49 protein-coding genes, 1 pseudogene and 1 riboswitch are annotated in these 50,628 nt (G+C 62.3%); of the genes and pseudogenes, 16 read left to right on the plus strand and 34 right to left on the minus strand.

Annotation, left to right across the window (positions count from 1 at the left end):
• The 7 genes from RIN13_RS12860 to RIN13_RS12890 form a co-directional block, all read right to left on the minus strand.
• On the minus strand, positions 1-631 hold a 631-nt coding region (locus tag RIN13_RS12860), incomplete at its 3' end, for a maleylpyruvate isomerase family mycothiol-dependent enzyme (RefSeq protein WP_309107733.1).
• A 10-nt stretch (positions 632-641) separates the two neighbouring features.
• Positions 642-1,514 carry a fumarylacetoacetate hydrolase family protein gene (locus tag RIN13_RS12865; protein WP_309107734.1) on the minus strand — a complete coding sequence of 291 codons (873 nt, stop codon included), beginning with the start codon at positions 1,512-1,514 and terminating at the stop codon, positions 642-644.
• Positions 1,511-2,608: a cupin domain-containing protein gene (locus RIN13_RS12870; RefSeq protein ID WP_309107735.1), complete on the minus strand. Its 1,098-nt coding sequence runs from the start codon at positions 2,606-2,608 to the stop codon at positions 1,511-1,513. Before RIN13_RS12870 ends, RIN13_RS12865 begins: the two co-directional genes overlap by 4 nt.
• A 19-nt stretch (positions 2,609-2,627) precedes the next feature.
• Entirely contained in the window at positions 2,628-4,304 is a 1,677-nt protein-coding gene (locus RIN13_RS12875; protein ID WP_309107736.1) for an AMP-binding protein, read from the minus strand.
• Positions 4,301-6,385 (minus strand): acetate--CoA ligase family protein, encoded by a 2,085-nt coding sequence (locus RIN13_RS12880; RefSeq protein ID WP_309107737.1) that lies wholly within the window; start codon positions 6,383-6,385, stop codon positions 4,301-4,303. The genes RIN13_RS12875 and RIN13_RS12880 overlap by 4 nt, the downstream gene beginning before the upstream one ends.
• Entirely contained in the window at positions 6,378-7,973 is a 1,596-nt protein-coding gene (locus RIN13_RS12885) for an FAD-dependent monooxygenase (protein WP_309107738.1), read from the minus strand. Before RIN13_RS12885 ends, RIN13_RS12880 begins: the two co-directional genes overlap by 8 nt.
• Before the next feature lie 76 nt (positions 7,974-8,049).
• Complete coding sequence (locus RIN13_RS12890) at positions 8,050-8,883, minus strand: PaaX family transcriptional regulator C-terminal domain-containing protein (protein WP_309107739.1); 834 nt, start codon at positions 8,881-8,883, stop codon at positions 8,050-8,052.
• Positions 8,884-9,040: 157 nt separating this feature from the next.
• Between RIN13_RS12890 and RIN13_RS12895 the strand changes: the two genes are divergently transcribed.
• The 3 genes from RIN13_RS12895 (at position 9,041) to RIN13_RS12905 (ending at position 12,249) form a co-directional block, all read left to right on the plus strand.
• Entirely contained in the window at positions 9,041-10,420 is a 1,380-nt protein-coding gene (locus RIN13_RS12895) for an aromatic acid/H+ symport family MFS transporter (protein WP_309107740.1), read from the plus strand.
• A 44-nt stretch (positions 10,421-10,464) separates the two neighbouring features.
• Positions 10,465-11,265, plus strand: a complete 801-nt coding sequence (locus RIN13_RS12900) for an alpha/beta hydrolase (protein WP_309107741.1) — start codon at positions 10,465-10,467, stop codon at positions 11,263-11,265.
• A gap of 108 nt (positions 11,266-11,373) precedes the next feature.
• Complete coding sequence (locus RIN13_RS12905; RefSeq protein WP_309107742.1) at positions 11,374-12,249, plus strand: alpha/beta fold hydrolase; 876 nt, start codon at positions 11,374-11,376, stop codon at positions 12,247-12,249.
• Here the strand turns inward: RIN13_RS12905 and RIN13_RS12910 are convergent.
• From RIN13_RS12910 to RIN13_RS12925, 4 genes are read right to left on the minus strand one after another with little or no spacing between them, the layout of a single operon-like run.
• The gene (locus RIN13_RS12910; RefSeq protein ID WP_309107743.1) at positions 12,215-12,700 is read right to left on the minus strand and encodes a substrate-binding domain-containing protein; all 486 of its coding nucleotides are present in this window, start codon (positions 12,698-12,700) and stop codon (positions 12,215-12,217) included. The genes RIN13_RS12905 and RIN13_RS12910 overlap by 35 nt on opposite strands.
• On the minus strand, positions 12,675-13,601 hold the full coding sequence (locus RIN13_RS12915; protein WP_309107744.1) for a dioxygenase: 927 nt from the start codon (positions 13,599-13,601) through the stop codon (positions 12,675-12,677). Before RIN13_RS12915 ends, RIN13_RS12910 begins: the two co-directional genes overlap by 26 nt.
• Positions 13,594-14,691 (minus strand): maleylacetate reductase, encoded by a 1,098-nt coding sequence (locus RIN13_RS12920; RefSeq protein WP_309107745.1) that lies wholly within the window; start codon positions 14,689-14,691, stop codon positions 13,594-13,596. The genes RIN13_RS12915 and RIN13_RS12920 overlap by 8 nt, the downstream gene beginning before the upstream one ends.
• Entirely contained in the window at positions 14,691-15,713 is a 1,023-nt protein-coding gene (locus RIN13_RS12925) for an amidohydrolase family protein (RefSeq protein WP_309107746.1), read from the minus strand. The genes RIN13_RS12920 and RIN13_RS12925 overlap by 1 nt, the downstream gene beginning before the upstream one ends.
• A gap of 117 nt (positions 15,714-15,830) precedes the next feature.
• Between RIN13_RS12925 and RIN13_RS12930 the strand changes: the two genes are divergently transcribed.
• The 4 genes from RIN13_RS12930 to RIN13_RS12945 all read left to right on the plus strand — a co-directional run bounded on the left by RIN13_RS12930 (position 15,831) and on the right by RIN13_RS12945 (position 20,320).
• A complete protein-coding gene (locus RIN13_RS12930; protein WP_309107747.1) occupies positions 15,831-17,378 on the plus strand; it encodes a bifunctional 3-(3-hydroxy-phenyl)propionate/3-hydroxycinnamic acid hydroxylase in 1,548 nt (515 codons plus the stop codon).
• Between the two features lie 3 nt (positions 17,379-17,381).
• Positions 17,382-18,728 (plus strand): MFS transporter, encoded by a 1,347-nt coding sequence (locus tag RIN13_RS12935; protein WP_309107748.1) that lies wholly within the window; start codon positions 17,382-17,384, stop codon positions 18,726-18,728.
• A 153-nt stretch (positions 18,729-18,881) separates the two neighbouring features.
• Positions 18,882-19,679, plus strand: a complete 798-nt coding sequence (locus tag RIN13_RS12940) for an IclR family transcriptional regulator (protein WP_309107749.1) — start codon at positions 18,882-18,884, stop codon at positions 19,677-19,679.
• A gap of 242 nt (positions 19,680-19,921) precedes the next feature.
• On the plus strand, positions 19,922-20,320 hold the full coding sequence (locus RIN13_RS12945) for a cupin domain-containing protein (RefSeq protein ID WP_309107750.1): 399 nt from the start codon (positions 19,922-19,924) through the stop codon (positions 20,318-20,320).
• A 257-nt stretch (positions 20,321-20,577) separates the two neighbouring features.
• On the opposite strand, the gene RIN13_RS12950 is transcribed toward RIN13_RS12945, so the two are convergent.
• The 7 genes from RIN13_RS12950 to RIN13_RS12985 all read right to left on the minus strand — a co-directional run bounded on the left by RIN13_RS12950 (position 20,578) and on the right by RIN13_RS12985 (position 28,341).
• The gene (locus tag RIN13_RS12950; RefSeq protein ID WP_309107751.1) at positions 20,578-21,117 is read right to left on the minus strand and encodes a DinB family protein; all 540 of its coding nucleotides are present in this window, start codon (positions 21,115-21,117) and stop codon (positions 20,578-20,580) included.
• A 142-nt stretch (positions 21,118-21,259) separates the two neighbouring features.
• Entirely contained in the window at positions 21,260-21,856 is a 597-nt protein-coding gene (locus RIN13_RS12955) for a hypothetical protein (protein WP_309107752.1), read from the minus strand.
• A 181-nt stretch (positions 21,857-22,037) separates the two neighbouring features.
• Positions 22,038-24,413: a beta-galactosidase gene (locus tag RIN13_RS12960; protein ID WP_309107753.1), complete on the minus strand. Its 2,376-nt coding sequence runs from the start codon at positions 24,411-24,413 to the stop codon at positions 22,038-22,040.
• Between the two features lie 204 nt (positions 24,414-24,617).
• On the minus strand, positions 24,618-24,974 hold the full coding sequence (locus RIN13_RS12965) for a helix-turn-helix domain-containing protein (RefSeq protein WP_309107754.1): 357 nt from the start codon (positions 24,972-24,974) through the stop codon (positions 24,618-24,620).
• Positions 24,975-25,179: 205 nt separating this feature from the next.
• Positions 25,180-26,256 carry a TAXI family TRAP transporter solute-binding subunit gene (locus RIN13_RS12975; protein ID WP_309107755.1) on the minus strand — a complete coding sequence of 359 codons (1,077 nt, stop codon included), beginning with the start codon at positions 26,254-26,256 and terminating at the stop codon, positions 25,180-25,182.
• Complete coding sequence (locus RIN13_RS12980) at positions 26,249-27,676, minus strand: HAMP domain-containing sensor histidine kinase (protein ID WP_309107756.1); 1,428 nt, start codon at positions 27,674-27,676, stop codon at positions 26,249-26,251. The genes RIN13_RS12975 and RIN13_RS12980 overlap by 8 nt, the downstream gene beginning before the upstream one ends.
• Positions 27,673-28,341 (minus strand): response regulator transcription factor, encoded by a 669-nt coding sequence (locus RIN13_RS12985; RefSeq protein WP_309107757.1) that lies wholly within the window; start codon positions 28,339-28,341, stop codon positions 27,673-27,675. The genes RIN13_RS12980 and RIN13_RS12985 overlap by 4 nt, the downstream gene beginning before the upstream one ends.
• Before the next feature lie 198 nt (positions 28,342-28,539).
• Here RIN13_RS12985 and RIN13_RS12990 point away from each other — a divergent pair, with 198 nt between their 5' ends.
• Positions 28,540-29,901, plus strand: coding sequence for an Nramp family divalent metal transporter (locus RIN13_RS12990; RefSeq protein WP_309107758.1), 1,362 nt, complete (start codon positions 28,540-28,542; stop codon positions 29,899-29,901).
• A 106-nt stretch (positions 29,902-30,007) separates the two neighbouring features.
• On the opposite strand, the gene RIN13_RS12995 is transcribed toward RIN13_RS12990, so the two are convergent.
• The gene (locus RIN13_RS12995; RefSeq protein ID WP_309107759.1) at positions 30,008-30,283 is read right to left on the minus strand and encodes a hypothetical protein; all 276 of its coding nucleotides are present in this window, start codon (positions 30,281-30,283) and stop codon (positions 30,008-30,010) included.
• 262 nt (positions 30,284-30,545) lie between these two features.
• Positions 30,546-30,905, minus strand: coding sequence for a hypothetical protein (locus RIN13_RS13000; protein WP_309107760.1), 360 nt, complete (start codon positions 30,903-30,905; stop codon positions 30,546-30,548).
• Positions 30,906-31,317: 412 nt separating this feature from the next.
• Here RIN13_RS13000 and RIN13_RS13005 point away from each other — a divergent pair, with 412 nt between their 5' ends.
• Together RIN13_RS13005 and RIN13_RS13010 are read left to right on the plus strand one after the other, a co-directional pair.
• Positions 31,318-32,367, plus strand: a complete 1,050-nt coding sequence (locus tag RIN13_RS13005) for a glycosyltransferase family 2 protein (protein WP_309107761.1) — start codon at positions 31,318-31,320, stop codon at positions 32,365-32,367.
• Between the two features lie 8 nt (positions 32,368-32,375).
• Positions 32,376-32,543, plus strand: coding sequence for a hypothetical protein (locus RIN13_RS13010; protein ID WP_309107762.1), 168 nt, complete (start codon positions 32,376-32,378; stop codon positions 32,541-32,543).
• 13 nt (positions 32,544-32,556) lie between these two features.
• Here the strand turns inward: RIN13_RS13010 and RIN13_RS13015 are convergent, their stop codons facing one another.
• Positions 32,557-33,615 carry a hypothetical protein gene (locus RIN13_RS13015; RefSeq protein ID WP_309107763.1) on the minus strand — a complete coding sequence of 353 codons (1,059 nt, stop codon included), beginning with the start codon at positions 33,613-33,615 and terminating at the stop codon, positions 32,557-32,559.
• A 527-nt stretch (positions 33,616-34,142) separates the two neighbouring features.
• Here RIN13_RS13015 and RIN13_RS13020 point away from each other — a divergent pair.
• Positions 34,143-35,024, plus strand: a complete 882-nt coding sequence (locus tag RIN13_RS13020) for a response regulator transcription factor (protein WP_309107764.1) — start codon at positions 34,143-34,145, stop codon at positions 35,022-35,024.
• Here the strand turns inward: RIN13_RS13020 and RIN13_RS13025 are convergent.
• The gene (locus RIN13_RS13025; protein ID WP_309107765.1) at positions 35,021-35,890 is read right to left on the minus strand and encodes an alpha/beta hydrolase; all 870 of its coding nucleotides are present in this window, start codon (positions 35,888-35,890) and stop codon (positions 35,021-35,023) included. The genes RIN13_RS13020 and RIN13_RS13025 overlap by 4 nt on opposite strands.
• Positions 35,891-35,940: 50 nt before the next feature.
• On the opposite strand from RIN13_RS13025, the gene RIN13_RS13030 reads away from it, so the two are divergent.
• Complete coding sequence (locus tag RIN13_RS13030) at positions 35,941-36,609, plus strand: TetR/AcrR family transcriptional regulator (protein ID WP_309107766.1); 669 nt, start codon at positions 35,941-35,943, stop codon at positions 36,607-36,609.
• Here RIN13_RS13030 and RIN13_RS13035 read toward each other — a convergent pair.
• The gene (locus RIN13_RS13035; RefSeq protein WP_309107767.1) at positions 36,595-36,831 is read right to left on the minus strand and encodes a hypothetical protein; all 237 of its coding nucleotides are present in this window, start codon (positions 36,829-36,831) and stop codon (positions 36,595-36,597) included. The genes RIN13_RS13030 and RIN13_RS13035 overlap by 15 nt on opposite strands.
• Before the next feature lie 39 nt (positions 36,832-36,870).
• Between RIN13_RS13035 and RIN13_RS13040 the strand changes: the two genes are divergently transcribed.
• Together RIN13_RS13040 and RIN13_RS13045 are read left to right on the plus strand one after the other, a co-directional pair.
• Positions 36,871-37,803, plus strand: a complete 933-nt coding sequence (locus RIN13_RS13040; RefSeq protein WP_309107768.1) for a threonine/serine dehydratase — start codon at positions 36,871-36,873, stop codon at positions 37,801-37,803.
• Positions 37,804-37,907: 104 nt separating this feature from the next.
• Positions 37,908-38,113: riboswitch (cyclic di-AMP (ydaO/yuaA leader) on the plus strand.
• Positions 38,114-38,116: 3 nt separating this feature from the next.
• Entirely contained in the window at positions 38,117-38,953 is an 837-nt protein-coding gene (locus RIN13_RS13045) for a LysM peptidoglycan-binding domain-containing protein (protein WP_309107769.1), read from the plus strand.
• A gap of 94 nt (positions 38,954-39,047) precedes the next feature.
• Here RIN13_RS13045 and RIN13_RS13050 read toward each other — a convergent pair whose 3' ends face one another.
• On the minus strand, positions 39,048-39,296 hold the full coding sequence (locus tag RIN13_RS13050) for an SCO4226 family nickel-binding protein (protein WP_309107770.1): 249 nt from the start codon (positions 39,294-39,296) through the stop codon (positions 39,048-39,050).
• A gap of 110 nt (positions 39,297-39,406) precedes the next feature.
• Between RIN13_RS13050 and RIN13_RS13055 the strand changes: the two genes are divergently transcribed.
• Positions 39,407-40,351, plus strand: coding sequence for a phosphotransferase (locus RIN13_RS13055; RefSeq protein WP_309107771.1), 945 nt, complete (start codon positions 39,407-39,409; stop codon positions 40,349-40,351).
• A gap of 206 nt (positions 40,352-40,557) precedes the next feature.
• Here the strand turns inward: RIN13_RS13055 and RIN13_RS13060 are convergent, their stop codons facing one another.
• From RIN13_RS13060 to RIN13_RS13085, 6 genes are all read right to left on the minus strand, one after another.
• Entirely contained in the window at positions 40,558-41,148 is a 591-nt protein-coding gene (locus RIN13_RS13060) for a serine hydrolase (protein WP_309107772.1), read from the minus strand.
• 259 nt (positions 41,149-41,407) lie between these two features.
• Positions 41,408-42,532, minus strand: a complete 1,125-nt coding sequence (locus RIN13_RS13065; protein WP_309107773.1) for an FAD-binding oxidoreductase — start codon at positions 42,530-42,532, stop codon at positions 41,408-41,410.
• 85 nt (positions 42,533-42,617) lie between these two features.
• The gene (locus RIN13_RS13070) at positions 42,618-43,676 is read right to left on the minus strand and encodes a Gfo/Idh/MocA family oxidoreductase (RefSeq protein ID WP_309107774.1); all 1,059 of its coding nucleotides are present in this window, start codon (positions 43,674-43,676) and stop codon (positions 42,618-42,620) included.
• Positions 43,676-44,446, minus strand: a complete 771-nt coding sequence (locus RIN13_RS13075) for an amino acid ABC transporter ATP-binding protein (protein ID WP_309107775.1) — start codon at positions 44,444-44,446, stop codon at positions 43,676-43,678. Before RIN13_RS13075 ends, RIN13_RS13070 begins: the two co-directional genes overlap by 1 nt.
• Positions 44,443-45,231, minus strand: a complete 789-nt coding sequence (locus RIN13_RS13080) for an amino acid ABC transporter permease (protein WP_309107776.1) — start codon at positions 45,229-45,231, stop codon at positions 44,443-44,445. Before RIN13_RS13080 ends, RIN13_RS13075 begins: the two co-directional genes overlap by 4 nt.
• Positions 45,232-45,299: 68 nt before the next feature.
• A complete protein-coding gene (locus RIN13_RS13085; RefSeq protein ID WP_309107777.1) occupies positions 45,300-46,169 on the minus strand; it encodes an ABC transporter substrate-binding protein in 870 nt (289 codons plus the stop codon).
• Positions 46,170-46,349: 180 nt separating this feature from the next.
• On the opposite strand from RIN13_RS13085, the gene RIN13_RS13090 reads away from it, so the two are divergent.
• The gene (locus RIN13_RS13090) at positions 46,350-47,456 is read left to right on the plus strand and encodes a LacI family DNA-binding transcriptional regulator (protein WP_309107778.1); all 1,107 of its coding nucleotides are present in this window, start codon (positions 46,350-46,352) and stop codon (positions 47,454-47,456) included.
• 17 nt (positions 47,457-47,473) lie between these two features.
• Here the strand turns inward: RIN13_RS13090 and RIN13_RS13095 are convergent, their stop codons facing one another.
• From RIN13_RS13095 to RIN13_RS13110, 4 genes and pseudogenes are all read right to left on the minus strand, one after another.
• Entirely contained in the window at positions 47,474-47,791 is a 318-nt protein-coding gene (locus RIN13_RS13095) for a metalloregulator ArsR/SmtB family transcription factor (RefSeq protein WP_309107779.1), read from the minus strand.
• On the minus strand, positions 47,788-48,264 hold the full coding sequence (locus RIN13_RS13100) for an SRPBCC family protein (RefSeq protein WP_309107780.1): 477 nt from the start codon (positions 48,262-48,264) through the stop codon (positions 47,788-47,790). Before RIN13_RS13100 ends, RIN13_RS13095 begins: the two co-directional genes overlap by 4 nt.
• An 80-nt stretch (positions 48,265-48,344) precedes the next feature.
• Positions 48,345-49,748 (minus strand): NAD(P)/FAD-dependent oxidoreductase, encoded by a 1,404-nt coding sequence (locus RIN13_RS13105; protein ID WP_309107781.1) that lies wholly within the window; start codon positions 49,746-49,748, stop codon positions 48,345-48,347.
• A 182-nt stretch (positions 49,749-49,930) separates the two neighbouring features.
• Positions 49,931-50,497: pseudogene (locus tag RIN13_RS13110) on the minus strand (ATP-binding cassette domain-containing protein); the annotation flags it as partial.
• Positions 50,498-50,628 lie beyond the last annotated feature (131 nt).

Genomic DNA, 50,628 nt, shown 5'->3' on the forward strand with positions numbered 1-50,628 from the left:
CGACTCCCCGCGTGCCCCGCCCAGTTGCCCAGGCTGCTACTTCGGCCAGGGTTCCGTCGGGGACTGGGGTTTCCTCACCCCGTTTTTGCCAGCTTCCGGTGATGTCCTGGATCAGCCGTTCCAGGACGTCGTCGGGGATCTGGTCAAAGGTGGCGCCGTTGTCCAGGTCCACCGCGTGGACCCAGACCTCGCGGGTGCGCATCCACACTGTTTCGGATGCCGGTACCGTCCGCCCCTGGGCAGTCCGAACCTCGTGGCTCCACGCTTCGGAAGCCGTGTCCCGCCACTCAACATTGAGATGGATGGCTGAGTGGTCAAAGAGATTTCGAAGGGCGGTGGGGCTGAGGGTGGCACCGAAATCTATCTCCTTGTTGCGTTCCTCCGGGGAGGAATACATGGGCGTCTCAATACCGGTGTTGGCCCATTCGACAAGCCGGGAAAGTGCCCGGGCGTTGTAACTGACGTGCGAGACGACGTGGCGCCGCGTCCAGCCAGGCAGCAGGGACGGCGCGTCAAGATCGGCGTCGCGGAGCTCATTGAGCTTTCGCGCAAAAAATGCAGTTCCCCGCCGCGCCGTCAGCAGCTGTGCCTGCAGCAAGGGGTCCTGGGTCAGGTCATGACGTGCTACCAAGGTTTTCCCCTTAGTCCGTGGCGGAACCGGAGGCTGCCACTGCCCTGTTGCGCAGCATTCCGATCCCTTCGATGCTGGTTTCAAGGACCTGGCCGTGGCGGAGGTACCGCTGCGGCTGGCGGGCGTGGCCCACACCGCCCGGGGTACCGGTGATGATGACGTCCCCTGGGTTCAGGGTGATCATCGTGGAGATGTAGGAAACGAGGAACTCCGGGCCGTGCACAAGATCCCCGGTGGAAGCCTCCTGCATCAGTTCGTTGTCCAGGCGGGTGCTGATGGTTCCACCAGGGGTCCACTCGTCGGTGGTTACCAGGACGGGGCCCAGCGGAGTGCTGTTTTCCCAGTTTTTGCCCTGCAGCCATTCTTTGGTCCTGAACTGCCAGGTGCGCATGGAAACGTCATTGCAAATGGAGTAGCCGGCGATGTGGTCTGCGGCGTCCGATTCAGCGATATGCCGGCCGCTTTTTCCGATTATGACCGCGAGTTCGGCTTCCCAGTCGATCGCGTCGTCCTGCTCCGGAAGCTCGATATCGTCGTTGGGGCCAATCAGCGTTTCAGCGAATTTGGAGAACAGCGTGGGGTACTCGGGCAGGTCGCGGCCCATCTCCTGGATGTGGGTGCGGTAGTTCAGGCCAACGCAGATGATCTTGCCGGGCTTGGTAATCACGGAGGCGAGGCTGGCGCCGTCGAGCGCTGCACCGCCGTCGAGCGCTTCAGTGCCGGTGGCCGCTTCCGCGATTGTTCGCCACTCAGGATTGGCGAGCAGTTCGCCGACGTCGGCGTACCCGGGGATGACCGTGAACTTGCCGTCGTCCTGGCGGGCCGCCACCGTGCTGTTGTTAGGGCTGGTGCTGGTGCTGGTGCGGAGCGTGGCAAGTCTCACTGGTCGGTTCCTTCGATGTAAGTGCGGTTGAGGTTCAGGCGCTCAATGATGGGCTGGTCGCCGAATTTGAAGAGGTCGAACTGGGTTTCCGCTTGCAACGACCAGGCAACCCATGAAGGCACGACGGCGAGGTCCCCCTTTTCGAGGTGGGTGGTCTCCCCGTTCAGCACAATCGAGCCGCGGCCTTCGAAGACCTGATAGATGCTGGAACCGACTTCGCGGGTTACGGGGGTCCTCGCGCCGGCACGGAGCCTGTGAAATTCAGCGCGGATGGTGGGCATAACGTCCCCGCCGGTGGTGGGGTTGGTGTAGCGGACGGCGGCATGCCCCGGGGACACGGTGGCCGGTTGGCCTTCGTCTTCGAGCAAAAGCTGTTCCGTGAGGGCCCGGTCGGTGAATTCCCAGCGGTAGGCACTGATGGGGGAGTTCACGGTGTTCTGCAGCCCGGAGAGCGGCCGGAGGCCCGGATTGGCCCAAAGGCGCTCTGAGCGTGAAACGTTGGGCGTGGACTCATCAGTGACGCGCTCGCTGCCAAACTCGAAGAACGCACTGTCGGTGTAGTGGACGAACGGGATGTCCAGCCCGTCAATCCACGCCATGGGTTTGTCAGTCTCGTTGTGGTGGCCGTGGAAGTTCCAGCCGGGTGTCAGCAGGAAATCTCCGCGGGACATGCGGACGGGGTCGCCGTTGACCACCGTCCACACTCCTTCGCCTTCCACCACAAAGCGGAACGCATTCTGCGAATGCCGGTGCTCGGGAGCAGTTTCGTGGCCGCCCAGATACTGAATGGCGGCCCACAGGGTGGGCGTGGCGTAGGGGCGTCCGCCCAGGCCGGGGTTGGCCAGAGCGATGGCACGCCGCTCGCCACCTCGTCCCACTGGCACGAGATCTCCGGAGCGCTCTGCCAGCGGAAGGAGGGAATTCCATCTCCAGACGTGTGGCACGGCCTGCGGTTTGGGGGTCATCGGCATGAGATCGCCGATCTCCGTCCACAGCGGGATGAGGTTCTCCCGGTTGAAATCCTTGTACAGCTGGTCCAGTTGCTCCTGCTCCTCAGCAGTGGGTGCAGGAGCAATCATCTGGTTCTCGCTCATAGCGGCCTCTCCTTATCAATCAGGGGTGCGTAGTGGAAGTGGATGCCTGCAGCAGATGGGCAACGTCCTCGCGCAGCTGCTTCTTATTGATCTTGCCGACCTTCGTGGTGGGGATTTCGTCCACCACCACGAGCTTCTCGGGAATCTTGAAGGCGGCAACGCCCGTACGGCGCAGGCTGTCCTGGACATCGGCCAGCGTAAGTTCAACGCCCGGTTTGAGCGTGACGAAGAGGCAGAGTTTTTCGCCCAGCAGGGGATCAGGCATGCTGACAGCGGCGGCGAGCGTGACGGCGTCGAGCCTGTAGACAAGGCTTTCAATTTCCTCGGCGGAGATCTTCTCCCCGCCGCGGTTGATCATGTCCTTGTCCCTGCCCTGGACAATAAGGTTGCCGTCCGGGCGGCGTTCCACGATGTCGCCGCTGCCGTACCAGCCGTCCTGTGTGAAGGCCCGAACGTTGTGTTCGGCTGCCTTGTAGTAACCGCGCGGAGTGTAGGGACCACGGGTGAGGATTGCTCCGGGGACTCCGTCCGGCAGGTCATTTCCAGTCTCATCAACAATCCGGATTTCGTCCGCCTCCGAGACAGGCCTGCCCTGCGTCATGCAGATCACGTCGTCCGGATCGTCCAGCCGGGTCATGTTGATCAGGCCTTCGGCCATGCCGAACACCTGCTGCAAGGTGGCGCCAAGGACCGGCTTGACCTTCCGTGCGATCTCGTCGGCCAGCCGTGAGCCGCCCACCTGCAGGACTTCCAGCGTTTCCAGCTGATCGCCGTCGTGCTCCTGCTGGTATTCGATCCACCGCTGAGCCACCGCAGGCACGGCGGCGGACAGTGTGACGCCTTCTTCCTTGATCGTGGCGAATGCCTTGCCCGGTTCGGGGCTCGGAAGCATCACCACCCGGCCGCCGGCGAACAGGACGCCAAGGATACCCGGGCAAGCCAGCGGGAAATTGTGGCTGACCGGCAGGGTGCCCAGATACACCGTTTCGGGCGTCACGTTGGAGACAACGGAGCTGGCTTTGATGTTGTAGGCGTAGTCATTGTGAGTCCGCGTAATCAGCTTCGGCAGGCCGGTGGTCCCGCCGGAGAGCAGGAAACAGGCGGGGTCATCGCCCGCCGGGGCAACGGAGTCCAGCTGCTTTCGGGCCCCCGCTGGGTCCGTGGCAGGAGCGAGCAAAGCGTCAAGATCGACGTTCCCCGCGTTGACCTGTCCCGAGACCAGTACACGCGTCAGGCTCGGTGTTACCTGGGCGATGTGGTTGGCGAGGTCCTGGTGACTGAAGTCCTTGATGGAATCGCGCACGGCTATGGCACAGGACTCGGACAGTTCGGCGAGGTAGCTGAGCTCAAACTGCCTGTGTGCCGGGAGAGCCATCACAGGGACTATTCCCGTTCTGAAGCACGCCAGCGTCAGTACGGTGAACTGCCAGCAGTTGGGAAGCTGGACAAGGATCCGGTCGTCCTTGCGCAGGCCAAGAGCCAGCAGCCGTTCTGCCCCACCATCCATCCGGTCAACGAGTTCCCGGTAGGTCATGCGGACATCTCCATCGACCAAGGCAACTTGATCCGGGAAGCGGTCAGCGGTGTCCAGAACGTAGGCGCCGAGCGGTCTGTCCTCCCAGTAACCCTTTGCCCGGTACTTGGCTGCGTCTTCCGGGGGCCAGGGTACCGCTCCTTCGCGGGTATGGCTGGTCATTTTGCTTTCTCCTCAGTAATGACGACGGCGTCAAGGGCAACGAGACCTTCAGCGGTCAGGCGCAGGGGATTAATTTCGATTTCGGCGATGCCGTCGTTGGTTAGCAATGCATTGCCGAGCCTGGCCACAATTCCGGCCAGTTCTGACCGATCGAGTACCGGTCCGTTTCGGAAGCCATTCAGCAGTTCCCGGGCCTGCAGCTCATCAGCCATTGCAGCGGCGGTTCGTTCATTGAGCGGCACTGTCCGGATGGCGACGTCGGCCAGCACCTCTGCAGCAGTTCCCCCCAGACCCAGAACCATGACGGGACCGAACACAGGGTCGCGGCGGGCACCTAGTACAAGGTCTACGCCCGGGGAGGCCATGGTTTCAACAAGGAATTCCTTGGCGCCTACTGACTGGAGCGAGTCGAATGCAGCGTCGAGGGAAGTCGGCGAAGTAATGCCCAGGTGGACACCGCCTATGTCTGTTTTGTGCAGGACCTCGGCGTCCACCAGCTTGACTGCCACCGGTGCGCCCAGATCGGCCAGTGCATGATGGGCGGCTGTCCTGTCAGCGCAGCGCTTTCTCGGCGGGGTGCTGATTCCCAGGGCGTCAAGAAGCTCCTTCGAGCGGATTTCATCCCAGGGGCCGGCGATGTCCAGTGCGTGCACATGCAGTCCCTCGACGCCGGCGTTGCTGCTTCCAGCCTCAGCGGCGGACTTGTCCCGCTCGAACTGGTCCCGCTCGAACTGGGCACGGGCGTCATCGACCAGCGCTACAAGACCGCGGGCCAACGACGTCGGACCCGAAATCAGCGGCAGCCCCAGATCATGGGCTGATTTGCGAGACCGCTCCACGTCGCTGTCCGGTCCGTCCACGCCGACGAGGATGGGCAGCGAACCGGCCGCCCCTGATTCCGCGATCGACGCCGGCAGATCGGCGATAGGTTCGGTCAATCCGTAGACGGCCAGCAGATCCACTGAAGGATCCGAGGCCACGGCGGCAACGATCCTGTCATAGCCCGGGCCTGGCCTGCCCGTATCCACCGGGTTCGCCTGGAACGTCAGCGGAGGAAGCAACCCTGCAATGGTTTCCTGGCTTGAGGCCGACAGCCGGGGCACGGAAACGCCGGCACTGTGCAGGGCGTCAGCGATCAGGAGGCCGGGTCCTGCCTGTCCGGTGATCAGGCCAACGCCCGGATTGGCCGAGGGTTTGAGCCTCTGCCCGCTCAACGCTGTGACAGCTTCAACCAGTTGCACTTCGTCATCTACCAGGACCGCGCCGGCCTGCTTTAGCGCGGACCTGGTGGTCCGCCAGGAGGTTGCCAGGGCACCGGTATGGGACTGCGCAAACTCCGAAACATCATTGCGGCCCACCACCAAGGCGACCAATGGTTTGGACGCAGTCAGTTTCCGGACGGCGTTGAGCAGAGCAGGGCCATCCGCAACATTTTCCAGGTGCAGGGCCACTACCTTGGTTTGTTCGTGGGTTATCAGGTAATCAAGGACCTCGGGGGCACCGATGTCGATGCCCGCCCCGATCCCGATGCCAAGGCTCACGCCCACCCCCGCCTTTTCCAGCTGGAAGGCCAGGACATGGTTCACTCCGCCGCTGGCGGCAACCACCGCCACGGAACCCTGGCTGAGTTCGGCCACACCGGGGACAAAGCTGGCCCGGAGGGAACGGTGCGGTACGAAAAAACCGGACGTGTTAGGGCCCAGCAGCCGGATGCCTGTGTCCTCGACGGCCTCGACCACCTGACGTTCAACAACGGCGCCGGATTCCCCTGCTTCGGAGAATCCGCCGGCGCAGACCAGCGCTGCCTTCACTCCGCTGGCGGCACAGTCCCGGAGGGCCTGACCGGTCACAGAAGCGGGAACGCACAGGACGGCCAGGTCCAAGGGGGCGGCCGATGCTGCAACGGCGGCAGCCACTGAGGAGTGCATGGTGCCATCGGCGTTGCGGCTGTTGACCAGCGCCACGGTGGAGGGGAAGGATGCCAGGGATTCCGCCATTGCTGCCCCCAGTTTTCCGGGGCTTGCGGAGGCGCCGACGACGACGATTCCGGCGGGTTCGAAAAGTGCAGAAAGATTATGCATGGGAAGCCTTCTCTTCAGTGATGGCGGAGGCTTCATTGATGGCTACGGCGTCGGCCCGGCCTGAGAGGACCAGCGTGGTGGCGGCGGCGATGTCGGGCTGATCATTGACCACGATGCTTGGGATGCCCCCGGCGAGCCTTGCCTCCTCTGAAAGCAGGGCGCGGGTGAGGGGGCTGCCTCCGGCGATAACGACGTAGGGAGGAGTGGATGCCAGTTCTTGGAAGATTGCGTTGAGCCCTTCCTCGGTGTCGGGAGCCGTGAGGAGCAGACCCGTTGATCCCTTGGCTTCTTCGGGTAGCTCGGTCAGAGGAAGCTCCTGAGCGCCGGAGTGCAGGCGGGTGTCATTACCGTTCTTCGTCAGGCGCAACAGGCGGCCCTCGAACGCTACCGGACCTGCCTGCAAGGGCGTGTCCAGCGGATCGGCGCCGTGAATGCTGCGCCATTCCTTCTCTGTGGCGTCTACCAGCTCCGGGTCGCGCTGCCGGATCTTGTCGATGTCGATGCTCCGGGAGAAGAAATGGAAGGTGAACTGCAGGGGTTCGAAGGCCTGGTGGTAGCGGCCAAAATGTTCCCACCAGCTGAGGCTGGGCCGTGCGGAGTTCTGGATCTTGGCGACGTCGGGCTGGCGTTCTGCCTCGTAGTTCGTCAGGGCAAGCTCCATGTTGTCGGCGTGGGCGGCCACTTCGCGGGCCAGGACCACCGCGTCCTCCATCGCCATCTTGGTCCCGGAACCGACAGAAAAGTGGGCCGTGTGGACGGCGTCGCCGAGGAGGACGACCTTGCCCTTATGCCAGGTCTTCGTTTGGCGCGTGCGGAAGTTGGCCCAGCGGGAGTTGTTGGACACCAGAGGCTGCCCTTCGATGTCTTCGGCGAAGAGTTTCTCCAGATAGCGTTGTGTTTTTTCGTCGGACGGCCCCGGAGGCTGACTGACGTCGAACTCGTCCAGGCCGGCCTTCCGCCACGTTTCCTGATCGGTTTCGACGATGAAGGTGCTCAGCTCTTCGCTGATCGGGTAGGCGTGGGCGGCAAAGTTTCCGTGCTCGCTGCGCCGGTGGATGAATGTCAGTCCGTTGAACAGGTTGGTGGTTCCGAACCAGATGAACTTGGCGGTTGCGGTCTCGGCCGTGTGGCCCAGTGCTTCCCCCAGCTGTTCGCGGGTCTGGGAGTTTGCGCCGTCTGCTCCGACAATCAGGTCGAAGTCGCCAAGGTCCTCAAGGCGTGGTGCCACTTGGCCGAAACGCATATCCACGCCCACCTGGGCGGCTCGCTCCTGAAGGAGCCGCAGAATGGTTTTGCGGTGGATGGCAGCCATTCCGTTGCCGCCGAAGGATGTCCGCTCGCCTTTGAGCCACACCTCGATGCTGTCCCAGTGCTTCCCGAAGTTCTTCAGGCCGTCCCTGAGTACAGAGTCGGCCTCATTGATCCGCCGAAGGGTGGCGTCCGAGAAAACCACGCCGAAGCCGAAGGCGTCCGAAGCCTGGTTGCGTTCGAAAAGAACAACCTCAGCTTGAGGCATTCTCTGTTTCAGGAGTGCCGTAAAGAACAGGCCGCCGGGACCACCGCCGATACAAGCCACGCGAATCGCCATTGATTTCACCTCAAGGTATTGAAAAGAGCTGTCCCGATCATTATGTAACGAAAATCAGGGCAACGTCAATGCGATGTTACATAAGGATTTCCCGACCCTGCTCAACGGTCTGACCTATTACCCCGGAAACAAAGTCGGTGGCTGCGGGTCCAAGCTGCCGATGAATGGCGCCGAAAAGGGCATAAGCTTGACCGCTCGGCCAATCGGCCGGCTGCAGTTCGCGGGGCAGAACGGGGTCGCGGAAGGGGAACCTCCGGAAGTCGCCGATCACCTGCATGCGCTCAATCAGGGCTGTCTGCCCGTCCTTCTGTGCATTCACCGGCTCGTTGTCGAGGTGGTTGTAGGAGCGGATAAACCCGCGGTAATCCGAACCAAGGTGCTCCAGATCCCAGCAGCGCCCTGCAATATCCCTGTCCTGCTCCAGATCGCCGGTTCCGCACCACAGCACATCGATCTTTGCCAGGGGGTACTCCGCAGCGAGCCCGCGGACGTCGTCGAACAGGTCATGCGGTGCCAGCCATGTGGACGGAGATAGTTGCCCGAACCCATGCCAGGCCAGGCGCTTCCGCAGTTGTTCGCGGACGGCGCGCTCGGACTCGGGAACCTGGTAAATCACCATGGTCCAACGGCCCTGCCAGCTCTCCTCCCGGTGGCGGAAAATTCTCTCCCGGCCTTCGTTCAGGATCTCCAGCATGTGCGGGGTGAGGGAGTACACCGTCTCCCGCCCGACCCGCCGGGTGGTGAACCAGCCTTCCTTGCGGAGCCTGGAAAGGTTCACGCGAACAGTTGCGGGCTCGACGTCGAACACCGCCAGGAGTTCCGTTATGTCAGCAAGCCGCACCTCACTCCCGGCATAGCGAAGGTAGTCCCCGAAGAGATCCAGGATCAGGGCTCTGGGCTTCCACTGCATAAGACTCCTCAAATTGTGCCGTGCGGGTGGAGGGATATGTAACAACTCTATTGACGAACAACATCTTTATGTTACATTCAGTTGTGGGTCAGGTCACAAGTAGACCGCCCCTATCTCTGGAACACCCACAACGTCGTGTATATCACCTGGAGTCCCCATGGCTTTCCCTTCGCCAGCATCCCCCTCGGTCCGTCCGCGTAAATCGGCCGCCCTCGTCATCTTCCTCTGCTTCCTCGCCATCGTGTTCGACGGCTATGACCTCGTGATCTACGGGGCAATCGTTCCCAAGCTCCTGGCGTACGAGGCGTGGGGTCTTACGCCCGTACAAACAGGCGCAATCGGCAGCTACGCCCTCGCCGGGATGTTCATCGGCGCGATCCTCATTGGATACCTGACGGACGTGGTGGGCCGCCGAAAGATCATGATGGTGTCCATTGCATCCTTCTCACTGCTGATGCTGCTGACGGCATGGGCACCAACTCCTGAGCTATTCGGCCTGTTCCGCTTCCTGGCAGGCCTCGGCCTGGGCGGTGTTATCCCCACGGCCATCGCCTTGACCGTCGAGTTCTCCAAGCTGAACCGCCGCAACTTCAACAACGCGTTGATGTTCTCCGGATATGCAGTGGGTGGCATCCTCGCCGCGCTGCTCTCCCTCGCATTCCTTCCCGCGCTTGGATTCCAAGGCATGCTGGCGCTCGGCGGCATTCCGCTCATCGCCGTCGTTCCGTTGCTCTTCAAATTCCTCCCGGAATCTCCCGCGTACCTCGCGGCCAAGGGAGAGCGCGTGCGCGCTGAACAACTCGTAGCCGACTACGGGCTGGAGCCGCTTCCGCCAACCCCGGTGAAAGGTTCCACTCCCGAAACCGGCAGATTCCGTACGCTTTTGTCCGGGCGTCTGCTCGGTGCCATGGTCCTCTTCTGCCTCGCCGGGATCTGTGGCCAGACGCTGGTCTACGGGCTGAACACCTGGCTGCCTCAGCTCATGGTTATTGCCAAGTATTCGCTTGCCTCGTCCCTTACCTTCCTTCTGACGGTGAACATCGGCGCGGTGGTTGGTGTGCTGGTGTCCTCCCGGCTCGCGGACCGCTTTGGCCCCCGGCCTGTCACGGCCATCTCGTTCGCCAGCTCCGGAGTCGCCCTGGTGCTCATGGGAACCGGCATCATGCCGCTTCCTGCCATGTACCTTCTGGTTGCTGTGGTGGGCTTCGGTTCGGTGGGCGCCCAGATCCTGGTCAACGGCTTCGTGGCAACCTACTTCTCCGGAGCAACCCGCGCCACTGCCCTTGGAATCACGCTCGGCATTGGCCGGATCGGCGCCGTGCTGGCCATTTCCGGCGGTGGCATCCTGGTGGCGGCTTCCCTGGGCAACTTCATTAACTTCTCCGTCTGGGCTATCGCGGCAGCAATCGGCGTCGTCGCAGTTTTGTCCGTCCCCCGGCTTGCGGCACCCGCTGCCACAAGTTCCACAGAGTCCACGGAGGGGACCGGTACGACGACGGCGGCCACAGCACCTTCCAAGGACGTCTTCCTCCACTGATCCGGTCCGTTCACACTCATCAACAGACAACCTAAGGAGCCACCTTGCAAGCCCAGCTCATGTCCACCCACACCGTCGCGTCCGCAGACGGCACCACAATCGGCTACCGCAAGCTCGGATCGGGCAGCCCCATCGTTCTGGTCCACGGCAGCATGTCCACCGGTGAGCAATGGCTGGGTGTGGCCGAGCATCTGGCCCAGGCCCATACTGTCTACATCATGGACCGCCGCGGCCGCGGGCTCAGCGCCGATGCCGAGGACTACTCGCTGGGCACGGAGTCGGATGACATCAAAGCCCTGCTAGCTGTCGCCGGTGAAGGTGCCGCACTGCTGGGGCATTCCTACGGGGCAATCTGCACCCTTGAGGCAGTTCGCACGGGGGCGGCAGTCTCCTCGCTGGTGCTCTATGAGCCGCCGCTGCCCATCGATGCCCCGACAGCCGGTGCCGCTTTGGCTGACTATGCGGCTGCCGTGGAAGCCGGCGACGGGGACAAGGCCATGCGTGTAGCTGCAGAGCACTTCCTGCGGATCTCGCCCGAAGAAACCGAAGGCCTGGCCGCGTCCCCGCTGTGGGCGGGCATGGTGGAGCTCAGCCCCACGTGGACCCGCGAGCTGAGCGAGATCGACCTGACTGCTGTTCTTGTCGAGGAGTACAGCGCGCTCAGCGTCTCGACGTTGCTGCTTGTTGGTGAGGTGAGCCCGTCCCACCTGGTGGGAGCATCACGGCACCTCGGGCAAAAGCTGCCGAACGCGACGGAGACCGTATTTCCCGGGCAGAACCACTTTGTCCATGTGATGGATCCAGCGGGAACTGCTGAAGCGATCGCAGCTTTCCTGCGTACGTAAGACTGCAGGGCGCACGACGGCGGGAGGTTCCGCCGTCGTGCGCCTTTGCTGGAGCGATAGGATAACGTTTTCCGGTAGGCTCTTATCAGAGCTTCAGGAGGACAGAGAGTGTTGTCGTATCGATTGACCTTGCCGGAGGGGCCGCCCACCGCCGTCGTCATTGCCGTCCATGGCCTCGTGGAGTCGGCGGCGTGCCTGGAGGCCACCTTCCCGGACTGGGTTTCCACCGGTTGGGCAGTCCTGGCCTTGGACCTGCGCGGACACGGGAACTCGCCCCGCTGGTCAGATGAAGATCTGCAGAGGCATCCGGGAGACGTCATGGTGCAGGACGTTCTCGAAACCTTCGGCGCCCCGGAACTCCGGGTGCTGGGGAGGCTCCCTGCGTTGTATTACGGGCATTCGGCCGGGGGTGCGGTGGCCGCAGCCGTCGCAGCGGCGACTCTGCAGCATGGCAATGGAGCATTTGTTCCGGCAGGCGTACTGCTCGAGGATCCCTTTTGGCGGCTTCCCGTCACACCCTTCCAGGAGCGCAGTGTGGCCGAAAGCGCCCACGCGCACCTCATTGACGTCCAGTCAAGGACAGCTTCCGAGCGCAGGGCCATCAGGAAGCGCGAATGGCCCACCTGGAGTGCCGCTGAAATTCTCCGGAGCTGCCAGGCGCAGGAGGATTGCGATCCCCGCGTCGTTCTCAACGGCAACGTGATTCCTGCAACGCCGTGGCCGAACCTGGTTGCTGGCCTGACGGACTCCAGCGTTCCCGTCCTCATCGTGACGGGAACAGTCAGAACCGGGATCACCGACGAACACCAGCGGATTGCCCTTGCAGGGGGCGCCCGCGTCGAGGTCTTCGAGGGCGCATCACATTTCGTCCGCCGCGACATGGAGGACAGGTTCATGCGCACCGCAGGATCTTTCTTTACCGCCAGTCTCGCTGGAACTGCTCCGGCGGCTAGACCGCAGCTGCCTCTGCCCTCAGGAATGTAAAAAGCTCGACGGCGTAACCGGTCCCCGCCGCCGCTGCAGAGCCGACCGCGTTAGGGTCCATCGCGATGGAGAAATGGGTGTGGTGCTGAACCGGGTCCGGGAGCAGTCCGGCGATCCTGACTTCCGGAACGGCCTGAAGCTCGCTCAATTGCTGAACGGCCAGGTCAGATCGCCCGTCAAGCAGCGCCAAGGCGGTAAGCCCATGATCAACTACGGCCGCCGTTTGGTTCACCTTCTCCGAGATGCCCAGCTCCCTTAATAACCGGGCAAAGTAGACGCCGCTGGGCCCGTTCCGTGAGTAGGCTACGGAACGCGCCGCCAGCAGGGCAGCGATGAGCGACTTTACGGTGGAAACGTCCGGTGGGTCGGTTCCGGGAGGAACCGCGACGCCGATGCCGGACTTAGCGAACGGCGCATTGCTCTGCTCAGACCTCAGCCGGGGCCAGGACAATGTCGAACCGGGTGCGGGCCCAGTTACGGCCGGACAGGTCCCTGCCGTCGGGAGCGGGCGTACCGGGTGCCTGCAGCTCGAACCTCTTGATCAGCGAGTCCTTGACGCCGAAGACGCTGTCGCCGATGTCGATCTGCGGATCTCCCTCCACGAAGATGTGCGTCACCAGGGTCCGCAGCCCCTCGGCGACGACCATGAAATGCAGATGGGAGGCACGGACAGGGGAACGGCCGGTTGCTTTAAGCATCTTGCCGACGGGTCCATCGTGGGGAATCGGGTAGGGAGTCGGAGTGAGGCCCCAGAACGCGTACTTGCCCTCTGGGTCCGAATAGAGGTGGGCGCGACCGGCAACCCGATGGTCGGTGTACTGGACGTCGTAAAAACCGTCTTCGTCCGCTTCCCAGACCTCGATCCGTGCTCCAGGTACGGCGCGCCCCTCGGTGTCGGTGACTGTTCCTTCAACCCAGCAGGGCTGCCCCGCCGCTTCTCCGGCGATGTCCCCGCCGATGGGGATCTCAGGGGCATCAGTGACGAAAAAAGGTCCGAAAACCGTGGCCTCGGTGGCGCTCTTGTGGGTCTGGTTGTTGATGGCGATGGTCTGCATGGAAGCGCCGAGGACATCCGAAAGCAGGATGAACTCCTGCCGGGTGTCGTCGGTAATGTGGCCGGCGGCTGTCAGGAAGGCGATGGCGGCGTTCCATTCCTCCTCGGTCAGGCGCACTTCGCGGATGAAGGCATGCAGATGCCGGGTCAGGGACTGCATGAGCTGCTTGAGCCGCGGGTCTTCCGTTTTGTCGAAAGATGCGACGACGGTGTCCACCAGGGACTGCTCGACGGCGGCCTGCTCGGCAGTGACTTCCTGCGGAGGCAGATAACGGCTGCTTTGGGTTGTCTCAAACATGGCTGGCTTCCTTGTTCCCGACTGGATCAGAGGCCGGAGTGGTTCCGGAGTATGCGGCGCGAAGGAGTTCCTCGAGGTTAGCCCCGGTAACAGGGCGGGGGTTGCCGGCAGGGATGGCGGGCAGGATCAGCTCAACTGCTTGAGGGATGTTCGCCTCCAGGAGTCCGTGTTCCTTCAGCGAAGTGGGCGCGTCCAGAGTGGAACGGAGAGCGTTGAGTCCGGTGACGGCATCGTCAGCTCCCAACGCCGCGGCAATCCGGCGCTCCGCATCTGGCGCGAACGGTGCGTTGAACGCGAGGACATACGGCAGGACCGTGGCGTGGGTCTCCGCATGCGGCATGTTGTAGGCCCCTCCGAGGACGTGGCAGATCTTATGGTGCATTCCCGAACCGGCCGAGGCGAAGGCCACCGCTGACAGATACGCGCCGTAAAGTGCCTGCTCCCGGCCGGGAAGGTCCTGGGGATTGTCCTTGATCCGGGGAAGACCGCTGGCAAGGGCACGAATGCCTTCGGCCCCCAGCGCCTGGTTAATTGGATCGGCCCGGGTAGCCCACATGGAATCGATGCAGTGCGCCAAGGCGTTCAGGCCAGAGGCGACCGAGAGCCGGGGCGGCAGCGAAAAGGTCAGCTCGGCGTCATAAATCACCGTTCCGGGAAGGACATTGCTGTCCACCCCCGTCGCCTTCCGGGACGCTTCCGTCAGACCCCAGACGTTGGTCGCTTCCGAGCCGGCGTACGTCGTCGGCACAGCGATGATCGGAAGCTTCGTGGTCATGGCGACCGCCTTGGCCAGCCCGGTGGTGGAACCGCCGCCAACACACACGAGCAGATCGATTCCGTGCTCGAGTGCGGCGGCGCGGGCCTTCTCTGCCTTATCGATGGGCACATGCGGTGCTACATCCCTGTAGTAAAGGGCGACGTCGATCCCTTCGCTCACCCTCTCCGCGATGGGGGCTTCGAATTCGCTCGCAATCACCATGACCCGCGTTGCACCGAGTCGATCCACTTCGGCGCTGAGGTTTTGCGCAGCCTTCCCCGTGCCGAAGCGGATACGCTGCCCCAGGGTCACATGCTCAAAAATCAGCGTCATTACGTGGTTTCCAGTGTCACGGCTCCGGCTGAAACCAGGGCAGTTGCCGTATCTTCACTGTTGCCCAGCCGCAAAAGCTTCTCGGCGTTCCGGAAACTGATCTTCTCGCGATCCGATTCACTGATGGGTGCGTTGTCAAGGAACCTCGCCGCATCCTCGATGGTCTCGAAGGGGTAGTCCGTTCCGAAGAGAATGTGGTCCGCACCCACAGCAAGCATCGCGCACAGCAGCGGAGCGGGGGAACACACGCCGCTGGTGGTGATGTAGAGGTTGTCCCGAAGATATTCGGAGGGCTTTCCCTTGGCGAGTTCGATGCCGTGGTGGTTGTGGAAGTCCCACCGGGAGTCCAGCCGCCACAGGACATACGGCAGGCCTTCGCCCATGTGTCCGAGCAGCAACTTGGCGTTGGGGAAGTCGTCAAATACGCCGCCGAAAATCAGCCTGAGGGCGTGGGTAGAGGTGTCGATGCCCCAACTCCACATGGGGCCAACCAGTTCCGGATGCCCGCTCAGGACGTCGGCGGTGTCAACGCCGTTGGCCGGATGCAGATACAGCGGCACATCAAGTCCTTCCGCCATTTCCCACACGACGCGGAGCCTGGGGTCATCGAGGTACATGCCGTTGGTGTGGGCGTTGACCAGCGCGCCTTTCATGCCAAGTTCAGTGACAGCACGCTCAAGCTCCCTGGCTGCTGCCTGGGGGTCCTGCAGAGGAAGGGCGGCGAAGCCCGAGAAGCGCGTGGGACGCTCCGTCATCACCCCGGCGAGGAAGTCATTGACCGTTTTCGTCTTGGCAACCGCAGTTGCCGGGTCCTTCTCCGCCTGGATGCCGGGGGAGTTCAGGGAAAGGACCTCCATGTCGATTCCGTGAAGGTCCATTTCAGGAAGACGCTCTTCCGTGAAGTCGAGAAGGCGCCTCGAGGCATCGGCCCACGCCTGGGGCTGGGCAATGGAACTGGTGCTGGTTCCGTACCCGACAAGGTCCGGAGTGACGAAGTGTTCTTCGAGGGCAATCTTCTTCATAACGATCTCCTTTGGCCGCAAATCAATTCACTAATATGCATTGACTTCACTAATAATGAATCTTACTCTGGCACTGTGTCAAGGATCACAGGAGTGGTCCGATCCAGGGATTTGAGGATGACGATGGAAAAATTTGATGTTGCCGTCGTGGGGTACGGCCCGGTTGGAATGGCCACGGCAGCGCTGCTGGGCCAGGCCGGACACAAGGTGGTGGTGCTGGAAAGATACTCAGGGCTCTACAATCTGCCCCGTGCCGCAATATTCGACGACGAAACCATGCGGACCTTCGCCCGCTTGGGGATCGCGCAGGAACTGCTTCCCAAGGTCAACGCCCAGCGGAATTACGAGTGGCGCAATGCCTCCGGCGAACTGCTCATCGAACACGAGTTCGCACTCAAGGGGGCCTCCGGGTGGGCGGAGTGGTACATGATGTACCAGCCTGAGCTCGAGGACGCGCTGGACCGTCTTTGCCGGTCACTGCCCAACGTGACAGTGCGGTTCAACTCACCGGTGGACGGCTACGCCGAAACCGCAGAGGGTGTGGAAGTGAACTGCCCTGACGGCGTTGTTACCGCCAGCTATGTGGTGGCGTGCGACGGCGGGAACGGCTTCACGCGCGGATGGCTTGGTTCAGAGCTGGAAGACTTCGGCTTTTCCGAACCGTGGCTGGTGTGCGATTTTCGGCTCACCGGTGAGGTGGACCTGCCGCACGCACGCCAGGTCTGCGACCCGCGGCAGCCCCAGTCCGTTATTTCGCTGGGCCCCTCCCACCACCGCTTCAGCTTCATGCTCGATTCTGAAGAGGCCTTCCTGGTGGAGCGGGATCCGGAGAAGGTGTGGGCACGGGTGGCGAACTACCTGTCACCGGATCAGGCAGAACTCATCCGCGTGGCCACCTACACCTTCCGGTCCCTCATTGCCGGGTCGTGGCGGCAGGGGCGGATTCTCCTGGCAGGAGATGCCGCCCACCAGATGCCGCCGTTCCTCGGACAAGGGATGTGCTCCGGGATCCGGGACGCCCAGAACCTCGCGTTTAAACTTAATCTTGTACTCACGGGCAGGGCCGAGGACACTGTTCTTGACAGCTACCAGACCGAGCGCGAGCCCCATGTTGCGGCAGTTGTCCACAAGGGTATCGAGCTCGGCAAGGTCCAGACCATGCGTGATCCTGAGAAGGCCCGGCAGCGTGACCTCCAGCTCCTGGAAAACCGCCGGAACAATATGAAGCCGGAGAAACTGAGATTTCCGGGGCTGGGGCCGGGGTTCATGGCAACCACGGACCATCCCGCCAACGGACGGCTTTTCATCCAGGACGAGGTCCGGACTGAACGCACGTCTGCCCTGTTCGACGAAGTCTTCGGTTACGGATTCCGTCTCCTCTGCGATGCCCGGTGGTATGCGGAGGCAGCCCTGTCGACGGCAACCCTGTCCGGGGACGTCGTCGTCATTGATCCGGCCAGCGGCGACGTCAGTGGTTCCTTTGCCGACGTCAACGGCAGTTACCTCGACTGGTTCCGGGACTACGATTGCGGCGCTGTCCTGGTCCGTCCTGATTTTTATGTGTTCGGCGCCGCCCGCACAGCCAGCGAGTACGAAGCCCTCGTCCATGAATACCAAAAAGCCTGCTCAACGATGAGCAGCACGGCAGCCTCAGTAGGAGTGTAAGCAATGTCCACAATCCATAAGAATGCCGGGCCCGGGGACGTCCGCACCATTACCGAGCGCGTCCTGCTGGCTGTCGCCTTTGTCATTGCCATGCTCGAGGGCTACGACCTCGCCGTTTATGGCGTCTCAGTTCCCGCCCTGCTCGCTGACGAGTCACTTGCTATCGATAAGGGATCAGCCGGTGTCCTGGGTTCAGTCGTGGGAGCCGGAATGCTGATCGGCGCCGCCCTGGCGGGTGCCTTGATGCGGAGGATCGGCGCCCTTCGGCTGATCCTGGCAAGCTGCATTGTTTTCTCTGCAGGTATGGTGATCTCGGCCGTGGCTCAGAACGTAGCACTTTTCGGCATCGGCCGGGCGTTCGTTGGCCTCGGGCTTGGCATCGTCCTGCCCACGCTGTTGGCTTATGTGGCAGACCTTTCCGTCCCGCAGCACCGGAACCGTAACACTGGAATCGTTATGGCCGGCTATGCAGCGGGCGGCCTGGCAGCCCCCCTGCTTGGCGCAGCGCTGCTCCCCGCCACCTCGTTCCGTTGGCTCTACATCATCGGCGTCATTCCGGCCCTGATCATCCTGCCGTTCGCGTGGAAACTGCTGCCGGTTCCTCCCGTTCACTTGCTCCGGTTGGGCAAGGTTGCCGAGGCACACCGCTTGACCGAGTCGATGGGCTTGCCGACGCCGGTACTCACGGCAGCAGGCAAACGGCACCTTGCCGGAATCGGCCCGCTGTTTGCTCCCGGGATTGCCGCTGCCACGCTGCTCTTCTGGGTGATGACGTTCTGCGGCCTCCTGCTGGTCTTCGGCATCACTGCTTGGCTTCCGACAATGATGCAGGCCAACGGCTATTCACTGGGTTCGGCACTGCTGCAGACGGCTGCCATGTGGATCGGCGTTGCTGTAGGAGTCATCATCGGCGGCCGGATTGCCGACCGCATTGGCGCCAAACCTGTGGTCGTCGTCGCCTTCCTCACCGGTGCGGTGAGCCTGTTGGTGATGAGCGTGAACCCCAACGTGGTCGTATTGTTCATCTTTATGTTCCTCAGCGGCGTGGGCTTCATCGGGTCACAGATTCTGGTCAACGGATTCATCCTCACGCGCTACCCGGACGACATCCGCGGCAGCGGATTGGCCTGGGCACTGTCCTTCGGCCGGGTGGGGGCCATCGTTGGACCATCGTTGGGCGCCTGGGTGATGACGTCCGGACTCTCCGTGGAATGGAACTTCTACGCTTTCGCTATTCCGGCAGTGGTGGGAGCCTTTGCGTCCATACTGGTACCGCGGGTCAAGGTGAAGACGATTTCGGTTCCTGGGCCTGCGCAGTTGTCCGTCAAAATACCGGCCGCTGAAGCGTAGGGCGCGAACAGAGCCTTCACAGACCAAGTACACTGGCCGCACCCCGGACCTGCCGCAAGCAGGCTGGGGTGCGGCAAGTGTTTTTGGCTGTGCCGGGAACGAACGGTTTTTGGGAACTAACAGTTGTGGGAACTAACAGGGGAGTGAGCTGATTTGAGCGAGTCGGAGCAGGAGTCGGCTGCGGAGCGCCAAGGCATCCAGTCCGTTGAGTTGGCGATGCGCATACTGCGCGCTCTCGAGGACGGCGGGGGACCGATGCCGCTCTCTGAAATTGCTGAGCGCAGCGGCTTCCAGCCCAACAAGGCCCACCGCTACCTGGTCAGCCTGGTCCGCTCCGGACTTGCCTCCCAATCACCGAAGACAGGCAGGTACGATTTCGGCCCTGCCATGCGGCGGTTGGGTGCCGAGTCGCTGCGCCGGACCAATGAAGTGTCCGTGGCCTCGGACTACGCCATGAGGCTTCGCGACGCCTGCGGGCACTCCGTCAACCTTTCAGTCTGGGGCGAAGACGGACCGGTCGTGGTCCGCTGGGACTACGGATCGCACGCACTGCCCTTCAACGTTCGGGTCGGCGCCAAGCTTCCGATGTTGACTTCCTCGGGCGGGCTCATCTTCCTCGCCTACTTGCCGGAATCCATGTCCGCCGCTGTGTTGGCCGCCGACCGGGCTCGTCTGAGCGCCGAGGCGTACTCGGAAGCAGACATCAACCGGAAGCGCCAGGAAGTTCTTCAGGCAGGCTACGCGGTGACCTCGGGCGGGATTATCCCCGGAGTTTCCTCGGTAGCCGCTCCAGTCTTTTCTTCAGTCGACTCGCTGCCTTTGGCCATAACTGTGGTCTTCCCGGCCGAAGACGTGGACAAAGCTGAATTGGAAAAAGTGACGGCGGCGCTGCTGGAAACCACGCGGACTGTCTCCAATGAGCTGGGCGTCTCCTCCGACAAGGCTTCCTGACGCGCCCGGGCTTCAAACGGCTCCAGCATGCCCTGGATTTCCAGCGCCCATTGACTTCCGGTGGCGGAGGTCTACCTTTGAAATACGTCAGCAAGGATCTGTTGAGCACAGGTGCGCTGCGGGGGACAGTGCCACAAATTCCCCGGTCGTTCTGAACCTCCAACATGGGAGAGTCGGCCGGTAACCCATCAGCTTGGTGCCGCCCCCAAGCGCCCAAAACCCTCGTCTCCAGGTGGTCCCCGATGTCCGTGACTGTTGTTACAGCCCTCGCAGTTAAATCCTTCGATACCCCGGACAAAAAACGGTGCCCCGATAAGGCCGAGTTTGATCTGGTCACGGTGGATGACTTCTCGGTGGTTCGGCTGATTCTTGAGCCAGGCTGGCGCTGGTCTGAGAGCATGAAACCCCTGGAAGAGACCGATTTCTGCCAGCACAATCATCTGGGCTTCTGCGTGTCCGGAGTATTGGAAGTCGAAACGGCGGACGGCGTTCGGTCCACGATACGTGCCAACGATACTTACACTTTGCCGCCGCGACATGATGAGTGGGTGGTGGGCTCGGAGCCGTTTGTCGCCGTCGAATTCCTGGGGGCAGCATCGTTCGGCCGGCGGACCAGCCATGGAGTTCACGCCAGGGTCTGACACGGCGAACCACAGAACGCACGCATCGCGAGCATGGTTGTCACGCCGCCGGCACCGTGGTGGCTGCGCTGACAGCTATCGGTGCGATGGTCACGGAGTCGATATCGGGTGCGTAGGCGGAGCTGTTGCCAAGGGTCAATGCTCCAGTGGCGGTGGTCAGCTTGAGTGGAATGGTCCGCTCCCGGAAGCTGTGCCAGGAGTACCTGTACCCAGTGCGGAGCGCGGCAGAAGCGACCTGACAGCGTAGGGCTGCCAGGTCATTCCCCGGTCAGCCCGTCTATTGATTCGCGGAGGAAATCGGCGTGGCCGTTGTGCCGGGAGTACTCCTCGATCATGTGAACCAGGATCCACCGCAGGCTCGGTCTTGTGCCGTCCTGCCTGGGGCGGCTGGCCAACCGGTCCAGCCCGCCGTCGGCCAGCGCCTCGGCAGTCAGGGAGCGGGAGCGGTCAACGGCTTCCTGCCACAGAATTCGGAGCTGCTCGGGAGAGTCCTCGGCCGCCGAATGCCATTCCCAGTCCCGGTCCGCCTTCCAGTCCACAGTGTCCCACGGCGGCTGCGGGTCCCGGCCGAACAGCGATTCGGAGAACCAGCTGTCCTCGACATAGGCCAGGTGCTTCAAAAGACCGCCGAGTGTCAGTGAGGATGTCGCCACAGTAGCGCTAAGGCCGGCGGAGTCCAGCCCGGAGCACTTCCAAGCCAGGGTGGCACGATGGAAGTCGAGGAACCCCAGGAGGGTACCGGCCTCGTCAGCTGCCAGAGGAGGTTCGGAGCGGCCTTGTTCGTCAATGTCAGTCATGGTTGGTGAGCCTATCTGAGATCAGGATGACCGCGGACCCGCCGTCGTGACCTTGTTTGCCTCACAACCGGGCCGGGACACGGCGAGTCAGTTGCTCCAGCGGCCAGTTCGGCTTCAAAGAAGGTCACTACGGCGCCTGGATCTAAACTTTCTGTGCCGATGGAGCCCCAGGGGCAGGCATGACTCCGTCTTCGGCAAGGCTTCTGCTGGCGGCCACTACCTGGTTGATGTAAACCGACAACCGATCCGCATCGGCGCGGTAGTCCTCGGGGTTGTCTATGTTGGCGGATGCCTGGACAAAGAGGGTTCCGATTTTGCCCGCCACCCGAAGGACGTGCCGCGGCGCCATGCCCGGCGGGTACGTGCTGGCAATGGTGGAGTAGGTGAGGCCAGCCTCGGAGAAGGCTGAAGCCGGCCGAAACGACACTGTCGTCGTTTTCCCGTCGACGGTCACCCTTGCAGGAGAACACTCCGAAAGGTGGGTGATAGCACTGAAGGCGAGCGCCAACTGGTCGTCTCGGTCTCCCGTCACCGCGACGAAAACAGGGTGATCCCATGTGCCTGTCAAGGAGCCGGCTGCAGGCATTCGATCACCCATCAGAGTGGCCCATCCGAGATAGTCGAAGCATGCTTCCGGGCTCACCTCCCCCTCAAGCACCCCATAGTGCACACTCATGATCTCGTCCCAGAACTCAAGGTCGGACAGGAGAACCGAAGGAACGCCATCCTGGCCGGTCACGGACTCCGCCAGGGCCTCCACTTCATTCTGCGAATACCGGTGCGTAAAGATACTGCCCGTTTCCGCAGGGGTTGGTGCACTCCTCGGTATCAAAAACCTGGGCACGCAGCCGGTGAGCAGGCAAATTACCAACGCCGCGGCCCCAAAACGGCAGGCAATTCTCCTGAATGGCCTTGCTCTCTCAATTGGCATAGCTGACTTTCTCATGCCAACTGCTCCAACTGGTTAACTGCACGGAATCCAGCGCGGCGAGATCCCCGGGCACAGCATCCCGTCGTCGTTGTGCATCCAGAGGCAGCCCCACCCGGGCCGCCTTCGAGAGCGGGAGGATCTGGAGGGTGACCTCGGACGCGGGCGTGATCCCGGCGTCGTGAATTTCCAGGACCCAGGGCGAGCCGTCCCAGTACCTGTCCGCAACCAGGACGCCGTCAACGAGCAACTGCGCGATGTCTCCCGCCCAGGTGATCTCCAGTTCGGCATGCTCCCCACCCGAAAAGATCTCAGCAGGCACTCCAACCTTGTAGGCCATGGATAGGGCATCGAGGGTTTCCTGGGACGGAGCGGAGGCACGCCCGGCCAAAGAGCCGAACGTGTACGGTACCGGTCGGGAAGGACGGCGGAGTTCGACGGCGGGGCGCAGCGCCGGGGGAGCGGACGTGCCACCTTGCACGGGGACGGCTTCAAAGGAGGCCGAGGCCGGGTTGTAGCGCCGGACGTCAGGAACGCCGGCGGACCGGCCGGCAAGCTGTCCGCTGGCCGCGACCCACACTGGTTCTTCCGAGAGGAGCAGTTCCCTTCCAGCAGCGGTATCCAGAATCCACGCCTGAGTGGCGGATTCGGGGGACAGGACCAGGATGTTGAGCGCAGTGTGTGCCGACCTTGCTTCGAGCACAACGGATCCGCTGGCAAGGTCGTTGCCGTCTATAACGTAGGTATTGCCAGCCGATCCATCGGCAGGGCCACTGAGAGACGTACCCTCCGGGAGACATATTTCCACGGGAATGCCTGCTTCGGCAGCGAGTACCAGGGTTGGCGAGGTGTCCGGGCCGAGGATTGAAAGCGGCGAGGCTGTGGCCCATTCGAGGGTCACCCCGCCGACTTCCAGGTTCAGGGGCCAGTGCGCAATCGTGCCGGGTGGAACGGTGACAGCCTGACTCGGGAGCGTTACGGGGCCGGTCTCCAAGGCAACCTCGAAGCGCGTGGCGTGATGGGGAGCCAGCGGGATGTGGGGCTGATGCCAGGTAATGAACACGAAACCGGAGTGGCCGTCGCTACGCAGGGCCCAGCGCAGCGTGGAAGTATCGTCGATCCCCTTCGGCAGGGTATCCGGCAAGGTGGAAGGCATCTGGACCAGGCGGTCCCCGAAGGCTGAGAGAAAGGCATGCTGCTTCCGGAGTTCGGCAAAGCTTCCGGTGAGCCTGCCGGAGGCGCAGATCGGGGCGTGGAAATCGTAGTCGAAGCGCGGCAGGTCGTTGGGATAGCCGGTGGCATGGGACTCCTGCAGGTTGTCGGCAGGGTTGATCCCGCCGGCAAACATGTAGTACCCCTGCCATGCCGAGCCGTTGCCGATCTTGTTGTGGGCGACGGCGGCAACATCCAGTGCCTGTGGCCACGGTCTGCGCTGGTAGGCCGTCGCCATCCCCCCGGCAAGCTCGCAGGTCGCGGCTGGGTACAGGGGAGAGGGGGTCCGGGGCTTGGCCGCCTCCGCACCTCCATCGTTTGAGCCGAGGTGTTCACGCAGGTCGGCCCCGATGCCGGGATCGTCCCAGACATGGCTGAAGAAGAAGTGTTCCCGGAACGTGGAGTCCCAGGGGGCGTCCGCCTCCACCCAGAAGCCGTCGCCGTATCCGCCGAAGAGCGGCAGCACCTCGTCGTGCGGGAGGTCGGCCCCGCCCCACGCTGTTGCTGTCCAGATCGGCGCGCTCAGGCCAGCCTTCCGGGCCAGCCTCTTGAGCTCGATGATGTGTTGAGGTTCGGTATACAGTTCGTTCTCAATCTGGATGCCGATGACGTTGCTTGCCGGCCCCATGACGCCATGGAGGTGGGTACCGAGCCGGTTGAACCAGCGTGCTACGAGCTGAAGGTAGGCAGGATCATTGGTGCGATGCCTGACCTTGGCCGTCTGCAGCCAGTCGGGGAACCCGCCGTTCCGGACTTCGCCATGGCACCAGGGTCCGATGCGCAGGACGACGTCCAGTCCGATCGATTCACAGAGCCGGACGAAGGCGGCGACGTCCAGATTTGCCTCGAAACGCACTTCGCCTTCGTGCTGTTCGTGGTGGATCCAAAAGACGTAACAGGCAACGACGGTGACGCCACCGGCCTTCATGAGCCTCAGACGCTCCTCCCAGCGAGACCTGGGGAGCCGGCTGAAGTGGATTTCCCCCGAGACGGGGATGCAGGGCCGTTGCTCAACTTCAACGAAGCGGTTGGTCAGCCGGTACCGCTCATGGCGGTCCACCGTGTTGCTCATTGCCGGGGACATCAGCGGCGAATCCCAAGGCTTGTGCGAGACGCGAAGCGGCCCCTGCCCATTGGGCGATGTCGATGCGGCCATAGATCAATCTCCTTCGAGCGAAGCGGGCAACTGCAGGACTTCCATCGCGGCCAGCAGGTAGGGCCCCGGGTCAGGATCCTCGCCCAGGGCCCACTGCTGCCAGGCGTCAAAGGTCACGGCACCATAGGCGGCGGTGAGACACCTGGGTTCGTCCCCGGTTTGCCAGCTCGGGGTATTCCGCGATCAGGCGGAGGCGCCCCCGCGTCACCGAGAGGTCCGGGAGGACAGCCGCCGCAGCAATGATTGCATCCCGCAGCCGGCGAGGACCCGGTCGCTGCTCGAAGGTGACTCCCTGATCCCGCTTATTTTGTCCAACGCCCGGCCCGCAGCCTCGGCCACTGGTTCTATCCCGCCCCAGATCAGGTCCGCTTTGGTGGAGAAGTACCGGTAAAGGCTCTTGCGCCCGATCCCAGCCTCGCGGGCGATGTCCTCCATGGAAATCCGCTCATAACCATGGTCCGCGAACAGCTGCAAGGCAATCCTCGCGACGGCGTCGGGATCTATGGTCACTGGCCGTCCGGTAGTGCGGGGAGCCGCCGTCGGGAGGTCGTCGTCGTTCATTCCACCAGTATTCACGCTTCCATAATGACGCAGAGGGTCATAAAGCGGGGAGGTCACCAATGCAAATGCCGGGCAGTTGGCGGTGTCCATCACCTTCCTGCTGAGCGACGGCGGCACCAACGCTGACGGTGTGATCCTCGCTTCCGACGGCGGCTGGTCAGCGATCTGACGCAGCCGTCCAGGGGTTTCCTGCTTCCTGACGGACTCAGCCGTGCAGCCGCCGGTAGCTCGCAGCCGCAGCAGGATGAAGCGGCACCCCTGCAGTGTTGATCAGTGTTTCCGTGCTGAGAAACTGCACGCCAAGACTGGACTGGGGAATGAGTTCCCGGGCATGACCAACCAGCAGCTCCACCGTTTTCGTCACCGTCTGGTCCCCTAGATCGCGCCGGCAGAGGAGCAGGTTCGCCACCCCGACAGTCCCTACCGCAGGAGTCCCTTCATAACTGCCTTCCGGGATGAGGACCCGATCGTAAAAGGCACCAAATTCGGCACGCATGGCGGGGATGAGGTCTGAGAGGTCAAGGAACCGGAGGCCGAGGTCTCCGTTTGCTGCGGTAATGGCCGCAGTGGGTACTCCACCGGACCACAGCATGGCGTCGATGGAACCTTCCCGGAGTGCAGCGAGTCCTGCGTTGAGGCCCAAGGTTAGCTCCTTTACAGGGGCTGGCTCTTTCATAGGCTCAGGGGATGGAGGGTTGCTGGAGGAAGAGCCACCGGACGGGCCTCCCAGCCCGGCTGCCTGGATAATCCGGTGGGCGGTGAATGCCGTTCCGGATCCCTTGGCGCCGATGGCTGCCGTCTTGCCAGCCAGATCCATCAAGGTCCGGATGCCGCTGTCCCGCCGCACCACGCAGTGCACATAATTCTCGTAGACCTTCCCGAGGGCCACTATCCGCCCCGGGCTCCCGTGATCTGTGTTCGGCCCTGCTTCGGCGGACGCTTGCTCTACTGCCGCATCGGCAAGCGCGACGGCAAAGTGTGCCTCCCCGGCAATCAGCCGGGCGATGTTTTCGAGACTGCCTCCAGTGGTCATAGGGACGGCATTATGGGCAACACCATGGCGCTGCAGCGATTCCGCAAGCAAGGTGGAAAATTCAAGGTAGAAGCCGCCGGGCTCACCACCCGCCACCGTCAGGTTTTCCGGAATCTCCTCGGGACCGCAGCCGCCCAGGGCCGGAAGGATCAGCCCTGCAAGCCCCAAGGCCACCCCGGTCTGGAGCACTGTACGCCGCGACAGTTGCAGATCGGCCTGCCTGAGGTGGCTGCCCGCGAGGTTACGCATGGGCTGACCCGTCCGTTGGACCCGTGAAGGGAAATTCGAGGCGGGCGACCAAACCGCGTGGATCCCCTTGCGCCAGTCTCAGGCTCCCGCCATTGGCGCCTGCAAGCCGGGACACGATGGCCATGCCCAGTCCGTTACCGCTCAGATGCCGGTGTTGGGGGGAGCGCCAGAACCGGCCGAGGGAGGCCGTCCGCTCATCCTCTGAAAGGCCGGGGCCGTCGTCGGCGATATGGATGACCAGCTTCCGGGGGAGGCTGCGGACGCCTGCCGTGATTTTTGCGCCGGGAGCATACTTGATCGCGTTGTTCAGAAGCTCACCCACCATTTCCGCCAGTTCCGTGGCGTTGCACGCGAGCTCAACTGATCTCTCCGGAGCCTCCAGAATTATCCGGCATCCTGCCCGTCGAGCCGCGGGGCCTGCCCTTTCGACTTCCTCCTGCAGCACCACCCAAGGATCAATAACGGCTTCGGCCTGGGGGAGAGCCTGGCCGATTGTGCGACTGGCTATCCCTTCAGAGGCACGGTGTTCGGCCGCTGCAAGTTTCAGGACGCCGTCGAGGATGGTTTCCACGCGTTCCAGCTCGTGCACCACTCCTGTCACCGCTGACTTTTCGGCGCTGTTCCGCAGTTCGAGCTCGAGCAGATCGATCCGCAGCCTCAGGGCTCCCACCGGGTTACGCAGCTGATGCGAGGTGTCGGCAATGAGCTGGCGCTGGGACTCGATGCTTTCCGTGACCGTCTCCGCCATGGTGGTGAAGGAGTGGCTCAGTTCCCGCAGCTCCGGGGGGCCGTCTTCCGGGAGTTGGCTGGTCTTCCCCGTGGCCGCAAGTTCCCCTACCGCGGTGTTCAGGCGATGAATCGGGCGCAGTACCCAGCCTGTTACCCTGCTGGCCAAGAGGAGAAGGATGGCCTCCAAGCCTGCTGCTCCGAGTCCGACGGCAAGCCAGCGTTCGCGCAGCTTCTGCCTTGCGGTGTCCTGATTTACTTCGAGGACGGCTTCACCGAGGACCTGGTTCGCGCTGCCGAACGATCTTGAGATCACCTCGGAGCCGCTTTCAAAGGGAAGAAGGGGTGGCAGGGTTGTGTCGGTCAGATTCAGGCTTGCGCTGGCTACGGCGTTGCGGACATCGAGGCGATCCTCATCCAAGTTTCCGGACCGCAGCGTCCTGTCCTGGAGCCGGATGATGATGCCCTCATTGTAGAGCTCGAAGTACCGGTCCATCTCCCTCTGCAGCTTGGTGAAGTCGCCGTCCAGGGTTGTGTCGGAAGCAAGCTGGGCGAAGCGGTTGAGCGACGAAACCCTGTTGATCTGGAGTTCCTGCGTCAGCTCCCTGCTGGAAGACGTCACCAGGGCGTAGGACACCCCGATCACCATGAGCAAGGACAGCAGGCTCAGGACACCGAGCACCCGGAACCTCATGCCGGTTCCGCTTCAATCCGGTACCCCACACCCCGAACATTGATGATGAAGCCGGGCAGGTCCAGCTTCGCCCGCAGGCCAGTCAGGTGGACGTCAAGGCTGCGAGAGGAGGCCATAAAGGCGTCGCCCCAGAGGACATCAAGGATTTGTTCCCTCGTGACCACCGACCCCGCATGCCGGGCCAGCAGGGCGAGGAGATCAAACTCAGTGGCTGTCAAAGCGAGTACACGGGATCCGACGGAGGCCACGCGGCGGTCGAGGTCGATGTCGAGCTCTCCTACCGCCAGAGTCCGGCTCCGCGCGCCGTTCGTCCACGCCACCCGCCTGGTGACGGCTTCGATTCTGGCCAGCAGTTCCACGAGTTTCACCGGTTTGACCAGGTAGTCATCGGCGCCGAGCCGAAGGCCCAACACCACGCTCCGCTCATCGTCCCGGGCAGTGAGGATCAGAATAGGGCACCGGGTCACCTGACGGAGCTTTCGAAGGACGTCGAGTCCGTCAAGATCCGGCAGTCCAAGGTCCAGGAGGATGACGTCGAAGTTCCGGTGGACCAGCAGAGCGTCTGTTCCACGGGAAACCCTGGCTGCCTTGTGCCCGGCTGAGACCACGGCCGCTTCGAGCGCAGACGCCATGGCGTCGTCATCCTCGACGATGAGCAATTCCATGGCCTGGATCCCTTTTCAGCCGGGTGAGCACGTGCAGACCACATCGTAGGTGCAACCTGCCCCCATTATCTAAGTCCGGAGCCGGCATTACCTAAGGAAGTGTTAGGAAAGTGAAATTTATCTTGGAAGTGCTCCCCGTCACGCATAGCTTGGCTGGTGTCCTCATCTTCCGGGGACATTCAACGTCGAGGAGGAACCATGAGCAACGATGCCATGGACAGCACCAACCCATCGGGAAAGCCGCTGATTACTGCTGACCAGCAGAGCGCGTCCGGCCTTGCGAGCCACGCGGACCGCACTGATGACGACGGTGGCCGCCCTGCCAAATGGCGAATTGTCGGCCCCGGGCTGGTTGTGGCCGCCACCGGTGTGGGTGCGGCTGACATGGTGGCCACCCTCGTGGCCGGTTCCCGCTTCGGATACGGGCTCTTCTGGGCAGTCATCGTTGGCGTGGTCCTGAAAATCATCCTTGTAGAAGGAGCAGGCCGCTACACTCTGGCAACCGGAAAAACGATCTTCGAGGGATGGCGCTCCCTCGGCAAATGGACTACTTGGTACTTTGGTCCCTACATCATGATCTGGGGCTTCGTATACGGGGCAACCGCCATGTCCTCCGCTGCCCTGCCCCTGGCAGCAGTGTTCCCCATCCTGCCGCTATGGGCGTGGGCCATCCTGATGGGCCTGGCCGGTTTTGCCATGGTGTGGTGGGGTAAGTACGCCACCTTCGAGAAGATCACCGCCGCTTTGGTGGGCCTGATGTTCATCACTGTTGTGGGCCTGGCCATCATTGCGGCGCCGAACATCCCCGAGATGCTCACCGGCTTGATTCCCATGATCCCGGAGGCAAAGGATGCCGTTTTCTACACGCTGGCGTTGGCCGGTGGGGTCGGCGGCACCATCACCCTTGCCGCGTACGGATACTGGCTGCGGGAGAAGGGCTGGTACACCCCCAAATGGATGAAAGTCATGCGAATCGACAACTCGATGGCCTACGTCATGACCGGTATCTTCGTGATTGCCATGCTCATCGTGGGTGCCGAGGTTGTCCGCTCTGCTGGTGTTTCGCTCAGCGCGAGCGACGAAGGCCTGCTGGACCTCTACGATGTTCTGAAGGCAGAATACGGCGATACCGTGGGGGCAGGGTTCCTGATCGGTTTCTGGGCCGCTTCCTTCTCCTCCATCATTGGCGTCTGGAACGGTGTCTCCCTGATGTTTGCTGACTTCTGGGGCAACATGCGGGGTAAGGAATCAGGCCACCCGGATACCCGGGTGGGCGGAAAGTACTTCAAGTTCTACATCCTGTGGCTGACCTTCCCACCCATGATTCTCTTCGCCCTGGGCCAGCCCATCGGCCTGATCCTTGCGTATGGCGCACTGGGCGCACTGTTCATGCCGTTCCTCGCGCTGACCCTGCTGGGCTTGCTCAACGGCAAGAGGATCCCAAAGGTCTGGGCCAACAAGCTGCACACGAATATAGCGCTGGGGATCTGTGCCCTGCTGTTCGTCATCCTGGGGATCCGCCAGTTGTGGACGTCCCTCTCTCCGATCTTCGGCGGTTAGCGGGTTAGCTGCCCAGCTCAAACCAAGAGCACGACTCAAACGCAAGAGTACGACGGCGGGAACTCCCGCCGTCGTACTGTTGCGTTCCCAAGGTTGAGGCATGTGCCTATTGGTGGCCCACTTTTGTGGTGCCGAACATGAGGGTCTGCCGGCTGACGTCGTAGAAGACAGTATGGGCAGTGGACAGGAGATCCTGAAGGTTGTCGGCGTCGTCGGCTTCGATCGTCAGGACTTCCTCCCATGCCCCGGCGTCCAGCACCAGCTGGAGCGTCCACGTGCCACGTTTTCCGGCATCTCCGGCGATCCACGTGAACTGGTAGTGGCTAACCTGGCGCACCTTAATGCTGTCATCGGTCACAGGCTGTTTTGGAGTGGGGCTCATGGTTGTTCCTCACCGGCTGCACCCCAGTCGCACAGCCTCTTCGCTGGTCTCTTGCAGGTCCCGATCACCGCCGGCAGCCTCGTTCTGCCCTGCGGCCGGAGCATTAATGTAGCCCCGCCCCTGTGATCAATTAAATGCCTCGCCCAAGTCCCCTCGTGGCGTGCCGCGGCTGCCCACGAAGCCAGGACACAGTCGACCTTTGCATTTTCCCCGTGAAAAGAGTCGTTCAGCGACCACCGACAATTTAGCCGGGCGGCAACACCTACGTTCCAGGCACCTCGACGCCGGGGACCTCAACCCCCGGGGCAAGGTCGGACGACGGCGTGAGCCTCCAACGACCGCTGGCCGGTTCGTGGCTGATGACAGTGGAGAAGCCGCCGTTGCCTGCCGCGTCCATCGCCTTGAGTAAGGCGTCGAGCATCTGGCGTGCGTGCTCCATTCTTTCGGCCATGGTTCCCTCAAGGTCGCTGTCATCGATGAGGGGGTGGGCCTTGCCACCCGCAACTACTTTCACCGAATATCCCATTTCCTCGTGGAGGGAACCACGGGAACAACCGATTTCAGTGACCTTATCTGCCCGAACCAAACCGTTGCTGATGGTGCGGAGCCACACATCACCCATTGCTCATCCTTTGGTCTAGCTACCAAACGCAACTCATCCCCAAGCACACGGTAGCCCTGAAAGTCGTGCCACCGCATCCCCGGCGGAGAAGCGCCTTTGCCTTCGGGCCCCTGGGGCTCCGGCCCCAACAAAACCAAGCGGTCGACGCCGGAACTTTTCGATGTCGATATCTTGTGTATAAATTGCGCAAATTAAGCTCAATTAGTTTGGCAGAAGATGATCTCATTTTGGCAATTTGCTTCATAAGATTTGAGTTTTGGATGTAAGACTCAGGCGAAATGTGTGGCCAAAAAGACCTATAGGGATGAATTTATGCGCGTTGGGGCAAATTGTCATGTTGAATTATGCGTGAAAGCCGCGATCCCTGCATTTGATGCTTAGGGGCGGACGCTATCGATCAGCCGGTGATTCGATGATTACCGTACTGGTTCCGGCGCACAATGAGGCCGCGGGTATCGGGGAGACTATCAAATCCCTGACAGGGCAGACCTGCGTGCCTCACCGGGTAATAGTTATAGCAGACAACTGCACTGACGACACCGAGGCGATCGCCTTGGCTCACGGAGCCGAAGTGATCAGGACTGTGGGCAACACTGACAAGAAGGCCGGCGCCCTCAACTTCGCGCTTGCGGGCATCCTTACTGGCTTGGCACCGGATGATCTTGTCCTGGTGCAGGACGCGGACTCGCAGCTCGCCCCGGACTTCATTGAAAGGGCCATCGGCCACCTGTTCGCCGATCCGTTTCTCGGCGCCGTGGGTGGTGTGTTCAGCGGAGCAACCGGCGGTGGCTTTGTGGGTCATCTGCAGCGCAACGAGTATGCCAGGTATGCGAGGGATGTTAGACGGCTCAACGGGAAATGCCTCGTTGTCACCGGCACGGCGGCGCTCTTCCGGGTGCTGACCCTTGAACACGTCGTGGAGGCGAGGCTGGACGGAACCCTCCCCCCGGGCAACGGCTGGGGCGGGGTGTACGACACCACCGTGCTGACCGAGGACAATGAGCTCTCCTTCGCATTGCTGACCCTTGGCTACAGGATCAAGTCGCCGGCGGACTGCACCCTGGTCACAGAGATCATGCCCTCCTGGCGGGAACTGTGGGGACAAAGGCTTCGGTGGAAGCGCGGAGCTGTGGAGAACTGCGTCCAATACGGCTGGACCAAAGTCACGCGGCCCTATTGGGGACGGCAACTCCTGGCAATGACTGGTGTCCTGGTGACCCTTACTTACTTTGGCACGATCGCGTTTGCACTGGGCACGGGATCCGGGTTGCACCTGCACCCCTTCTGGGTCGCCGTGACCGGTGTCTTTGTGATCGAACGTGTAGTAACAGTGCGGCTCAGAGGATGGAAATACATGCTTGCCGCCGCAACGATGTACGAACTGGTGATCGACCTGTTTTTGCAGGTGGTCCACTCGAAGGCCTATTTAGATGCAGCCCTGAACAACAAGAAAGCTTGGTAGAGAGATTTATGTATAACAACGCAGCGGCCCCGGCAGCAGCAGGAGCAGGCGCCGGAACACTGGCATTGACTGGCGCCGGGGATATCCTCTGGCTTGGTTTGGCAGCCTTTGCCATGGTTGCCCTGGGTGCGGCGATCAAGCGCATTGTTCCTGTGAAAGCCAAGTCTGAGGGCTGATCAGCAAACCAGCTCAGGACCTGCCCGGGGTCGCCACGAAGCGCTTAGCCCCGGGCAGTTGCTTGTACACCAATTCTTCCAAGGCTTTGATGGTCACAGTGTTTGAGCATCCGGCCGTATCACAAACCTGATAAGTATTAGTGGCGCTTCCCTTGAACTTGTTGATGTAGCTGCCGGTGTTGGGCACAGTGCTCTTGACGCCGTTCACCAGCAGAGTGACCGTGGTTCCGGTGGCACCTGTCCAGCGCACGGTGGTGTTGTTGACGCCTTTGACTTTTGCGTTCACGGCACTCAGCTTGATGGCCGAGACCGGAGCAGGTTTCACGCCTGCAGGTGTGAAGGAGAAGTCCCGGATGACCACCGACTCCGGTTTGATGTGGGCAGGATCGCCTCCGCCGCCGCCAGTCACCCACAGATTGAAGTGGATTTGTTCCTTGGCGGGCTTGGGAACCGTGGTTCCTTGCAGAATGGTCCGTTTCAACAACGGCCCTGCATACCCTTGACCGGCATAGGTTTCGAAGGTCAGTTTGCCAGGCTCCCAGACCATCTTGTGGGTGAGGATGGGATCGCTGGTGGTGTCAAAAACTACAGTATTGTTCCCCTGCCCTGGCGGCTTGCTCGCATCGAACCAGTAGCCATGGCCCTGGGTTACGGGCCAGGATTCGCCGTAGCTTGCTCCGCCTCCCCAGGCAGACGCTTCACAAAGGTCAATCTCGTTGTAGCCCGGCGCAGCAAGAGGATCGTAAGTAAACAGGCACCCCCACACGACTTCCTTTTGGAGAAGGCTCACGTTCTTCTCCACTGTGGTGCTGTATGTTCCGTAGCCGAAGCCCTGGCGTGTGGACTGGAATTCTGCCCCCACCGGAGCGCCACCAGTAGGATTCGTGACGCTCATGGTGATGTGGCCGTTGGTGTCGGGATTGCTGACATTGCTGGCACTGAACAGCTTGTTGTACTGCGGCGCCCCACCCCAGAATCTCTTCTCCCAGTTGAAGCCCTTCCACGCGAAGCTTCCTGCCGCCCCGGGATCTGATGACATCGGGGTCGTATCTGCCGCTTGGGAAGAACTCACAACGGTAAGCATAGTGAGGCCGGAAACCAGAACCACTGCCAAGGGTCTGACCAACCGCGAAGACCTGAGACCGGACAAACGGGACCTAAAAAAAGACGACATACACGCCCCCTATTGCGTTGGTGCTCCGCTCGAGCAGCCTCGTGCCCCCAGCGAGCACAAGATGATCATCAATCAACGCAGTTGCTAAACGCAATAGCAGATGACTTAATTGAGACCCGGTAATTTGGCTCAAGAGTTGCACAAGATTCAGCCTCAACTCAAGAACTACTCAAGATTAGACAGGGACGAACAAGAAATGGATTATCGTATGTAGGCTCATTTCTGCACCCCAGTGATCCCGATAATGGAATGCCAATCCCGCAGCAATCTTTGCAGCGACAAAGGATGAAGCGCCCGACGGCGCAGCACGGTGCAGCACACAGACTTATTTATCTGGATCACATTCTCCTGCGTTCATTCATGCGCCCTGGACTCTAAGACCAGAAATTATTCGTGATTTGTTGGCATCGAGGCTGGGAGCAAGAGTGGTGAATCGCGGCATTGCTGTGGTCGTTGAAGATGAGGACGACATCCGGGAGTCGCTGAGGGACATCCTCCGCCAATCCGGATTTACCGTCCATACAACTTCTTCGGGAACGGAAGGCGTGGAGGCCGTCCGCAGGCACAACCCGGTGCTGGTCACCATGGACCTGAGCCTTCCCGACTTCGACGGGATCGAGGCATCACGGCGCATCCGGACGTTCAGCCACGCCTACCTCATTATGGTGACGGGAAGATTGGACGAAGCCGATGCACTGATGGGGTTTGGCGCCGGCGCTGACGACTACCTCACCAAGCCGTTCCGTCCCCGCGAGCTTCGGGCACGGATTGCGGCAATGCTTCGGCGGCCACGATGGTCAATCATGGAACCGGCCGTCATGGAACCTGTGTCCATGCAACACCATGCAACGGAACCTGCGATGCCCGAAGCTGCCCTGTTGCAACCGGTGTTGCAACCCGCAGGGGCACTGCCCGCCGATATGCAGCCCGAAGTGAGGCTGCCCGCCGTCGGGCATTCCTTCGGGCCAGGGGAGGCGGATGAGTTCCGCGACCTGGAGCACCGCGGGCTGACTGTTAACGAGGGCATGCGGACGGCAACGATTGGTGGCGAGAAGGTGGACCTGACCCGCACGCAGTTCAATCTGCTGCTGGTGCTGATGGAAAACGGGCGCCGTGTCCAGAGTAAAGAGGAACTGGTCCGGAGGCTCCGCAACGATCCCTACGGCTCGGGTTCCTACGTCAGCACGGCCGAGGAGCGCGTCGTCGAGGTGCACATGGGGAATCTCCGGAATCGTCTCGGGGATGACCCCAAGGCGCCCAAATGGGTGGAAACAGTCCGCGGAGTCGGTTACCGGCAGGCTCCCTAGGGTTGGGATTGAAAGGCCGGCAAAAGGAAAGTGCTGATCCGGTCCAGCACACCCTCATCACGCAGCGGCCGGTTGTGTCCCAGCCCATGTGTGACCACCAGGGTGGTGGATGTGGGGTGGGCAGCGAGCAGGGCGTGCGCCTGGTTCAGCCCGATCATAGTATCGGCGTCGTCGTGGATCACGAGCCACGGAACCTCGACGGGGAGCGGAGCCGTGGCCGAGAGACTCGTCCAAATATCGGTAGTGCCACGGAACAGCCGGCGTTCAGTGCGGCGTCGAACCGCGAGCACGCTTGAGCCGCTAAGTCCGAGCTTGTGTGCGAAGCTCTGCAGAAGATACTCGAAGTCGGCGGCACCGTTCACCGTGACGAGCCTTCCAACCCGGACGCCTCCCCGAATGGCGAGGGCGGCGCCCGGCGTCCCGAACGAGTGTGCAACGATCGCCTCGAACCCGTCATGCTGGCGGCCAAGCTCGGCAATGATGGCGGCATAGTCGCGGACATCGGTTCGCAGGCCGCTGGATTCGCCGTGTGCGGGGGCATCAAAAGCCACGATCGTCCGTCCTGCCGCCCGTAGCTCCCGCACGAGGGGAGCAAAGGCAGCGGCACGGCTTTGCCAGCCGTGGACCAGCAGCACTGCTCGGGGTCCGGTTCCCCAGCGATAGGTTGCTACGCGCCGGCCCCGCACACGAATGGTGGATCGTCTGGCGTGCTCCATGACGTACCGTTCCGTTTCATGCACGGGCTTCCGTTTACCTGGCCGTACCCAAAGGCTGTAGGCAGTCTCAGCCGCGAGCGGCGGGGCGACAGACTCGAGCAGGCGAAGTGCATGAATCACTGGCGGAAGAGAGGGCGTCTGCGTCGTCATAGTGCTAAAATATACACACGACCGTTCGTACTGTCTAGAGGAATATTCGAATGTCAAACACAGCTGTAACCGCCGATGGCCGCCGTCAGCGTGGTGATGAGTCCCGGCGCGCCATTCTGCGCCTGGCTGTCGACCAGGCGTCGTTGAGTGGACTCGATGGGCTCACAATCGGCGGACTGGCAAGCGAGCTCGGCGTCAGCAAAAGCAACGTCGCGACGCTGTTTGGTTCGAAGCTGGATCTGCAGCTCGCGACGATTGAAGCCGCCCGCGCGGTATTCATTGAGAAGGTCATCTCTCCGGCGCTCGCCCGCCCACACGGACTCCGGAGGCTCATCGGCCTTGTAGAGCTGTGGCTGGACTACTCAGAGGGCCGCGTGTTCGCGGGTGGATGTTTTTTCCGTGCCGTCGGGGCGGACGCTTCGGCAAAGGACGACGCCGCCCGGGAGCTTCTCGCGCGGATCGATGAGGAGTGGCTCGCGTTCCTGACCCGCGCAGTGCGGGAAGCTGAGCCGGAACTGCCCGGCTTAGCAGGCCGGAGCAACGCCGCCGAGGTGCTCGCGTTCGAGATCGGGGCGATGCTCGATGCAGCGAACATGAGCTCCCTCCTGCACCGCACATCGCGCGGATACTCCCTCGCGCGGAGCGGGATCCGGGATCGGCTCATCGCGCTGGGCGCTCCGGCGGACATCGGCCTGGCGCCGGATTCAGCTACGACGTAACGACTGCCGAACCGGCTTGATCCAGTACTGGAGCCTGGACAGCAAAAGCGCCGCCAAGAGCGCCGCTGCCACATGGGTGTCCACCATCAGTTCCCCGGAATGTGAGGATGCAGGTTCGGCGGGAATCACAGGCAACTGGGCCCAGCCAACCACCCATAACGTGGGCTTCGACGCCGGAAGTCTTCTGCCACGGGAATCCCCTACTGTGGTCGATCCACTCATCTGCGCTTGAATCTACTGTGTGCCCATACGATTGTCAGCATGATCAGTCACGCAGACGTTGAGGAAGCCGCCAGCAGAATCGCCGGGAGGATCCGCTTCACGCCGCTGATCCAAGTTGATCCCGGAACGTTCGCCGGCGAGGTGTGGCTCAAGTGCGAATTCATGCAGCACACCGGCACCTTCAAGGCCAGGGGCGCCTTCAATCGCATCCTCGCCTCTCATGAACGGGGAGAGCTGAATCCTGACGTGGGCATCGTCGTCGCATCCGGTGGGAACGCAGGCCTTGCCAATGCGTATGCTGCCCAGCAGCTCGGAGTCCCCGCATCTGTTTATGTCCCGGAGACTGCACCTGCCGTAAAGGTCAGAAAACTCGTGGCCAGTGGAGCAACAGTGGTCCAGGGAGGAGCCGAGTACGCGGAAGCCTACGAGGCCGCCATTAAGTATGCGGAAGAGACCGGGGCCGTTTATTGCCATGCGTACGACCAGCCGGAGATCGCAGCAGGGGCAGGCACTGTCGGTTCTGAGCTGCTGGAACAACTCGAAGGCCTAGACACTGTTGTGATCGCGGTGGGCGGCGGAGGACTCATGGCCGGGGTCGCCGCAGCGGTCGAAGGCCGGGCAAAGGTGCTCGCTGTCGAGCCGTACACAGCCCCCACTCTTTCCGCGGCCCTCCATGCCGGAGAGCCTGTTGATGTCGCTGTCTCGGGAATAGCAGCTGATGCCTTGGGAGCACGCCGGATCGGAGACATCGCCTATGCCGTGGCGTCCCGTACCGGGGTAGGAAGCCTCTTGGTTTCCGACGACGACATCGTCACCGCGCGCTCCTGGTTGTGGGACCACTACCGCATCGTCGTGGAGCATGGCGCCGCCGCCGCGCTCGCCGCCCTCCAGTCCGGTGCCTACGTCCCTTCCGAAGGTGAGCGGGTGGCCGTCGTGCTCTGTGGCTCCAATACAGACCCCTCCACTGTTTAGCACGCATATTTAACGAGTCGAAAAGTTTTGTTACCGAAACGTGACTTCTGGCAGGAGCAGAAGCTAATCTCTTGTGGTGCCCCCGGCTCCAGCCGGGGCATTCCCGCGTCAGTATGCCGAACCCTGCCGCTGACGGGGATTCGTCCGCATTATTCAGCGGCAGGGACGGGGGAACCACGATTCCACTCGGACCTCTTGTCAGGTCCTAGGGGTTAAGTCGCTTCGCGCCGCCCCACGGCGGTGTGAACCGGCCGGGTGAACTCCCACCCGAACCCGACAGCTCACCCCGCAGGCATGGGAGAGGCAAATCACCATGTCACAAAAGTCCATTTTGGCGCGCCATCGTGCCACCCCTACCCGCTCCATCGTCGCGAGCGGGTTGTCGACCTCAGCTAAATCGCACGTTATGGCGCTGGGCAGGCCAGCCCTCATCATCGCCGCCGCATCAGGCCTTCTTTTCGGAGTCGGGGCTCCCGCCCATGCTGGAGCACATGCACCGGATGGCTCCACCGGCACCACTGTGGGAACCGCTGCTCAGGCCCAGGCACCGGTGCAGCCAGCAGCAGCGGTTGCCCCGGCCACAGGAAAGGTTCACACGGTTGTCTCCGGCGACACTCTCGGCGCCATCTCGGCAAGCTACGGCGTAACCCTGAACTCGGTCCTCGCCGCCAACAACCTGGCGATGGCGTCCATCATCTATCCCGGCAACCAGATCCAGATTCCGGGAGCAGGGTCGGCAGCTGCGCCCACCCTGTCTCTGGCATCCACCTCCATCAACCCCGTCGCGGCTCCAGCTCCAGCGGCGGCACCGGCACCGGCACCTGCTCCTGCGGCTGCCAGTGGGACGGGGGCAGCATTGCTCGCTGCCGCCTATGGCCAGATTGGCGCCACCCAGGACTGCACCATTCTGGTGGAGAGGGCACTGCGCTCCATCGGCAAGAGCGTAGGTGACCTCGCCCCGACCCAGTTCTTCCAGTACGGAACGGTGGTTGGAACTCCCGCACCCGGTGATCTGGTGATCAGCTCCGGGCACATCGGGATCTACGCAGGCAACGGACAAGTCGTCAGCAGCGGCATGAACTATGTCAATGCAACGCTTGTCCATCCGTTGTCCTGGCTCTCGGGCTACTCGTTTGTGCGGGTTGCCTAGTCCGGCCTTCCAGAAGAGCGGGGCAGAGGAAAGCGGCAGGTGCCGGGACAACCGGTACCTGCCGCCTTCTGAGCTTTAGCTGCCTTGCCGTCAGTCACACTTTCAGCGGCAGCTCATGAACTTCGTCTGCGCGGTGACCTGTACGTTCGTGAATCCGCTGGACAGCTTCGGCTGATGGGGCCTCTGACAGGCAGTAGATGACACCGTCTTTCGGGTCCGCCCATGCGTTCTTGAAATTGACGTTTTCTTCGGCCTGGATGGCTAGATCAGCTGCATGGGCTGCTTGGAGGTCCTCCCTGGTCAGCCCTTTCATGTTGTGGTGAACATCCATATATTCCGGCATGGTTCCTCTCCTTAGCTACGGCCTGCATGGTTTGCAGTGTGGAGTTAAGGGAGACGCTAGGCCTCTGACATCACACCGTCAATAGTCTTGTCGTGGGGAATAATAGGCCAATGCAACCCGAGTGGAGTACCCGCATCAGCTGGCCCGATGTGCCAGGACATGTGAGGGCGGGCATCGAAGAGATCCTGGGAGCTCCCGTGCAGGAATGGACCAGCCAGCGGGGCGGATTCTCCCCGGGTACGGCAGACAGGGTACGAACCGTTTCGGGTCAGCAGGCCTTCGTTAAGGCCGTGGGCACGGCCCAGAATGAGCACTCGCCATCGATCCACCGGAAAGAAGCGGCCAATACCGCCGGCTTACCTCCCGAGGTGCCGTCACCCGCTTTAATTGGAACGTTCGACGACGGCGAGTGGGTTGCCCTTATCCTGGCTGATGTCGAGGGACGTGCCCCGCGCGTTCCGTGGTCCATGGCCGAACTGACCGTTGTGCTGGATGCGCTGCTGGATCTTGCCAGCACTCCGGTCCCTCTATCCTTGGCACATCTGCCGCTCCTTGACCATGAGCTTCGTGACGCCTTTGATGGATGGGCGCGTGTGAGGGACGAAGAGCCCGAAAGCTGCGACCCCTGGATCCTGGGTAACCTGGATGCCCTCGAAACACTGGCCGCACAAGGCCTGAAGGATCTCAGTGGCAGCAGCCTGGTGCATGGGGATATCCGGGCCGACAACATTCTCATCACAGGCAACAACAAGGCCGTCCTTGTCGATTGGCCTTGGGCTTGCATCGGCGCTGGCTGGATTGACGGCCTCTCACTGTTGATCAATGCCCGGCTGTTTGACGCAGACTTCGATGTTGAGTCCGTGCTGCTTTCCCATCCGGTCTTCTCAGGGCTTCAGCCCGGCAACGTCGACGGTGTACTGTCCGGACTCGGCGCCTACTTCATTGATGCCGCCCGTCAGCCGCCGCCCGCGGGACTTCCCTCTGTCCGTGCATTCCAGCAGCAGCAAGGCGACGCTGTGATCGCCTGGCTCCAACAGCGCGCCTGCATCAGGTAACCAGAGCCGGACAGAGCCGCGTCGGAGAGAACTGCAGTGAATATCCCAACACTGCTGCTCGTGGATCTGGACGTGGTGATTTCCGAAGCTGAGGGTGTGAAGAAGCCGGATCCATCCCGCGGACGGGATTGGCCTGACGGCCTTGAACCGCCGTCCCTGCCAGGCACAACGGCTGCTGACGTTATCAACGCGATTGTGATGCCTCGTCAAACACGGGGTGTCAGGAGGTTCTGGGTGGGGTCGTACGTGATACCGATGGAAGCGGCATATTGAATGAGCCGCGGGAAGCCGATCTCATCCATGAGGAGCAGCCACGAATCGTCATTGCTCGAGTTGATCATGGACTCCAGCTGGAAGGCCGCGGTGTAATTTCCAAGAGGCTCATCCAGCTCCAGATCTCCACTTTCCACGAGGCGGTAGTACGCAACGGCAGTGAGGACCTTGGCTGTGCTGGCCGCGAGATACGTGGACACGTCTCCATACAGGCGCACCTCCCCGCTCTGTACGTCTCCCAACGCCACGCCGATCCTGAAATCTGCGTTTGCAGCGAGGATCTGCTGAATCGCGTCATCCAATTCCTCTGTCATGCCCCGTGATGACTGCCCTGGCGTGGATGATTCCTGGGGCAGTTCCATTCCGGCGTCATCTGTGTCACGCGCTTCCGCCTGGCTTGGCCCCGGTAGGATTCCTGGGGCGTCCGGAACCGACCGGATAGCTGCCAAGGCCAAGGTGACCAGGATGATGGCGCCAGTGATTGTCCAGAGCACCACCAGGCGGGCCGCTGCTGCTGAAGTCATCCCGGGTCCTCCACACCAGCCGGCAGGACCGCCGGCTGCATCAGCGGATTCGTGTTGACGCCATGAGGAGGCGTCCACTGCACCGAATGTAGCCCCGGCTTCAGCCATTGTCCATGAAGGCTTAGTCGGGCTTTGCGAGAAATGGGAGTGCCGCACGCATCCCCCCAATACGCGGATGCGGGCGGCACTCCTGCTGTTGGAGCCAGTGACTCCTGCTTGTTGCTGAGACCCTGCTTATGGTGAAACTCTTCTGATACCCCTACTTGTTGAAACGCTCGGGGCGGAATGTGGCCAGCATCGGGTGTTTCTTGCCCGACATGATCTCCTCGGCCATCAGCTCCCCGGCGATGAGGCCAAGGGTCGCTCCGGAATGTGTGAAGGCCACGAAGCAGCCTGGGGCCTTGTCCAGTTCGCCGAACACCGGCTCGCCGTCGCCCGGGATCGGCTTGCGGCCGATCTTCCAGGATGCGGGCTTCAGCTCAGGGTTTCCGGCTACCAGCTTGGAGGCTTCGTCAGCAAGCTCCTGCACCACTTCCTCTGGGATGGTGAAGCTGCCGTCCGGGAATTCGCTGATCTGTTCCTCGTACCAGTCGTGGTCCAGGGCCAGCGTGCCGCCGGGGTTGGGACGGACGGCGGCCCGCGGGGTGTTCAGCACTGCGGAAAGGGAGTGCTCCACGGGCTTGGTCACAACCAGCATCGCGATCGGGGAAGCGTTGGGGATCTCGACGCCGAGAGGCGCCACGACCGCGGGCGTTGCCGCTCCGCACGCAACCAGAACGGCGTCCGCACCGTAGGTCTCGCCGTCGGCTGTGGTCACACCGCTGGCGACGCCGTCGGTGAGAACCACCGACGCTTTTCCGGCGTTGGTGACCAGCTGGCCTCCGCGTTCGTGGAATTCGTCCATGAGGAAGTCCACCAGGTCGGGGAGGCTGACCCAGCCCTCACCCGGATTGAAGATGGCGTTCTCCGGAATAGCGGAAGCATTTATTCCCGGCGTGACGGAGCCGATCGCGGCCGGTTCGAGCAGCATGGAGTCATAGCCGATCGACTTCTCATAGACGTGCCGTGCCTCGGTGACTTCGGACTTGTCTTCGGCATTCCACATGAGACCGCCGCCGAACTGCAGCCATTCCCGGTGGGGATCGGCAGCGAAGAGGGTCCGGTAACGATCGACGCCGGCCATCCGCAGTTCATGGTACGGACGGGAGCGTTCCCCGGCGGAATTCAGCCAGGAGAGGGACCGGCCGGTCGCCTCGCTGCAAAGCTGGCTTTCGGTGATCAGGGTAACGGCAGCACCTGCCCGCAGCAGATGGACAGCGGAGGAAACGCCGAGGATTCCGCCGCCGATAACGGCAACGTGCTTGGCGGAAACAGCGGATGACATAACGGGCTCTCTTTCTTCAGAATAGGAAATAATCAGGGGGCAGCTGCCCGGCCAGGAAGGCCAGGGAAGCAAAGGGCCTGTGGGGCTAGCTCTGGGAGTGGATTTTCTCGATGATCCGGAGTGCTTGCACTGATTCTGCAGGGTCCACGGGCAATGGTCCTCGACCCGGAAGCGCATCAGCCAGGGTCCGGTAGAACTCGGGATACGCGCCGCGCTCGGGCCGCACCTGCTCCTCCGAGCCGTCAATACCAAGCCGGCCCCAGGTGCTTTCGGGTTCCACGCCGTAGTGCGGATCGGAGGGACGGACTCCGGCATCCAAAGCAGGTTCCTGCCCGTCCAGGCCCCACTTGGTGTAGCCGGACTTGGTCCCGAGGATGTGGAAACGGGCTCCTGCCTGGGCGGCGGCCCCGTTCATCCACAGGCGTGACCGGACGCCGGACGTGTGCAGCAAAGAGACGAAGGCCTCCTGGTCCGCACCGCCCTTCCCCCGCGAGTCCCCGTGCGCCGAGGTTTCCCCGTAGCTCTCCTCAACAGGGCCAAAAAGCTGGATGGCCTGGTCGATCAGGTGCGCGCCGAGATCATGGAGGATTCCGCCGCCGTCGCTAACCGGGGTGGTATCCCGCCAGTTGCCGAACCCTTCGGGCCGCCACCATTCAAAGCGGGATTCGAAGGTGCGTACATGACCCAGCGACCCTTCCTTTAGGAGTTTCCGGACCGTGAGGAAGTCGGCGTCCCAGCGCCTGTTCTGGAAGACGGTGAGCCTGACACCAGCTTCTGCCGCACGGGAGATAAGCTCCTCGCCTTGTGCTGAGGTGGGCACAAAGGGCTTGTCCACCACCACGTCCAGTCCACGGTGGATCGCCTCAACCGCCAGACCGAAGTGTGTAACCGGAGGCGTCGCGAGGACAATCAGGTCCATTTCCGCGGCGCGGTCAAAGAGCTCCTCAACTGTTGGGACGACGTCGGCTGCGGGATAGCTGCTTTTCGCCTGACGGGAGCGCTCGGGATCGGCCGTGACAATAAAGTCCAGCGAGTACCGGGGATCGGAGGCAATAAGCGGTGCGTGGAAGACGCGTCCCGAAATCCCAAAACCGACGACGGCGGTCCGCACGGGATCGCTGTTTTTTACGCTAGGAACCGTCACTACAGCACCTCGGAGAGGAAGCGCTGAAGGCGTTCGCTCTTCGGGTGGTCGAAGAGTTCGGCCGGGGTGCCGGCCTCAACCACTTCGCCCTCGTCCATGAACACCACCTGGTCAGCTACTTTGCGGGCGAAGCCCATCTCGTGGGTCACCACCAGCATGGTCATGCCGCGGCGTCCGAGCCCGGCCATGAGGTTCAGAACACCCTTCACGAGTTCAGGGTCCAGTGCGCTGGTGACCTCGTCGAAGAGCATCACCTCGGGTTCCATGGCAAGTGCCCGGGCGATGGCGACGCGCTGCTGCTGGCCGCCGGAGAGATCCCGTGGCCGGTGGTCAGCACGTTCCGCCAGGCCCACCTCGGCAAGGCTGCGGCGCGCCCGTTCCCTGGCCTCCGCCTTTGACATTCCCCTGACGCTCCAGAGTGCCAGGGCCACGTTTTCGAGTGCAGTGTGGTCGGGGAAGAGGTTGAAGTGCTGGAACACCATGCCGATGCGTCGGCGAAGGGTGTCCGGTTGGACGGCCAGGGCGCTCTTGCCTGCCAGCAGGACATCTCCGCTATTGGGCTCATGGAGCCGGTTGACGCCACGCAGCAGCGTTGACTTGCCGGAACCGGAGGGTCCGATGATGCAGGTGGTGGTGCCAGGAGCCACGTTCAGGCTGACGTTACGGAGGACCTCAATGTCGCCGTAGGCCATGGTGAGGTTCTTCAGCTCAAGGCTGGAGCCGTGGAACGTGTGGATCTGAGGTGCGGGGATGTTGGTGCTGGTGCTCATGTGTTGCTCCCGGTGATGAGGGGCGATGCCGCGTCCAGTTCTTTGACTTCCTTCAGTCCGCTGCTGGGAGCAGCAGGCCGACGGCGTCCGGTGCGGAAACGGTTGTCGAAGTAGTTCACGAGGTGCGTCAGGGGCACCGTGATGATGAGGTAGAAGATTCCGGCCATAACCAGGGGTGAGAGGTTGCCGGAAAGGACTGCGGCGTCCTGGCCGACGCGGAACAGCTCGCGCTCGCTGACCAACAGGCCAAGGAAGTACACCAGGGAGGAGTCCTTCACGATCGCGATGAATTGGTTGACAAGAGCGGGCAGCACGCGGCGAATGCCTTGGGGGACCACCACGAGGGCCATCGACTTGGCATAGCTCATACCCAGGGCGCGGCATGCTTCGCCTTGGCCCTTGTCCACGCTCTGGATGCCGGCGCGGAAGATCTCGCCGATGTAGGCGCTGGCGATCAGGCTCAAGGCGATGATGCCCAGCGGATAGGGGGAGGGGCCGAAGATCGATTGGCTGAGCCGGGCGAAGCCTTGGCCGATCAGCAGGATGGTGAGGATGGCCGGAAGCCCGCGGAACAGGTCCGTGTAGATCCGGGCGGGAATGCGCAGCCACTTCGACGGCGATATCCCCATGACTGCCACGATCATTCCCAGTACCAGGCCGATGGCCGTAGCTGCAATGGAGATGATCAGGGTGTTCATGAGTCCAACCCCGAGGAGTTGGGGGAGGACCTCGGCCATCGCGCCGAAATCGAAGAAGGTGCGAATGATGGTGTTGAGCCAGTCCATGGGTTGCTCTCAGTGCTAGTAACGAAGGGTGGGGAACCGGGCGGGTCGGGACGGCCCGCCCGGACTGCTTACTTAGTTGCGGTCGGCGTCGGGCTGGAAGTCTGCTCAGCCTTGGGAAGGTACTGTTCCGGCATCGGGGATCCCGGGAACCACTTCTGGTAGAGCTTCTTCCAGGTGCCGTCCTCCATGGCCTCGGCAAGACCCTTGTCCAGGGCTTCCTTGAATTCGGTCTTGCCCTTGGCGATGGCGAAGCCTGCCGGTGCATCGAAGGAGGGAATATCGGCGGCACTGACCAGTCCGAACTGCTCCTGGTAGGCCTTGGCGGCCTCATAGTCCAGGAAGTGAGCGTCAACGGCCCCGCTGTTCACTGCCGAGATGGCGGTGTTGTTGTCCGGGAAGCGCACCAGGTTCGCTGACGTGAAGTTCTTCACTGCATAAGCTTCCTGAAGGGTCCCCTGGACAACGCCGAGGCGCTTGCCGCCGAGTGCGTTTTCGTCGGTGATTCCGGAGGTCTTGGTGGTGACGACGGTCAGGTAACCGGCCAGGTAGCCGTCGCTGAAGTCCACGGTTTCCTTGCGTTTGTCCGTGATGCCGATGGCTGCAACGCCAACGTCGAACTGGCCGTTGGCGACGGCGGCCAGCAGGCCGGAGAAGTCCTGACCGGTGAACACCACGTTGTCCACACCGGCACGGTTCGCCACGTCCTTGAAGAGTTCGACGTCGAACCCGGTGAACTGGCCCTGGGCGTCGGTGAAGGTGTACGGCTTTGAGTCTCCCAGGCTGGCCACGCGGATGGTGCCGGGTTCGATCAGGCCGTACGGGTTGTCAGCTGGAGCCGCGGCGGGGGTGCCTGAGCCGCCACAAGCGGACAGGGCAAGGACAGCGGCGAGGGCCGAAGCTACGATTCCGCCTTTGCGGCGGTTGTTTCCTTTGAACACGTTATTCCTATCGGGGGTGTGAGTTGGGGAGCCCGCAGTTTTGCGGTATTCAGATTTTCCTGCGGAATCCCTTGTGGAGTCCGGTCTCAGTGCTTACGATTGAGACCGGACTCACATGGGGTTGTTTTCGACTGTAAGTCATCTCACAAACCCTCGTCAAGAGGTTTCGGAAAGGCAGTTATGAAAAATTCTTCCTCCCGGCAGCGCGACACCACTGTGGCGGATGTCGCAAAGGCCGCGCAGGTTTCGAAGGCCCAGGCCGCCCGGGCGTTGGGCAATTATGGGGCAGTCAGCGATGATGTGCGCGAGCGGGTGCTGGCTGCGGCGGAAGAGCTGAACTATCGCCCCAATGAGCTCGCCCGGACCATGAATACGGGAAAATCGAACACCATAGGCGTTGTGGTGGGGGACATCGAGAACCCCCATTTCGGCTTGGCCATGCGGGGGATCTCGGACACGGCGAAGGCCGCCGGGTTCGACGTCATCCTGATCAACACCGGCGAAGATCATGTGGCTGAGGTGGATGCCGTACGGGTCTTGCTGGAAAAGCGTGTGGACGGACTGATTGTGGCGCCCGCCTCCTCGGCCGAGTATGAACATCTGCGGCGGGTCCACGACGCCGGCAGGCCGCTGGTCCTTTTTGACCGGAAGGCGCCGGGTTTGGATGTGCCGGTAGTTGCCGCTGACATGACGCCGGTTGCCCGCGAATCCACGGCATATCTCATCGAGTCAGGTCACCGGCAGATCGCCTTCATCTCCACCTTGGAGTTTGAAGGACCGTACCGGCATGGCATGGGGCTGGCCTCCTCGCAGATCGCTGAGCGGATTGACGGGATGAACCAGGCGCTCCGGGAGGCAGGACTGGATCCTTGTGAAGAATTGGTGCGGCTGAATGCCGGGGACGCCGACTCCATCAAGGCCATCGCTCGCGAGCTGCTGTTGATGCCGGAGCCGGCGACGGCGTTGATCGCCTCTGACGGCCTGGTTGCCTTGAGCGTTGTGGAGGCTGTTCAGGAACTCGGCCTGCGTATTCCGCATGACGTCTCATTCCTGATGTACGACGATTTCCCTTGGACTAAGCTCACCACGCCGCCGCTGACCGTGATCTCGCAGCCCGTCTACGACATTGGCGCCTCCGCTGCGGATGCTTTGATCCGCCTGATCAGGCAGCCAGGGAAAGTCATTGAGCTGCCCGTATTTCAGGCGACGCTCAAGCACCGGGGATCCGTTGGCGCCCCGGTGTCCCAGCGAAAGCGGAAGCGGGAGAGTGCCGCTGCAGCCTCCTGATTGAGAGACCCTGCTGCTTATAGTCCCTCTGCGATCCGCTTGATTGCAGAGAGGCGGCGGTCCCACTCATTGCCGATGCTCTCGAGGCGCCGCGCCGTCTCACTGAGCTGCGCGCCGAGCACACGATAGCGGAGTTCGCGTCCGACGCGTAGGGACTCGACCAGCCCGGCCTCCTGCAGCACAGCAAGGTGTTTAGCGATTGCCTGGCGGGTGACCGGCAGGCTCCCGGCGAGGGCTGACGCAGATGCATCGCCCTCGCCAAGGGCCGCCAGGATACTCCACCGGGTTTCGTCTCCGAGAGCGGCGAACACCGGAACGAGGGTGCTTGTGGTCACGATCCGCCCTCGAGGTAAGCGACCAGCTCGTCCAGCTCCGCGTCCCATCCTCCGCGGTGGCTTTCCATGGCAGAGGAGGGGTCGGTGTGGGTTTCAAAGCCCGATTCGACCACTGTCAGCTGCGTGCCGCCGTCGTGCGGTTCGAGAGTAAAGCGGAACAGCGTGGAGCGGCTGGGGTCGATTGGTGCGTGGGGATCGGCCTGCTCATTGCTCCAGCGGTAGGCGATCATCCGTGGGGCGTCCAGCTCTTCGATCCGCACGGGAACGTCGCCGTGGCCCTCGAAGGAGAAGACGCCGCTGGCGCCGACGCCCGCGCCGTCAAGTACTGCGGACTGGCCAAACCATTTCGCAATATGCCCGGGCTCAGTAATGGCAGCCCAGACTTTTTCGATGGGCGCTTCGATGGAAATGGTGCGCCTGACAATGAGTTCGTCCGCGTCGATGACGGAGGGCTGGTTTGTGGTTGTGGTCATGATTCCTGGTTCCTTTCGATGATGTGCTGCAACCATATAGTTGCATCACATCATCGATAAAGCAACCCCCGGGTTGCAGTTCATGTGCCTATGGGCTCGTGGGAGGCCTGCTCCCGTAACGCAACGCGGGCTGCCCGGCCAATGATGGCGCTGTAGGTGGGGTAAGCGAACTTGACGCGGGCCAGGGTGGCAAGGTCGGTGCCTGCTGCCATGGCGGACGCGACAGCCTGGATCACTTCGACGGCGTTCTCGCCAACAGCGTGAGCACCAAGGATCAATTCCCGATGCCGGTCTGTAACGAGCTTCAGGAAGCCGGTTTCACGATCATCGATGATCGGACGCTCCACCGCCGCATACGGAACGGTAACGGAGCGGCACTCGGAGTCCCGCTTCCGGGCCTGCTCCTCGGTAAGGCCTACCCCCGCATAGTCAGGGTCGGTAAATCCTCCCTCGGGCAAAAGATGGTGGGGAGTGGTCCGATTGGCGCCCAAAACCGCATTGCTCGCCGCCGTTTCACCTTCAAAGACTGCGGCCTGCACCAGCATGCTGGTGCCGTTGGCGTCCCCGGCCACAAATATGTGCGGAACGTTGGTGCGCAGGTAGTCGTCCACCGGGATGAAGGACCGCTCAGTCTCCACCCCGGCGGCTTCCAGGCCCAGTCCGGGGATGTTGGCCGGCCAGCCGGCTGCCATGATCACGGCGTCAACATCTGCGGTGAACGCTTCTCCGTTCTTCGTCCAGGTGATGCCGAAACTTCCGTTGGCTGATGTCCTGGTAATCCCTTCGATTCCTTGGATTCCCGTCTCCACCCGGATCCCCTTCGAAAGGAAGCTCTGCCCCACAAAAGCGGCGACGTCGTGGTCCTCGGTCAACAGCAGGCGCTGAGCGACGTCGAGGAGCAGAACCTCAGACCCAAGAGCGTTGAAGATGGTGGTCAGCTGCGCGCCTGTATGGCCGCCGCCGATGATGGCCAGTCTTCCAGGAAGCTCCGTCAGAGCCAGTACTTCATCGGGGAGAACGGAGAAATCTGCGCCCGCAATGGGAAGCCGCCTTGCCGCGCCACCGACACAGAGAATAAAGGAGCGTGCGCTGAGTTCCTGCCCGTCGACGTCAACTGTGTGCTCTCCCGTAAACATCGCCTGGCCGGAGAAGAGATCGATGCTGAGCCGTTCCATCATGGCGTCGTATTGCTTGGCCTGGAGGACCCGCTGCACGGTCTCCTGGACGCGGGTGACTGTCTTCTTCCAGTCAACTGCGGGCTCCTGCACCACGATTCCGTAGTCAAAGGCTGTTCTGACTTCGCGATACAGCCGGGCAGTCTTGGCCAGCACACGCGTGGGTACACAGCCTGAGTTGAGACAGGTTCCGCCCAATGCAGAACGCTCGACGACGGCCGTTTTGGCGCCCAGTTCCGCGGCGCGTTCAGCCGCAGCCATTCCGGCGGGCCCACCGCCGATAACGAGGACATCGTAGGTGTAGTCCATGAGCTGCTCCTTGAATCGGCTGGCCTCGGCTGGTTTACACGGTACCGGAGCGTTCGGAACTTTGGCCCAGGGAGGACAGGAAAGTATGCGGACAGCAACTGTCCTCAGGGCTACCACTGGGATCACGTTCAGGGCAGGACCTGTCCTCGAGCCACCCTGGCCTCGAAGTAACGTGCCCCCAACTACCTCGACGACGTGTACAGCTGGCGGACCAGATCTTCGATGTCAGGCTCGTGCAACGACAGATCTGCCACCTCTGCAGTTGCTGAGACAGACGCCAGCAGGACGGCCGCAGAGAGCTGACGCGGATCAAACGCGATGCGGTGCCGGATACCCTCCGCCTCGGTTCCCAGATGCACTGCACCCGTGGGGAGGACGAGGTCTGCACCATCCAGCGGCGCGACGAAATCCACCACCATCGTCCGCCGCGCTTCCGCCACATCTGAAAGGCCGGTGAGAGGCCCGTCAAAGGCGATAGCGCCGTCGTCCACTACCAGAACCCGCTGGCAGAGACGCTGGACGTCACTCATGTCGTGGGTGGTCAGCAGCAGGGTGGTGCCGTGTTCACGGCGTTCAAAATCCAGGAAGCGGCGCAGGCTTTCCTTGCTGATCATGTCAAGGCCGATGGTTGGTTCGTCCAGGATCACCAGCTCGGGCCGGTGCAGGAGCGCGGCTGCAACCTCGCCCCGCATCCGTTGCCCGAGCGAAAGCTGACGCACGGGGGTAGTGAGGAAAGGTCCAAGTCCCATGTGTGGCTGGTCGCCGCCGCCCGGCCGGAACCCGGACATCCGGCCCGGGCCGTGCTGAATCCTCCGCTCATGCGGCCGGTGTCTTAGGCGCCAGTACCTTCAGGGCCGTGCTCCCGACCCCGTCGGGACCC

Source organism: Arthrobacter sp., assembly GCF_031179985.1.
GTDB lineage: Bacteria > Actinomycetota > Actinomycetes > Actinomycetales > Micrococcaceae > Arthrobacter.

Bases quoted from the DNA above. Each gene is read 5' to 3' on its own strand.
- RIN13_RS12870 (WP_309107735.1), bottom strand. From the start codon at position 2,608: ATGAGCGAGAACCAGATGATTGCTCCTGCACCCACTGCTGAGGAGCAG.
- RIN13_RS12875 (WP_309107736.1), bottom strand. From the start codon at position 4,304: ATGACCAGCCATACCCGCGAAGGAGCGGTACCCTGGCCCCCGGAAGAC.
- RIN13_RS12880 (WP_309107737.1), bottom strand. From the start codon at position 6,385: ATGCATAATCTTTCTGCACTTTTCGAACCCGCCGGAATCGTCGTCGTC.
- RIN13_RS12885 (WP_309107738.1), bottom strand. From the start codon at position 7,973: ATGGCGATTCGCGTGGCTTGTATCGGCGGTGGTCCCGGCGGCCTGTTC.
- RIN13_RS12890 (WP_309107739.1), bottom strand. From the start codon at position 8,883: ATGCAGTGGAAGCCCAGAGCCCTGATCCTGGATCTCTTCGGGGACTAC.
- RIN13_RS12895 (WP_309107740.1), top strand. From the start codon at position 9,041: ATGGCTTTCCCTTCGCCAGCATCCCCCTCGGTCCGTCCGCGTAAATCG.
- RIN13_RS12915 (WP_309107744.1), bottom strand. From the start codon at position 13,601: ATGTTTGAGACAACCCAAAGCAGCCGTTATCTGCCTCCGCAGGAAGTC.
- RIN13_RS12920 (WP_309107745.1), bottom strand. From the start codon at position 14,691: ATGACGCTGATTTTTGAGCATGTGACCCTGGGGCAGCGTATCCGCTTC.
- RIN13_RS12925 (WP_309107746.1), bottom strand. From the start codon at position 15,713: ATGAAGAAGATTGCCCTCGAAGAACACTTCGTCACTCCGGACCTTGTC.
- RIN13_RS12930 (WP_309107747.1), top strand. From the start codon at position 15,831: ATGACGATGGAAAAATTTGATGTTGCCGTCGTGGGGTACGGCCCGGTT.
- RIN13_RS12935 (WP_309107748.1), top strand. From the start codon at position 17,382: ATGTCCACAATCCATAAGAATGCCGGGCCCGGGGACGTCCGCACCATT.
- RIN13_RS12945 (WP_309107750.1), top strand. From the start codon at position 19,922: ATGTCCGTGACTGTTGTTACAGCCCTCGCAGTTAAATCCTTCGATACC.
- RIN13_RS12950 (WP_309107751.1), bottom strand. From the start codon at position 21,117: ATGACTGACATTGACGAACAAGGCCGCTCCGAACCTCCTCTGGCAGCT.
- RIN13_RS12960 (WP_309107753.1), bottom strand. From the start codon at position 24,413: ATGGCCGCATCGACATCGCCCAATGGGCAGGGGCCGCTTCGCGTCTCG.
- RIN13_RS12965 (WP_309107754.1), bottom strand. From the start codon at position 24,974: ATGAACGACGACGACCTCCCGACGGCGGCTCCCCGCACTACCGGACGG.
- RIN13_RS12975 (WP_309107755.1), bottom strand. From the start codon at position 26,256: ATGCGTAACCTCGCGGGCAGCCACCTCAGGCAGGCCGATCTGCAACTG.
- RIN13_RS12980 (WP_309107756.1), bottom strand. From the start codon at position 27,676: ATGAGGTTCCGGGTGCTCGGTGTCCTGAGCCTGCTGTCCTTGCTCATG.
- RIN13_RS12985 (WP_309107757.1), bottom strand. From the start codon at position 28,341: ATGGAATTGCTCATCGTCGAGGATGACGACGCCATGGCGTCTGCGCTC.
- RIN13_RS12990 (WP_309107758.1), top strand. From the start codon at position 28,540: ATGAGCAACGATGCCATGGACAGCACCAACCCATCGGGAAAGCCGCTG.
- RIN13_RS12995 (WP_309107759.1), bottom strand. From the start codon at position 30,283: ATGAGCCCCACTCCAAAACAGCCTGTGACCGATGACAGCATTAAGGTG.
- RIN13_RS13000 (WP_309107760.1), bottom strand. From the start codon at position 30,905: ATGGGTGATGTGTGGCTCCGCACCATCAGCAACGGTTTGGTTCGGGCA.
- RIN13_RS13005 (WP_309107761.1), top strand. From the start codon at position 31,318: ATGATTACCGTACTGGTTCCGGCGCACAATGAGGCCGCGGGTATCGGG.
- RIN13_RS13010 (WP_309107762.1), top strand. From the start codon at position 32,376: ATGTATAACAACGCAGCGGCCCCGGCAGCAGCAGGAGCAGGCGCCGGA.
- RIN13_RS13025 (WP_309107765.1), bottom strand. From the start codon at position 35,890: ATGACGACGCAGACGCCCTCTCTTCCGCCAGTGATTCATGCACTTCGC.
- RIN13_RS13030 (WP_309107766.1), top strand. From the start codon at position 35,941: ATGTCAAACACAGCTGTAACCGCCGATGGCCGCCGTCAGCGTGGTGAT.
- RIN13_RS13035 (WP_309107767.1), bottom strand. From the start codon at position 36,831: ATGAGTGGATCGACCACAGTAGGGGATTCCCGTGGCAGAAGACTTCCG.
- RIN13_RS13040 (WP_309107768.1), top strand. From the start codon at position 36,871: ATGATCAGTCACGCAGACGTTGAGGAAGCCGCCAGCAGAATCGCCGGG.
- RIN13_RS13045 (WP_309107769.1), top strand. From the start codon at position 38,117: ATGTCACAAAAGTCCATTTTGGCGCGCCATCGTGCCACCCCTACCCGC.
- RIN13_RS13050 (WP_309107770.1), bottom strand. From the start codon at position 39,296: ATGCCGGAATATATGGATGTTCACCACAACATGAAAGGGCTGACCAGG.
- RIN13_RS13055 (WP_309107771.1), top strand. From the start codon at position 39,407: ATGCAACCCGAGTGGAGTACCCGCATCAGCTGGCCCGATGTGCCAGGA.
- RIN13_RS13060 (WP_309107772.1), bottom strand. From the start codon at position 41,148: ATGACTTCAGCAGCAGCGGCCCGCCTGGTGGTGCTCTGGACAATCACT.
- RIN13_RS13065 (WP_309107773.1), bottom strand. From the start codon at position 42,532: ATGTCATCCGCTGTTTCCGCCAAGCACGTTGCCGTTATCGGCGGCGGA.
- RIN13_RS13075 (WP_309107775.1), bottom strand. From the start codon at position 44,446: ATGAGCACCAGCACCAACATCCCCGCACCTCAGATCCACACGTTCCAC.
- RIN13_RS13080 (WP_309107776.1), bottom strand. From the start codon at position 45,231: ATGGACTGGCTCAACACCATCATTCGCACCTTCTTCGATTTCGGCGCG.
- RIN13_RS13090 (WP_309107778.1), top strand. From the start codon at position 46,350: ATGAAAAATTCTTCCTCCCGGCAGCGCGACACCACTGTGGCGGATGTC.
- RIN13_RS13100 (WP_309107780.1), bottom strand. From the start codon at position 48,264: ATGACCACAACCACAAACCAGCCCTCCGTCATCGACGCGGACGAACTC.
- RIN13_RS13105 (WP_309107781.1), bottom strand. From the start codon at position 49,748: ATGGACTACACCTACGATGTCCTCGTTATCGGCGGTGGGCCCGCCGGA.